This window comes from Neobacillus sp. (genome assembly GCF_031988165.1).
In the GTDB taxonomy this organism is placed as follows: domain Bacteria; phylum Bacillota; class Bacilli; order Bacillales; family Cytobacillaceae; genus Neobacillus; species Neobacillus rhizosphaerae.
In genome coordinates this window covers 1-57,671 of the sequence record NZ_DALZYO010000028.1, presented here as the reverse complement: position 1 = coordinate 57,671, position 57,671 = coordinate 1, and the positions used below count along the sequence as shown (strand labels likewise).

Annotated in this window: 47 protein-coding genes and 1 riboswitch (1 of these 48 running past the window's edge); of the genes, 38 read left to right on the top strand and 9 right to left on the bottom strand. The window is 39.8% G+C overall.

Annotated elements, in window-relative coordinates; all coding sequences use genetic code 11:
* Both RTR43_RS16970 and RTR43_RS16965 read left to right on the top strand, forming a co-directional pair.
* On the top strand, positions 1 to 1,342 hold the 3' portion of the coding sequence (locus tag RTR43_RS16970) for a F390 synthetase-related protein (RefSeq protein WP_312473407.1). It extends 20 nt beyond the left edge of the window; the window shows 1,342 of its 1,362 coding nt (coding positions 21-1,362); the start codon falls outside the window, past its left edge; it ends in the stop codon at positions 1,340 to 1,342.
* Positions 1,308 to 2,456 (top strand): hypothetical protein, encoded by a 1,149-nt coding sequence (locus RTR43_RS16965; RefSeq protein ID WP_312473406.1) that lies wholly within the window; start codon positions 1,308 to 1,310, stop codon positions 2,454 to 2,456. Before RTR43_RS16970 ends, RTR43_RS16965 begins: the two co-directional genes overlap by 35 nt.
* A 78-nt stretch (positions 2,457 to 2,534) precedes the next feature.
* Here the strand turns inward: RTR43_RS16965 and RTR43_RS16960 are convergent, their stop codons facing one another.
* Positions 2,535 to 3,782: a GGDEF domain-containing protein gene (locus RTR43_RS16960; protein WP_312473405.1), complete on the bottom strand. Its 1,248-nt coding sequence runs from the start codon at positions 3,780 to 3,782 to the stop codon at positions 2,535 to 2,537.
* A 123-nt stretch (positions 3,783 to 3,905) separates the two neighbouring features.
* Complete coding sequence (locus RTR43_RS16955; protein ID WP_312473404.1) at positions 3,906 to 4,220, bottom strand: hypothetical protein; 315 nt, start codon at positions 4,218 to 4,220, stop codon at positions 3,906 to 3,908.
* Here RTR43_RS16955 and RTR43_RS16950 point away from each other — a divergent pair.
* Together RTR43_RS16950 and RTR43_RS16945 are read left to right on the top strand one after the other, a co-directional pair.
* Positions 4,199 to 5,371 (top strand): amino acid deaminase/aldolase, encoded by a 1,173-nt coding sequence (locus RTR43_RS16950; protein ID WP_312473403.1) that lies wholly within the window; start codon positions 4,199 to 4,201, stop codon positions 5,369 to 5,371. The two genes, RTR43_RS16955 and RTR43_RS16950, sit on opposite strands and share 22 nt — an antisense overlap.
* Positions 5,371 to 6,681: a D-arabinono-1,4-lactone oxidase gene (locus RTR43_RS16945; protein ID WP_312473424.1), complete on the top strand. Its 1,311-nt coding sequence runs from the start codon at positions 5,371 to 5,373 to the stop codon at positions 6,679 to 6,681. Before RTR43_RS16950 ends, RTR43_RS16945 begins: the two co-directional genes overlap by 1 nt.
* A gap of 89 nt (positions 6,682 to 6,770) precedes the next feature.
* Here the strand turns inward: RTR43_RS16945 and RTR43_RS16940 are convergent, their stop codons facing one another.
* Positions 6,771 to 8,000 (bottom strand): MFS transporter, encoded by a 1,230-nt coding sequence (locus RTR43_RS16940; RefSeq protein ID WP_312473402.1) that lies wholly within the window; start codon positions 7,998 to 8,000, stop codon positions 6,771 to 6,773.
* A gap of 196 nt (positions 8,001 to 8,196) precedes the next feature.
* Between RTR43_RS16940 and RTR43_RS16935 the strand changes: the two genes are divergently transcribed.
* Genes RTR43_RS16935 through RTR43_RS16920 form a run of 4 tightly spaced genes read left to right on the top strand, consistent with a single transcriptional unit; the run spans position 8,197 to position 10,925 of the window.
* Positions 8,197 to 8,577 carry a GntR family transcriptional regulator gene (locus RTR43_RS16935; protein WP_312473423.1) on the top strand — a complete coding sequence of 127 codons (381 nt, stop codon included), beginning with the start codon at positions 8,197 to 8,199 and terminating at the stop codon, positions 8,575 to 8,577.
* Positions 8,574 to 9,476: an ABC transporter ATP-binding protein gene (locus tag RTR43_RS16930; protein WP_312473401.1), complete on the top strand. Its 903-nt coding sequence runs from the start codon at positions 8,574 to 8,576 to the stop codon at positions 9,474 to 9,476. Before RTR43_RS16935 ends, RTR43_RS16930 begins: the two co-directional genes overlap by 4 nt.
* Positions 9,454 to 10,206, top strand: a complete 753-nt coding sequence (locus RTR43_RS16925; RefSeq protein ID WP_312473400.1) for a hypothetical protein — start codon at positions 9,454 to 9,456, stop codon at positions 10,204 to 10,206. The genes RTR43_RS16930 and RTR43_RS16925 overlap by 23 nt, the downstream gene beginning before the upstream one ends.
* A complete protein-coding gene (locus tag RTR43_RS16920; protein WP_312473399.1) occupies positions 10,203 to 10,925 on the top strand; it encodes a hypothetical protein in 723 nt (240 codons plus the stop codon). The genes RTR43_RS16925 and RTR43_RS16920 overlap by 4 nt, the downstream gene beginning before the upstream one ends.
* Positions 10,926 to 11,160: 235 nt before the next feature.
* Here RTR43_RS16920 and RTR43_RS16915 read toward each other — a convergent pair whose 3' ends face one another.
* Complete coding sequence (locus RTR43_RS16915; protein ID WP_312473398.1) at positions 11,161 to 12,222, bottom strand: YeiH family protein; 1,062 nt, start codon at positions 12,220 to 12,222, stop codon at positions 11,161 to 11,163.
* 125 nt (positions 12,223 to 12,347) lie between these two features.
* Here RTR43_RS16915 and RTR43_RS16910 point away from each other — a divergent pair, with 125 nt between their 5' ends.
* From RTR43_RS16910 to RTR43_RS16900, 3 genes are all read left to right on the top strand, one after another.
* Entirely contained in the window at positions 12,348 to 13,241 is an 894-nt protein-coding gene (locus RTR43_RS16910) for a LysR family transcriptional regulator (protein ID WP_312473422.1), read from the top strand.
* A 336-nt stretch (positions 13,242 to 13,577) separates the two neighbouring features.
* Positions 13,578 to 14,810 (top strand): Zn-dependent hydrolase, encoded by a 1,233-nt coding sequence (locus RTR43_RS16905; RefSeq protein WP_312473397.1) that lies wholly within the window; start codon positions 13,578 to 13,580, stop codon positions 14,808 to 14,810.
* A 183-nt stretch (positions 14,811 to 14,993) separates the two neighbouring features.
* A complete protein-coding gene (locus RTR43_RS16900) occupies positions 14,994 to 16,454 on the top strand; it encodes a substrate-binding domain-containing protein (RefSeq protein ID WP_312473396.1) in 1,461 nt (486 codons plus the stop codon).
* A 414-nt stretch (positions 16,455 to 16,868) separates the two neighbouring features.
* Here the strand turns inward: RTR43_RS16900 and RTR43_RS16895 are convergent, their stop codons facing one another.
* The gene (locus tag RTR43_RS16895; RefSeq protein ID WP_312473395.1) at positions 16,869 to 17,789 is read right to left on the bottom strand and encodes a DsbA family protein; all 921 of its coding nucleotides are present in this window, start codon (positions 17,787 to 17,789) and stop codon (positions 16,869 to 16,871) included.
* A 17-nt stretch (positions 17,790 to 17,806) separates the two neighbouring features.
* Positions 17,807 to 18,121, bottom strand: coding sequence for a winged helix-turn-helix transcriptional regulator (locus RTR43_RS16890; protein ID WP_312473394.1), 315 nt, complete (start codon positions 18,119 to 18,121; stop codon positions 17,807 to 17,809).
* Positions 18,122 to 18,304: 183 nt separating this feature from the next.
* On the opposite strand from RTR43_RS16890, the gene RTR43_RS16885 reads away from it, so the two are divergent.
* The 16 genes from RTR43_RS16885 (at position 18,305) to RTR43_RS16810 (ending at position 37,287) form a co-directional block, all read left to right on the top strand.
* Positions 18,305 to 18,478 (top strand): CoA-transferase, encoded by a 174-nt coding sequence (locus RTR43_RS16885; RefSeq protein ID WP_312473421.1) that lies wholly within the window; start codon positions 18,305 to 18,307, stop codon positions 18,476 to 18,478.
* 89 nt (positions 18,479 to 18,567) lie between these two features.
* On the top strand, positions 18,568 to 19,749 hold the full coding sequence (locus RTR43_RS16880; protein ID WP_312473393.1) for a galactokinase: 1,182 nt from the start codon (positions 18,568 to 18,570) through the stop codon (positions 19,747 to 19,749).
* Entirely contained in the window at positions 19,750 to 20,733 is a 984-nt protein-coding gene (gene galE / locus RTR43_RS16875) for a UDP-glucose 4-epimerase GalE (RefSeq protein ID WP_312473392.1), read from the top strand. It begins immediately after the preceding gene.
* 11 nt (positions 20,734 to 20,744) lie between these two features.
* The gene (gene galT, locus RTR43_RS16870; RefSeq protein WP_312473391.1) at positions 20,745 to 22,223 is read left to right on the top strand and encodes a UDP-glucose--hexose-1-phosphate uridylyltransferase; all 1,479 of its coding nucleotides are present in this window, start codon (positions 20,745 to 20,747) and stop codon (positions 22,221 to 22,223) included.
* Between the two features lie 76 nt (positions 22,224 to 22,299).
* The gene (locus tag RTR43_RS16865) at positions 22,300 to 23,349 is read left to right on the top strand and encodes an aldose epimerase family protein (RefSeq protein WP_312473390.1); all 1,050 of its coding nucleotides are present in this window, start codon (positions 22,300 to 22,302) and stop codon (positions 23,347 to 23,349) included.
* A gap of 11 nt (positions 23,350 to 23,360) precedes the next feature.
* Positions 23,361 to 24,350, top strand: a complete 990-nt coding sequence (locus RTR43_RS16860) for a LacI family DNA-binding transcriptional regulator (RefSeq protein ID WP_312473389.1) — start codon at positions 23,361 to 23,363, stop codon at positions 24,348 to 24,350.
* Between the two features lie 323 nt (positions 24,351 to 24,673).
* A complete protein-coding gene (locus tag RTR43_RS16855) occupies positions 24,674 to 25,162 on the top strand; it encodes a cytochrome c-type biogenesis protein CcmH (RefSeq protein WP_312473388.1) in 489 nt (162 codons plus the stop codon).
* Between the two features lie 284 nt (positions 25,163 to 25,446).
* Positions 25,447 to 26,448, top strand: coding sequence for a sugar-binding protein (locus tag RTR43_RS16850; protein WP_312473387.1), 1,002 nt, complete (start codon positions 25,447 to 25,449; stop codon positions 26,446 to 26,448).
* A complete protein-coding gene (locus RTR43_RS16845; RefSeq protein WP_312473386.1) occupies positions 26,448 to 27,938 on the top strand; it encodes a sensor histidine kinase in 1,491 nt (496 codons plus the stop codon). The genes RTR43_RS16850 and RTR43_RS16845 overlap by 1 nt, the downstream gene beginning before the upstream one ends.
* Positions 27,916 to 29,502 carry a response regulator transcription factor gene (locus RTR43_RS16840; RefSeq protein WP_312473385.1) on the top strand — a complete coding sequence of 529 codons (1,587 nt, stop codon included), beginning with the start codon at positions 27,916 to 27,918 and terminating at the stop codon, positions 29,500 to 29,502. Before RTR43_RS16845 ends, RTR43_RS16840 begins: the two co-directional genes overlap by 23 nt.
* Before the next feature lie 259 nt (positions 29,503 to 29,761).
* Positions 29,762 to 30,823: a galactose/glucose ABC transporter substrate-binding protein MglB gene (gene mglB, locus RTR43_RS16835; RefSeq protein ID WP_248736105.1), complete on the top strand. Its 1,062-nt coding sequence runs from the start codon at positions 29,762 to 29,764 to the stop codon at positions 30,821 to 30,823.
* 504 nt (positions 30,824 to 31,327) lie between these two features.
* A complete protein-coding gene (mglA, locus tag RTR43_RS16830) occupies positions 31,328 to 32,833 on the top strand; it encodes a galactose/methyl galactoside ABC transporter ATP-binding protein MglA (RefSeq protein WP_312473384.1) in 1,506 nt (501 codons plus the stop codon).
* 12 nt (positions 32,834 to 32,845) lie between these two features.
* Positions 32,846 to 33,868 carry a galactose/methyl galactoside ABC transporter permease MglC gene (gene mglC / locus RTR43_RS16825; RefSeq protein WP_312473383.1) on the top strand — a complete coding sequence of 341 codons (1,023 nt, stop codon included), beginning with the start codon at positions 32,846 to 32,848 and terminating at the stop codon, positions 33,866 to 33,868.
* A gap of 734 nt (positions 33,869 to 34,602) precedes the next feature.
* Entirely contained in the window at positions 34,603 to 35,865 is a 1,263-nt protein-coding gene (gene hflX / locus RTR43_RS16820; protein ID WP_312473382.1) for a GTPase HflX, read from the top strand.
* A 103-nt stretch (positions 35,866 to 35,968) separates the two neighbouring features.
* A complete protein-coding gene (locus RTR43_RS16815; RefSeq protein WP_396954594.1) occupies positions 35,969 to 36,547 on the top strand; it encodes a LemA family protein in 579 nt (192 codons plus the stop codon).
* Positions 36,547 to 37,287: a TPM domain-containing protein gene (locus tag RTR43_RS16810; protein WP_312473381.1), complete on the top strand. Its 741-nt coding sequence runs from the start codon at positions 36,547 to 36,549 to the stop codon at positions 37,285 to 37,287. The genes RTR43_RS16815 and RTR43_RS16810 overlap by 1 nt, the downstream gene beginning before the upstream one ends.
* Positions 37,288 to 37,505: 218 nt before the next feature.
* Here RTR43_RS16810 and RTR43_RS16805 read toward each other — a convergent pair whose 3' ends face one another.
* On the bottom strand, positions 37,506 to 38,663 hold the full coding sequence (locus tag RTR43_RS16805; protein ID WP_312473380.1) for a M20 metallopeptidase family protein: 1,158 nt from the start codon (positions 38,661 to 38,663) through the stop codon (positions 37,506 to 37,508).
* Positions 38,664 to 39,067: 404 nt separating this feature from the next.
* Here RTR43_RS16805 and RTR43_RS16800 point away from each other — a divergent pair, with 404 nt between their 5' ends.
* The 9 genes from RTR43_RS16800 (at position 39,068) to RTR43_RS16760 (ending at position 52,355) form a co-directional block, all read left to right on the top strand.
* Entirely contained in the window at positions 39,068 to 40,756 is a 1,689-nt protein-coding gene (locus RTR43_RS16800) for a cache domain-containing sensor histidine kinase (protein WP_312473379.1), read from the top strand.
* Positions 40,734 to 41,879, top strand: a complete 1,146-nt coding sequence (locus RTR43_RS16795) for a response regulator transcription factor (protein WP_312473378.1) — start codon at positions 40,734 to 40,736, stop codon at positions 41,877 to 41,879. The genes RTR43_RS16800 and RTR43_RS16795 overlap by 23 nt, the downstream gene beginning before the upstream one ends.
* 133 nt (positions 41,880 to 42,012) lie before the next feature.
* Positions 42,013 to 43,269, top strand: coding sequence for an ABC transporter substrate-binding protein (locus RTR43_RS16790; RefSeq protein WP_312473377.1), 1,257 nt, complete (start codon positions 42,013 to 42,015; stop codon positions 43,267 to 43,269).
* A gap of 68 nt (positions 43,270 to 43,337) precedes the next feature.
* On the top strand, positions 43,338 to 44,282 hold the full coding sequence (locus RTR43_RS16785; RefSeq protein WP_312473376.1) for a carbohydrate ABC transporter permease: 945 nt from the start codon (positions 43,338 to 43,340) through the stop codon (positions 44,280 to 44,282).
* A 24-nt stretch (positions 44,283 to 44,306) separates the two neighbouring features.
* Entirely contained in the window at positions 44,307 to 45,134 is an 828-nt protein-coding gene (locus RTR43_RS16780; protein ID WP_248736115.1) for a carbohydrate ABC transporter permease, read from the top strand.
* Positions 45,135 to 45,222: 88 nt separating this feature from the next.
* Entirely contained in the window at positions 45,223 to 46,521 is a 1,299-nt protein-coding gene (locus RTR43_RS16775; RefSeq protein ID WP_312473375.1) for an MFS transporter, read from the top strand.
* A 15-nt stretch (positions 46,522 to 46,536) separates the two neighbouring features.
* Complete coding sequence (locus RTR43_RS16770) at positions 46,537 to 48,240, top strand: amylo-alpha-1,6-glucosidase (RefSeq protein WP_312473374.1); 1,704 nt, start codon at positions 46,537 to 46,539, stop codon at positions 48,238 to 48,240.
* Positions 48,241 to 48,312: 72 nt separating this feature from the next.
* Entirely contained in the window at positions 48,313 to 51,366 is a 3,054-nt protein-coding gene (gene ebgA / locus RTR43_RS16765; protein WP_312473373.1) for a beta-galactosidase subunit alpha, read from the top strand.
* 233 nt (positions 51,367 to 51,599) lie between these two features.
* Positions 51,600 to 52,355: an NRDE family protein gene (locus RTR43_RS16760; protein WP_312473372.1), complete on the top strand. Its 756-nt coding sequence runs from the start codon at positions 51,600 to 51,602 to the stop codon at positions 52,353 to 52,355.
* A 94-nt stretch (positions 52,356 to 52,449) separates the two neighbouring features.
* On the opposite strand, the gene RTR43_RS16755 is transcribed toward RTR43_RS16760, so the two are convergent.
* Positions 52,450 to 53,055, bottom strand: a complete 606-nt coding sequence (locus RTR43_RS16755) for a DedA family protein (protein WP_312473371.1) — start codon at positions 53,053 to 53,055, stop codon at positions 52,450 to 52,452.
* Positions 53,056 to 53,240: 185 nt separating this feature from the next.
* Here RTR43_RS16755 and RTR43_RS16750 point away from each other — a divergent pair, with 185 nt between their 5' ends.
* Positions 53,241 to 55,433, top strand: coding sequence for an alpha-galactosidase (locus RTR43_RS16750; protein ID WP_312473370.1), 2,193 nt, complete (start codon positions 53,241 to 53,243; stop codon positions 55,431 to 55,433).
* 194 nt (positions 55,434 to 55,627) lie between these two features.
* The gene (locus RTR43_RS16745; protein ID WP_312473369.1) at positions 55,628 to 55,807 is read left to right on the top strand and encodes a DUF3934 family protein; all 180 of its coding nucleotides are present in this window, start codon (positions 55,628 to 55,630) and stop codon (positions 55,805 to 55,807) included.
* 52 nt (positions 55,808 to 55,859) lie between these two features.
* A riboswitch (cobalamin riboswitch) is annotated at positions 55,860 to 56,054 on the top strand.
* Positions 56,055 to 56,312: 258 nt separating this feature from the next.
* On the opposite strand, the gene RTR43_RS16740 is transcribed toward RTR43_RS16745, so the two are convergent.
* On the bottom strand, positions 56,313 to 57,170 hold the full coding sequence (locus RTR43_RS16740) for a cytochrome c oxidase assembly protein (protein WP_312473368.1): 858 nt from the start codon (positions 57,168 to 57,170) through the stop codon (positions 56,313 to 56,315).
* Positions 57,171 to 57,671 lie beyond the last annotated feature (501 nt).

The window sequence follows — 57,671 nt, the reverse complement described above, 5'->3', positions numbered from 1 at the left end:
AAAGCAATATGTTTTAACGAAATATGGCAGGAAATTTTCGTCCAAAACAGCGCTAGAATCATATCAAAATAAAAGAATCAGAAAACACATTAAATTCGTCATCAAGCACTCGCCTTTCTTCCATCAATACTACCAAAACAACCAAGAAGATCTAAAACAAAATCATTGGAGTTCCCTACCGATAATCGAAAAATCAACCATGATGGAGCACTTTGATGATTTCAATACTGTTGGTATTAAAAAGGATGATGCATTAAAAGTAGCTTTTGAAGCTGAACAAACAAGAAACTTTTCTCCTAAAATTGGAGATATTTCAGTAGGTTTATCTTCTGGTACTAGCGGTAACAGGGGAGTTTTTTTAGTATCTGATAAAGAAAGTGCTTTGTGGGCTGGAACAATATTAGCAAAAGTTCTTCCTGGCAGTATATTCGGGAGACATCGTATAGCTTTTTTCTTGCGGGCAAATAACAACCTTTACAGTTCCACTGAAAACGAACGTATTTCTTTTCATTTTTTTGATTTATTGGATGATTTTTTATCACATATTCATAAACTAAACCAAGTTCAGCCGAGTATCATGATAGGTCCTCCATCTATTCTAAGAAAAATAGCCGAATGGCAAAAAAACGGAGAAATCCACATTAAACCAAAGAAAATAGTTTCGGTAGCGGAAGTATTAGAAGATATTGATAAACAATTTATCGAGGATATATTCAATCAAACCTTGCATCAAGTGTATCAATGCACAGAAGGTTTTTTAGCAGCTACTTGCAAACATGGAACTCTGCACATTAATGAAGATTTAGTGGTCGTGCAAAAGGAGTACTTAGATGAAGAAAAGGGTGTTTTTATTCCCATTATTACTGATTTTACTCGTACTACACAACCAATCATACGCTATCGATTAAACGATATTTTAATAGAAAGAAAAACTCCCTGCCCATGTGGCTCTCATTTTCTTGCCTTAGAGCGAATTGATGGTAGATGCGATGATTTATTCTATGGATTGCACAAGAAAAGTGGTGAACTAATCCCTTTATTTCCTGATTTCATTCGTCGAGCTATTATGTTCGCCTCAAGTGAAATAACGGAATACAAAGTAACTCAAAAAACGTTGGAAACGATCGAAGTTAAATTAAAAATAAACAACAATGATGAATCAGTTAAACAAGATGCTATGAATGAATTGCTTAAAATTTGGGAACATCATCATTTAGTCACGCCTACCATCCAGTTTGCTCCTTATGATCTTGCTCCATCAGATAAAAAATTAAAACGAGTAGAGAACGAAATGAGAGGCGTTATAAATGATTCAACTTCACGATATTCACACTATAAATAACATAGATTGGGACAGTAAAAGAGACGGTGAATATGTAAAAAATTATTTTACCCCCATTCTGCAATACGGAATAAATCATTACATAAAAAACGTTAATACATCTGTTTACTTACTGGAAATCGATGATTTGGTCATCCCTGTTACCGTGAATGAGAAAGAATTTGAGAATTCATATGTATGTTCTCCCTATACCCATTATATTTCTTACGCCAAAGAGGAATTATGGGAATTAAAGAAGCCTTTGTTAGAAAAAGTATTGTCAAAATGTATCGATGGTATTGGTTTCTTTTTAAGACATACTCGAATAAATCGCGTAGTCATAATCAACAATTGGTTTCTTTCTACTAATCTTTATTTCCCTCTTTCGGAGTCGCAAATAGAAAGAATTACTAAGTTTTTGAGTATCAAATTCCCAACTTACACGCTCATGTTTCGCTCACTTAATAAAAGGTTGCATCAACAAATGTTTCATGGATTCAAAAATAATAAATACAAGCAAATCATGTCGCGTTCTATTTATCTATTTGAACCGTTGCACTTTAAATCGTTAAGCAGAAGACAAAAAAAGGATTTCCTTAACGACGAAAGCTTTATGAAAAAAAGTAACTACTCGGTTAGTGAATCTACAAAGGCAGACGAATCTTTTATCCCTGTCATTGAACAATTATACAATCAGCTATACATTCATAAGTATTCGGAACATAATCCGCAATTTACTACTGAATATTATTCAAATGCAATAAAGCATGACCTAATGAACTTTAAAATTCTCCAAAACGAAGATGATTCAATTGACGGAGTGATAGGGTATTTCCATAGAAACAACGTACTTACAACCCCTATCCTTGGATACAAGTTAGATAAAGGAAAATCACAAGGTTTGTATAGACTTTTATCCTTATTAATTGCCTACGAGGTATTGGATAAAAATTATATCGGACATTTCAGTGCAGGTGCAGGAGATTTCAAAAGAAATCGCGGTTCAATTCAAGAAATTGAGTACACATTTTATTACAACGAACATCTTTCTTTCACATCCAAGTTTGTATGGAACTTTTTAAAACTTGTTATGGATAAAGTAGTAGAACCTATGGCTATAAAAATGGAATTTTAATGTTTGTTAAAAATAACAGCGTGTTATTCACCTGTTATTTTTCCATTAGCAATAATCTATTAGAAAAGAGTTTTCTAGTTATACCAATTCTTTGGTTATTAGGCCGTTTACTATCGATACTTGGTTTTTTCCACATTGTTTGGATTGGAGCATTAATTCGTCTGCTTGGATATAGGCTTTTTCAATTGAGGTGAGTTCGTTAATTTTATAGAAATAGAGCCCGAATGATGCTGTATAGAAAATGGAGGTTTTTTCCCCATTGTACTCTACTTCCACGGAATTTTTTTCAACTCCACGTAGGATACTATTAATCAAATCCGCTGTCTCACTAAAATCTCTTTTTCTAAGACAAAGAGTAAATTCCTCACCGCCACTTCTGAACAGATAATCATCTTCACTTAGAAAGCTTTTTAGTGTCGCAGCAAAGTGCTGGATAACTTTATCCCCTACAGCATGATTGTAACTGTCGTTAATTCTTTTAAATTTATCGATGTCGGCTACGACAATACCGATTTTCTCGCTAGTTTGGTTTAACTCCTCCATTTTTTTATCCATGAAGGTGCGATTGAAGACGCCAGTCAAAAAGTCTGTATAGGCCATTTGCTCAAACTGATCTCGTTCTAGCTTGTTTTGGATGCTTTGAGATTTTGAATAAAACGAAAGATTAACAATGTAGTTTAAAATAAATAGGCTGATTATCATTTCCCATTTTCCCTCTTGGAGAAAAAGAAATAATAGACCATTAGTTATCGCCACTTTCCCATAGTCAAGAAAACTTATATCTTTAAAAATAAAGTCGATTCCCTCTTTAAAGCTTACTGATTCTCCGATAGTAACAAATAATAACACCATAATTGCTCCTGAAATGTAAGAAGAAATACAAACTAATATAAAGAGTAAAACCCAATAGCCAAAGGGGAAAGATTGAAAACTCGAATGAAAGTGTTGGAACAGAAAATAGACAAATGAATTAGTTATAACAAAGGTGCCAATATTATAAAAAGTATCGAAGAATTCATTAGGGTCAGCGATTTTCTTCCATTTTCGATAAAAATAAACAGTAAATCGATAAATGGTCTCCAAGATGAACAAGCCCAACGGTCCGGCAAATAAAATAAAGGATAAATCATAGCTAATTCCATATTCAATATTAGTATTGCCATTTTTATAGAATACCCGAAGACGAAAATATAGAGTGGAGAAAAACCAGAATACAATGATGGCCGTTATAAAGCTGGTGTTGTCTGCCAAAATTTCCGATGAAGAAAATGCTATGGCCACAGCAGTAAGAAATAACGATAGTTCGTATAACCTTGTTTTCAACATAACATTCAATTCCCTTCCTATAATAGAAATTCTCTCTTGAAGTTAGTTTCTATATCATCTGAATATGATTGTAATAAAGGATTCTATATAATCTATTGTACAAAATTTCCTGAAGATAACGAATTATTTTTTTAATAACGAAAAAATTGGCAAAAATTCATAGCCCCCTGAAGGTTTTGGAAGTTCTGCTTCGCCCAAAGCTAAATATGAAACACATGGCAAGTATTGTGTAAATAGTGGCAATGGTGTCAGGCACCGCTCGTGGACAAGTGTCTTTTTGTGGTGCCTGACACCTTTTTTACGGTTCCCTGCATCTCTTAAATTCAGAATTTTATGTAAATTAATTTCATAAAGTATGTTTAATGTTTTATAATCGAAGAGAGCTCTTCTCATATTTATAAAGTGAGGTGTTGTTGTTGCGTTTTGAAACCATTGCATCGGAGATTCAACTTCCTGCTTTACTGCTTGATGTCCAGGCTTTTGATGATAACTGCAGGGAAATTGCTAGAAAGGCAAACGGGAAACAAATTCGAATCGCCAGCAAATCGATTCGATCAGTTCCCATTTTGAAAAGAATATTCCAATCAAATCCCATTTTCCAAGGGCTAATGTGCTACAGCCCCAATGAAGCCATTTTTCTAGAAGAAAAGGGCTTTGATGATATTTTGCTAGGATATCCTTGCTGGGATAGGGAGGCGCTTCTTCAAATTGCCTCTCTCAATCGCAAAGGGAAGAAAATTATTTGTATGGTCGATTCGCTAGAACATATTGACCACCTTGAAAAGATTGCCTTGGAAGCAAACGGTAAATTTTATCTGTGTATAGATGTTGATATGAGCACGAAGTTCGCAAGCCTGCATTTTGGAGTAAGGCGTTCACCTCTAAAAAATGAAAAAGAGGTTCTTCAGCTTGCACGGAAAATCAAGGATTCTTCGAGATTACAGCTCCTTGGAATTATGGGGTATGAAGCCCAAATTGCTGGAGTTGGCGACACCATACCAGCCCAAAAGATAAAAAATAGCCTGATCGCTTACCTGAAAAGGAAATCAATTACTGAAATCGAACGAAGGAGGAGGGAAATCGTTCAGGTGCTCCACAGTGAAGGCTTGGCACCTGAATTTGTGAATGGCGGCGGAACAGGAAGTCTGCATACCACTTCAAAGGAAAATATCGTCACAGAGGTTACTGTTGGATCGGGTTTCTATGCGCCGTTGTTGTTTGACTACTATCGAAGCTTCCGCTTCAATCCGGCCTTATACTTTGCCTTACCTGTAGTAAGAAAGCCTGCCCCTAATATTTATACGTGTCTTGGTGGCGGCTATATTGCTTCCGGACCTCCGGGCGAGGAAAAAAATCCTCAGCCTGTTTATCCACCTGGTGGCAGGTTGTTGCCATTTGAAGGAGCTGGCGAGGTACAAACGCCTGTCTTATTTGAAAAAGAAACGCTGGAAATGGGTGGGGCCATTATTTTCCGGCCAGCAAAGGCTGGCGAAATATGTGAACGCTTTAAGGAGATCGTCTGTGTGGCTGACCAGCAAGTCATGGATTACTATTTGACCTATCGAGGGGAAGGAGCCTGTTTCCTATGATAAAAACTGTGCAAGGCCGAAGATGGAAAAACTGGGCTCATACTTTTGACAGTGTTCCTGAAAAGCTCCTTTATCCATCATCGATTGACGAAGTTTGCGAGATTGTCATTGAAGCAGCAAAGCTAGGAAAAAAGATTAGAGTGGTAGGGGCTGGGCATTCCTTTACTAGTCTGGTAAAAACAGATAATTGGCTTGTTTCACTTGACCAGCTAAGTGGGGTTGAAAAAGTTGATGAACAAGCTGGCACAGCAACAGTTCTTGGTGGTACACGGTTATTTAAGATTGGTGAAGCACTTGGAAATATCGGATATGCTCAGGAAAACCTTGGTGATATTAATGTTCAAAGTATTGCTGGAGCTATTTCCACCGGCACCCATGGGACTGGACTGAAATTTGGAAATATCTCAACCCAGGTGCTGGAATTGTCGTTGGTTACAGCAGCAGGTGAAGTCCTAGTAATCTCGGAAAAAAGCAATCCTGATTATTTTAAGGCTTGCCTTGTATCACTTGGGAGTCTCGGGATTATCGTCAAAGTTACTTTGAAAATTACGAAAAGTCCAGTTTACGAATATAACAGTCAAAAGATAGACTACTCGCGCCTTGAAGCACAGCTAGAACAATACATTGAACAAAACCGCCACTTCGAATTTTATCTCTTTCCTTATTCAAATATTGTCCAAATAAAAACGATGAATAATACGGCCAAAAAACCCCAATCATTGTCATTGCACAATTTTACAAATCTATTACTTGAAAACTATTTATTTTTTATCCTCTCTGAGATTTGCCGTCTTTTTCCGAGGAGCAGTCGCTTTATCAGCAGGCTATCTGCAAAAGGTGTGGGAACCACGGAGATTGCAGCGCACAGCTACCAGCTTTTTGCGACGCCAAGACTCGTTCGGTTTAGGGAAATCGAATACAGTATTCCCCTTCACCATATGAAAGCAGCGATTCAAGAAATTCGGCAGTGTATCGAATTGGAGAAGTACCGGGTACATTTTCCAATCGAATGCAGGACTGTCAAGGCAGATGACATCTGGCTAAGTCCATCCTATGAAAGGGATTCTGCTTATATTGCTTTCCATATGTACAAAGGGATGCCGTATGAGAATTATTTTCGTGATATGGAAAGGATTATGAGGAAATATGAAGGAAGACCACATTGGGGAAAAATGCACAAACTAACTAAAGAACAACTACTACCCCTTTATCCAAAGCTCCCCGACTTCCTTGCAGTAAGAGAAGAACTAGACCCACATGAACTATTCCTAAATGAATATATGAAAGAATTATTTGGAGAAGGTTGTTAATTAGGTTGTTAGATTATGGTGTCATTATGGTGTCAGGCACCATCCGTGTACATTTGTCCTCCAAGAGTGGACAAAAAAGGCACCATTCTCTATTCGCTAGTGAATGGTGCCTTTGTGCTGTTTTCTTGTTTAACGATATGTGTCTGCAGGTGTTTATGTCTTGTATAGAAGATAGTAGTCATGATGATTGATAGACTCCCGAAAAGGACGCACATGAGCTGCAGGCCAATTAAATCTAATAGAAAGCCGCTTATGAGTAGGACAATTTGAAAGGAAATCCTGTCTAGCATGTTGCGGAAAGAGAAAAACCGCCCATGGAAATCCTTTGGTACCTTCGTTTGAAAAATGGTTGCAGCTGTGGGGAAGAAGCAGCCGACAGAAAATCCAAATAACATAAAAGCTATGATAGTCGTTAACGGAATGCTTGCTAAATAGAGAAGGAGCTGTGAGGCACCAATCATAAAGGAGCATGCAAACAAAATGACGTAAGGAGAGCTTCGGTCACTGATTCTTTTAATGAAAAAGGCACCAATCATAAACGAAATCCCCTCAGTCGTGTAAATCCAGCCCTTAATTGCTGAACTGTCCTGGAGTTCACTGATGTTGATGACCATCAGATTAAACCCGCCGAGAAATAGAACAGGAATCAGTGTCATAATCAGCGTCATGTAAACAATTGGAAGACCCCTGATAACTGAAAATACATCCTTGAAGCTAGCTTTTTCTTTACTTTTTTTCTTTGTTAGCTTTTCTCCATTTCCTTCATTAAAATTCAAGAACCAGGTTAGGATAAAAAGCCCCATATAGGCCACCAGGGAGCCAACATAGAGTAAGCTGATTGGCAGGATAACCAATAAAACTCCGGCTAGCGCCGTTCCAATAATTCGAGAAAGGGTTGAGACATTCATATGAATGCCGTTCAACTGAAGCAAATCCTTATCCGCGACAATTAGTGGTAATGCAGCTTGAAGGGCTGGAAAATAGAAAGCAGCAGAAATCTGAAGCAAGACTAGAAATACGACCATCCACCAAATTGAGCCAGTCGCAATTGCGATGAGCATAAAAATGACACTGACAGCCCGAACAAATCCTGAAATCAGCATAACTGTTTTTTTACTAGTTTGATCTGTAAGCCTGCCCGCATAAGGTCCAACCGCTATTCCCGCTAGCAGTCCCCCAGCTAACAGTAGTGACTTTAAGAAATCTGAAGGTAATTTCTCCTGCATGAATTCCAAATTACCAATAATCCCAAGCCATAGGCCAAGGCCGGCGATAAATTCCCCCGTTAACAAAATCCATACATTTCGGTTTCTCCACATAAGCTGCGCCTCTCGATCTTTAAATTCCTTATCCTTCAAAGATACCTTAATAGTCAAAATATTAAAAGAAAAAGGGTGTTAGGCACCATGTGAAAAGATTGATTGGAAAAATGACGAAATGCCATTGTTTTTTATTTCCAATTGATATATACTACATTACAACACTAATGTACTAGTTGAGAAAGGAGGGACCATGTTGATCATCAATTTGGACGGGACGAAGCCGATTTATTTGCAGATTTCGGAATGGCTGGAGAACGAGATATTGAACGGAAATGTTGAAAGTGATCAAAAGATTTACTCCCAGTATCAGCTTGCAGAGATTTATAATATCAATCCCGCAACGGCGGCAAAGGGGCTGAACATATTGGTAGATGAACAAATTCTTTATAAAAAACGTGGACTAGGAATGTTTGTAACAAGCAATGCCAAAGAAATGATCCTTACCAAACGGAAAAATCAAACCCTAAAACGATTGGTGCAGGAAATTGTGATAGAAGCGGCGCGACTGCAGGTAAGCAAAGAGGAATTAATCGAAATGATTAATGCGGCAGACATAGGGGAGGTAGAGAAATGAGTGTAATCGAGTGTCAGGGACTGACGAAAGCATATGGTGGAGTGAAGGCGTTAAATAATTTTTCCTGCAACATAGAAGAAAATAAAATTACTGGGCTCATTGGCAGGAATGGGGCAGGGAAAACAACGCTGCTTAAAATTATCGCGGGTTTTATGAAAGAAACCTCTGGTGAACTAAAGGTATTTTCAGAAAGTCCTTTTAACAATCTGACAGTCTCAGCTAATGTTGTTTTTATTCACGATCAAATGGATATCCCTACTGCCTTAAATCTTAAGGAACTGTTAGAGGTGGCAGCCAGCTTTTATCAAAATTGGGATCGCGAACTGGCCAATCGTCTTTTCGATTATTTCTCCTTAAGCCCATTGCAGCATTATGAAGGACTCTCTAAGGGAATGAAAAGTACATTTAATATGATTTTAGGATTGGCTGCCCGAGTTCCATTAACACTTTTTGATGAACCGACGTCGGGGATGGATGCAGCGGTTAGAAAGGATTTTTACCGTGCCTTGCTTAAAGACTATCTCGCCCACCCAAGGACCATCATGATTTCAAGCCATCATTTGAATGAGATTGAGGATTTGCTTGAAGACATTCTCCTCATGAAAGATGGGAAAGAACTTCTTCACATGCCAATCGCCGATTTGAAGGAATGGGCAATTGGACTCCAGGGGAAGACTGCCATCGTAGATGAATGGACACAAAACCAGGAACTTATTTTTACAAAAAGTATTGGTCCAGACCAGTCGTACGTTGTCGTAAGGAATAATTTCTCTGAAACAGAATGGCAAAGTGCCCGCATTGCCGGAATTGACATCACTCCAGTTTCTTCAAGTGACCTATGTGTTTACCTAACTAGCAAAACGAAAGGGGGAATCGATGATGTCTTTAACAAAGGTTAGTCTGATAGATATTGTGAAAAAACAGTATGTTTATAAGCTGAAGGCTTACAGTCAGGTATTTATTTCACTTATTTTCATCCAAATACTTGCCGTTTTCTTCTCCTTGAACGGTGTTGGAAGCATGGGAACTAGCAGTGGAAGTATCCAAATATACGTGAAATATTTTTCAGCTGATTTTGTTGTGGGCTTTACGATGCTTTGGGGATTTATTACAGCCATTGTCATTACGACAAAGGCATATCGAAATGATGACTTCATATTTGTGACCAATCGAGTCAGTAGTAATCTATCCAATACGGTATTTTTATTAATCGCAAGCGTCATTGGTGGAATTACAGCGATGTTATCAACCTATTTAATCAATGTGATTGTGTATTACTTTATAAGTGATTTTGCTTTAAAAAGTACGACCTTGTGGGATATGCCAATAGAATTCCTCAACGGCATATTCTCGACCATTCTGTATGTCTTTCTATTTTGCGCTTTAGGTTATTTGGTCGGAACGCTTGTGCAGATCAATAAAGTGTTTGCTGTTTTGTTACCGGCAGCATTTTTCGGGGGATTAATATTTGATGGGCTCAGCGGAAAAACTGGGGTCATCACAAAGGTATTTGAATTTTACTTTACAGAGCCCTCCCTAGCTTTATTTATTGTCAAAATAATCATGTCGGCAGGATTGCTTTTTATCGGTGCATTTGCATTGTCCAATAAAAGGGAGGTTAGGTCATGATGGGGATGATACCACTTCTTATTATTGTAATGATTGTTATAGGTATCTTGGTTATCTCAACAAGAGCTAGGAACAAAATGGTTCACAAGAAGGGGAAATTTTCATACAGTCAGCGTGTTTATTGGATATTAAGCGGCTTTGTGTCTATCTTATTGATCTGTTTAATTTTGAATGCTGTCCTACCCGTTAAAATAATGGATGGATGGAAAAGGGTGAATACTACAGATCTTGAACGAGAAAATCTAGGTTTATACGATGCAGCTCTTGAGGGAAGAATTAATCAAGAGGGCAGCAAATTTCTCCGTAAAAAGTGGAATTTCAACTATCAAGGTCAGCAGCTAAACTTAACCGTCACCAAAGATGAAGATATAGACGCAATGGTTGTCGTGGAAAAGAAAAATAGTAATGATGGTAATATCGAAGCTGAATTTTATCAAACACGGTCAAGTTATAATGGAATGGAAATAACGGAGCTGGCAAATCTCCCTGGTATGGAACTAGCGGGGGATCAACTCACACTTTTGAATCCAAAGAGAAGTGAAATTAAGTTTTCGCAATTTGGAAATACCTTTAGCATCAAACAATTTACAGGAGAACCGTCCCTCTTTAGCGAACACCATTCTGAATTTAGCGGCGGACTAAGAATTCTCTACCTGCGGATCCCGAAAGACTTAGAACTAAACTATCCAAAGAACTTAAACCTTCAATTTGCCGAGTAGGTTGATGCACTTGTTGATACACTGTTGGTGCCTGACACCATTCGTGGACATTTGTCTTCCTGGGGTGGACGTTTTGTTTTGGAACTGTCGAGTAGAGAATTTCTTTTCTACTCGATAGTTGGCGTTGAGGTCGTGGCGGCTAAGGTTTTCCGGTTTTGTTGCTAAGAATGGCTGTTAAGTTCAGTTTCTTTTTCTTACTATAAATCTACCTATCAAAGAAATCGAAAGCATACTTTTAGGCGATAAAAAATGCTACAACGGAAAGAACGATTGATGTTATCAACATGGCGATAAGTGGTCGCAGTGCTTTTGTCCGTAAATCACGTAAACTAACATTCAGACCAAGACCGACCATTGCGGTGGTTAGAATAAAGGTTGTCGCCGTTGAAATCCAATCTAAAGCAGCTTTCGAAACTGGAACAGATTTTCCAAGAACATAACTTCCAAACAAGCTCATCAAAATAAATCCGATCAAAAACCAAGGGAATTCAATTTTCGTATCCCCTTTTTCTCCGGCATTTTTCCGTTTCATCCAATACATAAGAATAAAGCATAATGGGATGAGCAGCAGAACACGTCCTAATTTTGCTAACAAAGCAATCGCTAAACCATCAGGTCCCGCCGGGGCTCCAGCCAAAGCGACGTGGGCGATTTCGTGGAGGCTGATCCCACTCCAGATTCCATAATCAATCGCTGATAATGGAAGAAAAGGGCGCAAAATCGTATAAGTAATCGAAAAAATAGTACCTACTAACGCAATAATTCCTACTCCAATAGCGGTATCCTCATCCTTTGCTTTGATGATTGGTGAAATGGCTGCAATCGCTGCCGCACCGCATACCCCTGTTCCGACCCCAAGGAGTAATACTAAAGAGGACTCTGCTTTTAAAAGTTTCCCTAACCAAATGGTTGCTAAAATGGCAAAAGTAATAACACCGATATCACGTGCAAGCAGTCCCAGCCCTTGATGAAGCACAATATCAATATTAAGTTTTAAACCGTATAAAATAATCGCGAAGCGTAAAAAGCGTTTCGAGGAAAATTGGATCCCCGAGCGGATTTTTTCCGGATAACCGAAAAATTGCCGATAAATGACTGCAATCACAATGGCACAAGCAAGTGGTCCTACATGATCAAAGCCAGGGACTTTTGATAATGCATAACCGAATGCTGCTATGACGACAGTAAAGGCGATCCCTGCTAACCATAACCATACAGAAGGCTTTGGTTCAGGAATTTTTTGTTGCCGGCCGGCTTGTTCGTTCAAAGATAAAGCTTTAGCACTTTGGCTCCCCATTTAAATCACCTCAAGTTATTTTCTACATTCAGCATACTCCTGATTCGTGCATAAGAAAAATAAAGATATATAATAGGAATGATAAGTAAATTTATATAAATAAAACAATTAATGAGGGAAAAATGATGGATCAATATTTAGTGGTGTTTGTAAAGGTCGTGGAAAAGGAGAATTTTTCTAAAGCGGCGGAGGAGCTGCACATGACTCAGCCGGCCGTAAGTCAGTATATTAGAACCTTAGAAGAATCAATTGGTTCGAGGCTGTTAGAGAGGAGCAATAAGTATGTTCGCCTTAATAAGGCAGGGGAAATTGTCTATCATCATGCAAAAGAAATATTGGCACTATATACAAAAATGCAGTCATTAGTTGACGACCTGACAAATAAGGCGAGCGGGCTGATTGCGATTGGCGCCAGCTACACATTTGGTGAATATATCCTGCCGCATATTATTGCTAATATGCAAGTGCAATACCCTCTCATCAATCCATCCATTAAGATCCAAAATACAAAAGAAATCATTGAACTAGTGAAGACGCATCAATTAGATATTGGCATCATTGAAGGATTTTTTAAAGAGGACACTCTAAATTCAGAAGTAGTTTCCGAAGATAAAATGGTCATCGTTGCTCCCCCTTTCCATCGTCTATTATCCATGAAAGGGGAAAATAGAATTTCTGATCTAGAGGAAGAAACATGGATACTAAGGGAAGAGGGCTCAGGTACAAGGGAAGCGGCAGAAAATCTTTTTCGCAAGTATGATTTCACCCCGAAAAAAATAATGGAATTCGGTAGCACGCAACTGATTAAGGAATCGGTTGAGGCAGGACTTGGGATTAGTTTATTGTCCCGTTGGGCAATAGAAAAAGAGCTAACATATGGCTATATTGGAATGATTCCAGTGGAGGGCATGCCTTTTAAACGGAACTTTTCCATCCTAACCCATTCACCTTACCAGACGACAGCCTTGAAAACGTTCATCGAAACACTGCGCTACTATTTAGCAGAGCAAGCTATTTAAGGTTTTTATTAAACCAACTGAGATATCTAGTTTAAATGGCTGGTTGTCTTTTTTGTTTTAGTTCGTTTTAATAGTGGAATTATACAAATGATAAAACAAGTTACCGGAAAGATTTTATGTTTTGTCTAGTGACAGCTAGAGAATGTATTATATAATTAAAATGACTGAATATTTTCATAAATGATAAAATAAGATAACCTTGCGAACTGAACTTCTTGTGTAATGAAGGTCGTTGCAGATACTAGTAAACTGAATTTCCGCTTTTCTGCTCCATGAGATTTATTAACACACAATAAAAACGTTCTTAATCTCATTTTTAAGAGGGAGTGTGTAATCATGCAAAAGCAAAAGTTATTGATTAATGGGGAAAGGCTTAAAAGGGAACTGGAACGATTTGCTGACTTTGGCCGGACTGAAAACAATGGGGTCACCCGGTTGTCATTATCTGAGGAAGATATCAAGGTAAGAAATTACTTCCGTTCTTGCTGCGAGGACTTAGGAATGACGGTCAAGGTTGATGATATGGGATGTATGTATGCTACCCTCGCGGGACTCGAGAATAAACCTCCTATTCTGATTGGTTCACATTTAGATACGGTAAAAAAAGGCGGCCGCTTTGATGGCGTGTTAGGTGTAGTAACTGGCTTAGAAGTGGTCAGAACCTTGGTGGAAAATAACATTAAGCCGCAAATTCCGATTACGATTGTCAATTTTACAAATGAAGAGGGGGCAAGGTTTGAACCTTCGATGATGGCATCAGGTGTGCTCTCTGGTAAATTTGAAAAATCTATCATGTTAAAAAAGAAAGATTCAGAGGGAATTACCTTTGAGGGAGCCCTCAAAGCCAGCGGGTACGAAGGCGCAGTTGAGAATCGCCTAAAAGAAGCGACCGCCTTTTTAGAGCTACATATTGAACAAGGACCAATCCTAGAAAATGTGGCGCTCACAATCGGCATTGTCGAATGTGTTGTGGGAATGGCCTGCTTCGAGATTGAAGTAACAGGGGAGTCGGATCATGCCGGTACAACCCCAATGAACATGAGAAAGGATGCCCTTTTTGCATCCAATAATTTAATCAACCAAATCCGCAACCGCTTAGGTGCGTTAGATGAAGAATTAGTCTTCACCATCGGCAGGGTGAATGTGTATCCAAGTATCCATACGGTCATTCCAAATAAGGTAGTCTTTTCACTGGAGGCACGGCATAAGGATCCTGAAATCGTTAGCACCTATAAGGATTTTGTTCAAGGCCTTCCGCATTTAGGAGTCAATGAGGGCTGTGAGGTTAAAGTGACAAAATTATGGGAGCGGGATACAGTTTGGTTTGAACCGGAAATCTGTAATCTCTTAGAACAATCTGCCCAATCGTTAGGGTATTCCAATAAACGAATGGTCAGTGGTGCAGGGCATGATGCTCAATTCATTGCCAGCTACGTCCCAACGGCGATGCTGTTTGTTCCAAGTATTAATGGAAAAAGCCATTGCGAAGAAGAGCTAACGACTTGGGATGATTGCGAAAATGGGGTAAATGTGGTGTTAGATACCGTCTTAACGTTGTTATCAAAATAAGGTCCATTTCTGGAAATAAAAATAGTAGACTTTTTCGCCTGGCGGAAGAGTCTTTTTTTATGATTGAAAAAGAAGTCTGTATTTTGCAAAAACTATATTGTAAAACGGGGGATAAAGGTGTAAAATTACACTAATTAATATTGGGAAATATACATAAATTTCACTGTGAAAAGGGGGATTAATATGGAAAAAAAACTTTTGTTACTGTTTGTGAATTTCGGTGTAATGCCTTTTGTATTGTCTATCTTTTCTTTTATCATAATGATCACGGGGCAAGATGATATCATGATTGCTGCACTTCTGCCTCTTAGTATTGGCGGTATTCTCGTAGGCTTTTTCCTAAATAAGAAGCGGGCTCAGTCCGGCAAATTGACAGGGCTTTTCACACTCTACTTTCTGCCGCTTGCCTATACTGCTGTATTATGGGCTGCTTTTATGCTGATCAGCGGCGGGTTTTATGGGGCAAACTCCTGGTTTTACTATAGTTTATTTCATCTGGCGCTGGGGCCCATCTATTTTATCGCCATGTTTAGTGGTGAAGGAAGATTGTTTCTATGGGCACCGTTAGCTTACGAGCTAGCATTTGTCATCGGGGTATTTATTGCAGTCTTAATAAGCAAGGTACGATTAGCTTTTAATAGGCGGCAATTACTGTCTGTCTTGTCAGTGTTTGTCCTTGCACTGGGTACAGGTGTTGCTGTTCAATGGCAGCGCAGTCAAACGGTTTTGCCATCCTATGGTTTTAAATATGGCGGGGGCTACTCTAGTACGGATTTAACCCCGTATGAAGTGACGAATCCAGAAAACAAGCTACCAAAGCTTACGGAACAATCGACATTTTCAATCAAGAACCCGAGTGATATGCCGATTTTAGACGGAGCAGAAGCGGCATTTCCGGTGTACTCAGCCTTTGCGAATGCAGCCTATGAGAATATTGAAAAAGAGAGCGGTGAAGCCGGGAAAATCGTTAGTTTTACCAATACGATTTATGCATATGAACACTTATTAGCGGGGGAAGTAGATATTTACTTTGGTGCCGTGCCATCAAAAGAGCAGCAGGAAATGGCGAAGGAAGCGGGAAAAGAACTGGTTATGACACCAATTGGCAAGGAAGCCTTTGTCTTCTTTGTCAATCCAAGTAATCAAGTAGATAGCTTAAAAGTTTCTGAGATTAAAGACATCTACTCTGGAAAAATCAAAAATTGGAGTAAGGTTGGCGGGAAGAATAAGAAAATTATTGCCTTTCAACGTCCGAAAAATTCCGGAAGCCAAACACTTTTGGAAAAAATTATGGGTGATACGCCGATTATGAAGCCTCTGAAGGAAGATGTACCTGAAGGGATGGGCGGGATTATTGAGCAGGTTGCTGATTATCGAAACTATGACAATTCGATAGGCTTTTCATTCCGCTTTTTTGCAACCGGGATGAAGGCGAATCCAAATATTAAACTGCTGGCAATCGATGGTGTGGAACCAAATCCGGAAAACATCGCGAGCAGTAAGTATCCATTCACCGCCAGCCTATACGCAATAACGCTGAAGGACAACCCAAAACCAACCATTCAACCATTCCTAGAATGGATGCAAGGACCACAGGGGCAAGAGATTGTTGAAAGAATTGGATATATTAAAGCAGTTAAGTAGGTGTCAGGCACCATCTGTGGACGTTTGTACGCGTGGGGTGGACACGGTGTGTCTTTGCCGAATGAAAAGGCGAGGAGCATCTTTAGATAGTTCAGTTTTGAAGTAGAAAACTAAGAAAAGATACCAAATTCTGTATCAAATTAACAAAAAACATTACAATTCAGATAAGAAATAGCATCCAATTTTCGGTCATTCAAGGAAAAAGAAAATACACTAAACTGTCGGAAAAGGATTCTAAAACATTATATGAAAGCATTACAGGCAAAAAGCTCGGTGAATAACCTTCACTGAGCTTTTTGTCTGTAATAAATGATAACAACTTTAACATGGAAATTTACTATATGAATTAACGTAAGACCAATGGCTGTTGTATACCTACCAATTCTTTGCTTTTTATTTTATTACGTCTTTATTCTATTTTCTAACGATATATGTCTCTCCAAGAATTTCACTGAGTTCGTAATCAGCGGATGAAAGACCTTTTTGGATAAAAGAACTAACTTGATTTTGTTCAAGGTCATACAGGACTTCGATTTCTTTTGAGAACAATAATCCTTCTTTTTCAAGGAGGTTTTTAAGTGAAGGAAGTGTTTGTGCTTGTAAAGGTTCAGTTGTTCCTAGTACCTGTTCTAGTCCTTTTAGATAGGATTCCAGTGGACGGGCTCCGACGATTTTGACGCCTTTATTCTCCTCGTTCACCATGATGATGGTTGGAAAACCGCTCACACCAAGGCTTCTGGCAAGTGCGAAATCTTGATCTAAAAGCTCGTGTCCATCTGAAAGTCCAGATTGTCTGACAACTTGCTCCCCGTCTAGGCCTAATTGATTGACAAGGTTAATCAATACCTGTTCATCTCCGATATTGTGGTTAAAGGCAAAAACCGCCTCACGAGCACGGCGCAAAAAGGTCATTGCCAGTTGCTCATCCTTTTGCTGAATTATTTTAAACACTCGGGAGGGGGGATAGGATGACTGAATAGGATTATCATGCCATAATGAGCCATCAATTGGCATGCGGGAATGTTCCCCAACTTCTCTCCAATGACCAGCCACATCTGAAGGACTGCCAATGCCATTCGCTACGTCAGCAAAACCTTCCCAGCTTTGCAGCAATCCACCCATCACCGTATGCAAGTCAAAATAATGTCCATACTGTTCTTCAAATTTGCGCAATACGGGTTCAAGCGCCCAGCAGTGGGAGCAGATTGGGTCTGTTACATAATAAAGAGTAATCTTTTTTTGAAGTGGATTTAAATCAATTGTTTCCATTACATCTTCACCAGCTTCACCACACACACCGGTTTCTAAGTCGCAAACCATTTTGTTGTTTGTCATGTAGTTTCCTCTTTTCTTTAAAATTCTTTATAGTTTTGAGCCCATTTCTGAATCGGTTCAAGTGCAGCAGTTAATGTTTTTCCCTTTTCCGTTAATTCATAAGAAATCGTTACAGGAGATCCGGTTATTACATTTTTTTTAATTAATCCAAACTCGACTAGCTCAGATAGCTTTATTGAAAGGGCTCTAGGAGTAATATCTGGAAGGTCACGTTTTATTTCAGAAAAGTGGGCGCTGCCATTTGGACTGATGGATAAATAATGAATGATTAATCCATTCCATTTTTTACCTAGTATTTCGAATGAATATTGAAGATATGGACAAATTTCCATTATAACAACCTCCCTTATATACTTAAGTATAACAAGTATAAAAAATATATCAAATATAAAAAGTATACTTTTGATTTAAAAATGACTTTATCACATTTTTATTTGTTGGCACAAATATTGCATAAAAAATATGTGTGAGGACCAATAACAAATATTTTCAGGAGGTGCTTTTAAGTGAATAAAATGATTTCAATGGAGAAAGTTTCATCGATATTTACAGATGGAATGACCATTATGGCAGGGGGATTTATGGGGGTAGGTACACCACAAGCGCTTGTATCTGCCATGCTTAAAGGACGGTTTACCAACCGTCTTTTTATATTGTTAAGTAAAAGTTTTAGTAAAATTATTGAATAGTTTTACTGGAGAGAGTAAAATGTGCTTGAAGATCGATATTTACTTACAAGATTGATAGTTTAATAAAGGATGATTGGAGGCAATGAATCATGAACTTCACAACGTTAAATGGCACATTTCTGGACTTGTTTCATGTTTTACCTAGACAAGCGTTTTTTGCTCCCGGACGGATTAATTTAATTGGCGAACATACAGATTATAATGGCGGACATGTTTTTCCTTGTGCGATAACCTATGGGACCTATGCTGTTGTGAGAAAGCGCGAGGATGGTCTTATCCGTTTGTACTCGAGTAATTTTCCTGACAAAGGAATTATCGAATTTAACTTAAAACAGCTAGATTATGATAAAGAACACAATTGGGCCAATTATCCGAAAGGGATGATTCGGTATATTATCGAGGCGGGATACGAGATTCCAACTGGCTTTGAGTGTGCCATCCATGGAAATATTCCAAATGGCGCCGGTCTTTCCTCCTCAGCTTCGATTGAATTGTTAACCGGAGTCCTTGTTACTGGTTTGTTTGGATTAGATATTCCACGTCTTGAGTTAATCAAGCTTGGAAAGAAAGTAGAGAATGAATTTATTGGGGTAAACAGTGGCATCATGGACCAATTTGCAATTGGGATGGGAATGATCGATGCCGGGATATTGTTGGATTGTCAAACACTTACTTTTGAGTACGCACCGATCCACCTGAAAAATCACAAAATTATCATTATGAATACGAACAAACGCCGGGAGCTAGCGGATTCCAAATACAACGAGCGCCGAAGCGAATGTGAGACAGCATTGGCCAAGCTTCAGCAAAGACTCCCAATTGAAGCACTCGGACAGCTCTCGGAAGAAGAATTTGATGAAAATCAATCCTTAATCACCAATGAAACCGTCCGCAAACGGGCGAAGCATGCGGTTTATGAAAATGTAAGAACGCTCAAGGCTTTGGAGGAGTTAAGGGCTGGAAATTTAGTGGCGTTTGGACAGTTGATGAACCAATCGCACATTTCTTTAAGAGATGATTATGAAGTAACGGGCCTAGAACTTGATAGTTTGGTAGAAGCTGCTTGGAATCAACCAGGAGTCCTAGGGGCACGCATGACGGGTGCAGGCTTTGGCGGTTGTGCCATCGCAATTGTTGAAAACGAAGCGGTTAACAGATTTATTACCAATGTTGGTGTGACCTATCGTGACAAGATTGGCTATGAGGCAGATTTCTACGTTGCCAGCATTGGAGACGGGGCAAAGGAAATTGAAATGGAGGAGGCGGTATAAATGAGTATTCTTGTTTTAGGCGGTGCGGGTTATATCGGTTCTCACGCTGTATACCAGTTAATTGATCAGGGGTTCGATACAGTGGTGATTGATAATTTACAGACAGGTCACCAGGAGGCAATTCATCCACGGGCACGCTTTTATGAAGGAGATATCCGCAGTCGAGCGTTTATGCACTCTGTTTTTGAACAGGAAAATATTGAAGCAATTTTGCATTTTGCTGCCAACTCACAGGTTGGTGAATCAATGGTCGAGCCGTTAAAGTACTTTGATAACAATGTGTACGGAACGCAAATCGTCCTTGAAATGATGAAGGAATTCGGTGTTAAGCCGATCGTCTTCTCTTCCACCGCCGCTGTTTATGGTGAACAGAAGGTCGTGCAGATTACCGAAGAGGCGAACGCACTACCAACGAATACGTATGGTGAAACGAAATTAGCGATGGAAAAAATGATGGCTTGGTGTGAAAAGGCATTTGGGATTAAGTACGTCTCCCTCCGTTATTTTAACGTGGCATCGGCAAGAAGTGATGGGCAAATTGGTGAAGACCACAATCCGGAAACGCACCTGATTCCCATTGTTTTGGAAGCGGCCTTAGGAAAAAGACCAGCCGTGACCATCTTTGGGGATGATTATGATACCGCGGACGGTACTTGCATCCGAGATTATGTCCATGTTGAGGACTTGATTGCTGCTCACATCCTAGCCCTCAAGTTTTTGCAAAAGGGCGGAGAAAGTAATATTTTCAATCTTGGCAGCAGTCAAGGCTTCTCGGTAAAAGAAATTGTCGAGACTGCTAGAGCAGTAACAGGAATCGATATTCCAGTGCAAATGGGTGAACGGCGTGCAGGGGACCCGAGTACGTTAATTGCTTCCTCGGAAAAAGCAAAGCAGGTGCTGGGCTGGAATCCAATAAGAACGTCGATACATGAAATTATTCAGGATGCCTGGAACTGGCATAAGCATCATCCAAACGGTTATTAGAGGTGAAGCAAATGATTTATCAGCTAGTCCAACAATTAGTTAATCAAGTACTTGCCGCTCAATTAATCGAGCGGGAGGATGAAATATACGTACGCAATCAGGTCTTGTCACTGCTGCATCTAGTTGATTTTAAGGACATGGAAGTTAGTGAGGAAAGCGAAATTCCTGATTTATTAGACCAGATTGTCGAGTATGCCTGCGAGCATGGCATTATTGAAAATATTTTTGATGCAAAAGAAATTTTTTCGAGCAAAATCATGAACTGCTTTATCGCGCGCCCATCCAACGTAAATCAGCTTTTTTATGAAAAATATCAACAGAATCCTAAAGTGGCAACAGAGTATTTTTATCAATTAAGTAAAAATAGTAACTACATTCAGATGAAGCGAATTCGTAATAATATTGAATATAAGGCAGCCACACAGTTTGGTGAAATTGACATTACGATTAATTTATCAAGACCGGAAAAGGATCCACGGAGTATCGCACGTGAACGGGCAGCGGAAAAAACGAACTATCCAAATTGTCTTCTGTGTGTTGAGAATGAAGGATATGCAGGGAGAATCGACCATCCGGCCCGTTCGAATCACCGGATGATTCGGTTAAATCTCGTGGAAGAGGCTTGGTATTTGCAATTTTCGCCTTATGTGTATTACAACGAGCATTGTATTGTTTTATCTGAAAAGCATACCGATATGAAGATTAGTCCCACTACTTTTTCGAGGTTATTAGCGTTTGTCGAGCAATTTCCACATTATTTTCTGGGCTCCAATGCAGATATACCGATTGTTGGTGGTTCGATTCTTTCACATGAACATTATCAAGGCGGAAACTATGAATTTGCCATGGCAAAGGCCGATTCTGACTGGACGTTTGTGATGGGTAATTTCTCGCATGTGGAATGTTCGATCGTCAAATGGCCGATGTCAGTTATTCGTCTACGATCAAAACAAAAAGGTGAGCTTGTGGAAGCAGGGGCTCATATTTTAACAAAATGGAAAAATTACAGTGATAAAGCGGTTGGAATAATTGCTTGGACCGATGGGATTCCGCATAATACCATTACACCGATTGCTCGTAAAAATGGCGACTTGTTTGAACTAGACTTGGTCCTTCGCAATAACCGGACGAGTGAGGAGCATCCACTAGGAATTTTCCACCCTCACGCGGATGTGCATCATATCAAGAAGGAAAACATTGGCCTGATTGAAGTGATGGGACTGGCCGTATTACCAGCACGCTTAAAGGAAGAACTGGAAGATGTGGAGAAGTACATTCTTGGAAAAACTGCTGATGTTGCCAATTATCATTTAAGCTGGGCTGAAGAATTAAAAGCACACTATCACTCTGTTGCCGACGAATCAAACGTTGAATCCCTGGTGAGAGAAGAGGTAGGGAAGAAGTTTTTGAAGGCATTAGAGGATGCTGGTGTATTTAAGCGGGATGAAGCGGGCACTGCCGGGTTCCAGCGGTTTATCCAATCATTATAATCTTGGGGAATGTAGTTAAGGGCTTAGAATTTGTCTGAACCAAGTAAGGGTTCTGAAATGATGGAGTGATATATTGATGAAAATACAAGATAGAATATTCGGGATGTATGCGGGTGAGTCCGTTACCGAGTATACACTTGTCAATGATTCAGGCATGACGGTCACATGCCTGAATTACGGTTGTGTGATTACCAAAATCATCGTCCCTGATCGTGCTGGTAACTTTGAAAATGTTGTCCTTGGTTTTGAGGGCTTTGATGAGTATCTGCAATGGTCGCCGTATTTTGGAGCCGTTGTCGGCCGAGTGGCCGGTAGAATTAAAGGTGCTAGTTTCGAACTGGACGGAAAGGAATACAGACTTGCAGCCAATGAGGCACCCACTCACTTACATGGCGGTGAGAAGGGCTTTAGCTCAGTAATTTGGAGGACCGAAAAACTAGAGGAAGACAACGCTGTGGGTGTGAAGTTTTTTTACCATAGTTTGGACGGAGAAGAGGGCTACCCAGGTCATTTGGATACAATCGTAACCTACCTACTAACTAATGAAAATGAACTAAGTATGATCTTTGAAGGCAAAACTGATCAAAAAACGTTGGTAAACTTAACTAATCACTCGTATTTTAATTTAAGCGGAAATTTAAAAAGGGATTGTTCAGAGCATAAGCTTCAAATGGATAGCGATCGCTTTTTAGAGCTAGGGCCTGATTTTATTCCCACTGGTAAAATGATTGATCCAACGAATACCCCCTTTGATTTTCAGCGGGCGAGAAGATTAAAGGATGGAATAAATTCCTCGCATTCACAAAACGAGCTCGTCGGACATGGGTACGATCACCCGCTTATTTTTACAAAAAAGGGTGAAAACACCATCGTTTTAAGTGACGAAGAAAGCGGCCGGATGCTAGAGGTTACCACGAATCAGCCATGTGTGGTCCTTTATACATCTAATCAACTAGAGGGCCCCTTCTCCATATCAGGTGTTCCAGCAAGAAATTATTTGGGTGTGTGTCTGGAAACGCAAGGGCTGCCTGATGCTATTCATCACTCGGCATTTCCAACTGTCATTTTAAACCCAGAGGAAGTATACTATTCCACGACGAAGTATCGTTTTTTTGCTAATAAATAAGGAGAATTGATATGGCTACAATTAAGGATATTGCAAAACTGGCTGGCGTTTCGATTGCCACTGTATCCCGGGTACTGAATTATGACACAACCCTTTCTGTTAGCGATGATACTAAAAAGAGAATTTTTGAAGCTGCGGAGGAACTATCCTATAAAAAGAAACCGATACGAAAGCAGGATGTAGGGAAAATTGCCGTCCTCCAATGGTATACCGAAAAGGAAGAACTGGAAGATTTGTATTACATGTCAATACGGCTAGGGGTAGAAAACCGTTGCCGGCAGCTAGGAATGGACACGGCCAAGTATTTTCAAGACAACTTTGAGGATTTGAAGGAAGATGATATTCAGGGGCTTATTGCGATTGGGAAGTTTAGCAGCAAGCAAGTGAATGATTTAGTGAAGATTACTGAAAATATTGTCTTTGTTGACACTTCTCCGGATGAAGATCGGTTTGATTCGATTGTGATTGACTTTGAAAAATCAACAAGAAAAGTACTCGATTATTTCATTGAAAAAGGCCATAAACAAATCGGATATATTGGCGGAAGAGAAGGGTTTAAAGACAAAACCTCTATCATAGAGGACCCAAGGGAATTGACATTCAAAGGTTATTTGGCGGAAAAAGGGATATTGACTGAAGCGTTTATGTACCAAGGTGCCTTTTCCGTTGATGATGGACATTCCTTGATGAAAAAGGCAATTCAGGAGCATGGTGACAACCTACCAACCGCCATTTTCGCAGGGAATGACTCGATTGCTGTAGGTGCACTCAGGGCTTTAATGGAGGAAGGAATTTCTGTTCCAGGCCGCGTGAATATCATCGGTGTCAACGATATCAGTGTCTCTAAATACGTCTTTCCTGCTTTAAGCACGGTAAAGGTGTATACCGAACTCATGGGTGAAACTGCCGTTGACACTCTCGTGGAGCGAATCGAAGGCAGAAAAACCGCCAAGAAAATATTCATCGCAACCAAACTCATCATAAGAAATAGCAGTTTTTAAGCTAAGATCACCACTTCATTAAAATGTATCCTATAGGTAGGCACTTTAAAAAAGTCTACCTATAGGGTACATTTTCTTGTTTCTGAGTCTTTTTAGTTGGAATCTTTGATAACAGCTATTGTAACGGTAGTATCCAATTTAAACTACTGATGAAAAATGTTCATTTATCGATAAAAGATAGCTATTTTGAGCCATTGGAAATAACCTTAAAATTGATTAATTTTTTAGTAGATATTGAGTATAATTTCCATTTATTAAGGAACTGAATTAGTAAAAATTATTTCATACTCTTGGGTAAAAAATTTTACGGAGGGTGTTATGTGATGCGCATTTTCGGATTCATAGCTTGTCTAGTCTTTTTTTTCGGAGCAATAAATGTTTCAGCTGAAGAACAAAAGGGGAAAGCAAGTTTTGATTACAGTAATCCAGAGTTTAGAGCTACTGTTGATATGCTTTCCATGGATGGACATGGTAACGATGACTTGGCTAGCTGTAGTGTAAAACAGACGTACTATGAAGATGTAGCTGAAATGTTTATGAAAGGTATGAAAAAACAGGAAATTCTTGATTACTATGAAGGGGAACTGGGGGTTCATGCCCTACAGGCTCCTCCGGTAAAGGGCTTCAATCTTAGCCTGTGGATTACCCCTTTTGTTTTATTATTTATGGTAGCCATGTTGATTTATTTCTTAATTAAAAGGTGGAAAAAGAATAATGAAATATTTGTAATGGATGAGGGTCTCCCATCTTTGAATGTGGAACATGATATTTACACATTAATTATTGAAGAAGAACGGAAAAAATTCTTATAATCTAAGCCAGAAGAGAGAAAAAAAATAAGTAAAATTTATTCGATATTCATTAAATAAACGAGGACCGGGCTGATGCCTGGTTTTTTTATATTTGCTTGTATGAATAGAACGGTGTCCTTCTGTCGCGGACAATTGTCTTTTTGTGGTGCCTGACACCGTTCCCACACCACTTCCGTTTGCCACCATTTTTACTAAAATGACGTTGTTGAATTTTTGGATGTTACGTATAATGTTTTTATCTGGAATGGTAACGGTTACATATGATGAGGGGTTGGAGAGATTTTATGAGCAGGTTGTCGATCACGGCATATACATTTGGTATTATATTTTTTCTTGTGAGTTGCTCCTTTGCAGGTTTTTATGGATATAAGGTAGTTACCCATCATCTGCCTAAAGAAGAGAAAAAGATAGAAAAGTATAATTATCATTTTATGCTGGTTCCTGAGGAGCTCGATAATGAGTATTGGAGATTGGTTGAGAAAGGGGCAAGGGCTGCCGCTAAAGATTATCATATCATGCTGGAGTATGTTGGGCCGAAGCAGGCCAATATTGAAGATCACTTAAAGACCATTGAAATGTCGGCGGCATCAAAAGTGGACGGAATTATGACACAGGGATTGAGTGATGAACAATTTACGCCGTTAATCAATCGGGTTGTAGAGAAGGGAATCCCTGTTATCACTGTAGATACGGATGCAGCAAACAGCAAGCGTATCGCCTACATTGGTACCGATAATTATTATTCTGGATTCTTAGCCGGAAAGGCTTTAATTGCTGATACAAAAGGACAAGCCAATGTTGCGATTATAACGGGGAGTTTCATTAAGAACCATCAAATACAGAGGGTGAAGGGATTTCGGGATGCCGTAATGGCAGAAAAGGGAATTCAGATCGTCGATGTGGAAGAATCCGAAATTAGTAGGGTGAAAGCCGCCGAAAAAGCATACAAAATCCTGCAAGACCATCCCGAGGTCAACGCCTTTTTTGGGACGAGTGCCCTAGATGGAATTGGGATTGCCCAGGTGGTCGAGAAATATAATAAACAAGATCAAGTGTACATTGTTGGATTCGACACACTTCCGGAAACGATCAATTACATGCGGAAGGGGACCATCAAAGCAACTGTTGTTCAGGAGCCATTTGAAATGGGATACAAAGCCGTGAAAATGATGATTGATTTAATTGAAGGCCAAAAAGTACCTCCTATCGTCCACACAGATACGCGAATTTTAAGAGTAGGGGATTTACCCGTAAGTAATCAGGACAGATTGGGGGTTAATCGTTGATGTTATTTCGAATAAGATCGAAATTACTTCTTTATTTCATCGTTCTCGTGGTGTTATTAACCTCCGTCGGGCTGGTTTTTTATAACAGCAGTGAAAAACTTGTCATTGAATATGATGATAGCTTTGAACGCTTTTTGTTATTAAATGATATCTCGCAACGAACCAATTTAATTACGGAGAAGCTGCATGCTTATATTTTAGATAAGGACGAATCCTACCTAAAAGACTATCGAAAAGAAAAGGTCAAGATAATCAAGGATCAAAAGCGACTGAATAAAGTCATTAGTACGAATGATATTACTCTTACAAATTATAAAAATATGATTGATAGCTTTCTGGATGCAAGTGATGCGACACTAGGGGCTTTTCAAAAGGATGATATTAATCAATACTCTAATCAATACTCTAATCAATTTAATGAGGTGTTGAAAATCGCGGCTTTTCTTCAAGAAAGCACACTTGCCTTGTTAAATAATAAACTGACAGACTATCAAAAGTTTTATAATCAAATGGAAATGCAAAATCATTATTACAAACTTATGTCGATTTCCCTATTTGCGGCAGCGTTTTTTCTTAGTACCTTATTAGCTTTATGGATTTCTGGCGGGATTACTAAACCAATCAGCCTGTTATCAAGAGCGGCTAAGGAGATTTCCAAAGGGAACTTAGCGGGAGAAGATATTAAAATAACAACAAAAGACGAATTAAAACCATTAACAGAAACCTTCAACCAAATGCGCACGAACCTGAGGCAACTCGTAACGGAAATTAAGCAAAAATCGGAGTTAGATAAGCTTTTAAAAGAACTAGAGTTAAGGAGCTTGCAGAACCAAATTAATCCTCATTTCCTATTTAACACATTGAATACGGTTTCGAAAATGGCCTATTTGGAAGAAGCAGAACAGACATCAAGGTTAATAGAAGCAGTGGCAGCCATCCTCCGCTACAACCTCAGTGATTTTAATAAAGCCTCGACCCTTAAGGAAGAAGTGCGGATTGTGAAAGAGTATTTCTTTATCCAACAAACACGATTTGGAGAGAGGATTCAATTCGCAACAGACATACAGGAGGATTGTTTAGATAGTGAGATTCCCAGTTTAATCCTTCAGCCAATAGTTGAAAACGCCTTTATTCATGGGGTGGAATCGTATGAAGAAAATGCGCTGATTGGTTTGCGAATATACCGGCAAAATGACCGGATTCATGTAGAAGTCATTGACAACGGGGCCGGAATGGATGAGACCACTAAGAAAAAATTACTTAATTATGTAGACGGAACGGAACCAACAGAGGGGTACGAAACTGAACAAGGAATAGGTCACTCGACAGGTATAGGAGTCAAAAATGTAATTAGAAGGCTGCAGCTTTTTTATCATAGAAACGACATTGTTGAAATCGAATCAGAATTAAATAAGGGAACAAATTTCAGGTTGACGATTCCTGAGACAGTAAAAGGGGGCAATGAGCTTGTTGAAAATTTTAATTGTTGATGATGAGGTCCTTGAACGAAAAGCATTAACCCAAATTATTAACGGCTCTGTGCAAGACGTTTTGGTGATTGGTGAAGCCCCTAACGGAAGAAAAGCAATTGAAATGGCCAAAGAACATCAGCCTGACATTATTTTTATGGATATAAAAATGCCAGGAATTGATGGTGTTCAAGCTGTTAAAGCTATCAAAAAAGTCGACCTCGGCATTCGCTTTATCATGGTTTCTGCCTTTAATACATTCGAATATGCCAAAGAAGTGATGCAACAGGGAGTTAAGGAATATATCTTAAAACCGAGTAGAAAACAAGATATTCTTGCGGCATTAGAGCGTGTTACGGGTGAAATCTATGAGGAACGTAAACAGAGAGATGAGCAGCGGAGCTTGAAAGAAAACCTCGACCGAGCTGTTTCGATTGCCCAAAAAGAATGGGTTTCATCGTTATTAGTGAACCAAGTTCAGGATATTACCTTTGATGAATGGGGCCAGCTATTAGGGGTAGAAATTACATCCGGCTATATTATGCTGTTTTCCCTTCTGCTGGAAGGTAATGCTGAGCCTTCCATAAGTGAAAAACAAAACTGGTACATGTGGCTGAAGGAAGTCCTAAAATCTGTTGTTAAACAGCACGAAGTCATGATTGGGCCATTAACAGAATCACAAGCTCCAGTGTTATTCCTTTGCAAAAAGACAACGGAGAAGGTCAATTTTAGAACAAGCGCACAGGCTATCATTGATAGCATGGTCAGCCTTTTTCATAAGGAATCATTCAACGGGGAATTAAGAATTGGCATTGGTCTCCCCTATAATCATGCCCATGAGCTAAATAAATCCTATCATGAAGCGCTTTTGACCTTAAACGAGCTCATAAAAATGCCAAATCGAAAGTATTTATTTGGCGTCAAGCAGGGAGCTGCAGAAACGCCTTCTCCATCTGGAGTTCTTGAGATTGAAAAAAAATTGTTAGATGCGGTTCGTCAGGGAGATGTTAACCAGGTATTGTATTATTTTGATTCGTTTGTATCGAATCATGTCGTTAATAAAAATGTACAATCACCTATGGTAAAAAAATCAATTGATGAATTGTTTATTCTCATTTCCCGAATGCTCCATGAACTGGGTATCAGCTATGAGCGAGCACCTGCTATCGAGGAATTGGACGATAGTATGATGATATTTGAGAAGGGGAAGTCCCATTTGTTGGCGGTCGTCCAGCATGTTCAGGTGTGGCGGAACCAGCACGCAAAGGGTATGCTTCATAAGGCAAAGGAGTATATCGAGGATCATTATGCCGATTCGATTACACTGGAATTGGTGGCGGAATATGTAGAACTTAGTCCGTTTTATTTTAGCAAATTATTTAAAGATCGATTTGGGATGACCTTTATTGATTATTTGACGGAAATAAGAATTAAACATGCTAAAGCGGAAATGGTCGACCAGGGAAAAAGCTTAAAGGAAATATGCTATTCTGTTGGCTACAAAGATCCAAACTATTTTAGTCGTGTGTTTAAAAAGCATACAGGCTTATCACCAACTGAATTTCGCCGGGCAACTGTAAGCTAGTAGGTTGATAACTTTATAAACTCCAATAAGACCAAATCGCTTCGCGTTTTGGTCTAATTTAATTCCATTTGCACAATGGATTGTTACATAACAGTTGCAATATAATCTAGAAATTCACAATAATATGCTATTCTTTTGAACTATTGCATAAAATCTTAGCGTGCTAACATATTTGTAAGGGCTTTCATGATGGCTGAGCGAAGCATGATTGAAGCCGATTATCAAGATCTTTACTAAAAAGTAAAAGGAGAATGATTACATGCTTAAGAAGAAAAAAGGGCTAATTCTATCTTTAACCGTTGCAACTAGTATTTTATTAGCTACAGGCTGCAGCAGCTCCACTGGCGGTACAGATTCTGGAAAAGGTAAAGATGGCGACCTTCCACGCGTTGGTGCAACGATTTACAAATTTGATGATAACTTTATGTCTTACGTTCGTCGTGCCATGCAAACTTCAGCAAAAGATAAAGTTGATCTTATGCTGAATGATTCACAAAATGACCAAGCAAAACAAATTGAGCAAGTCGACACATTAATTGCCAAAGGTGCAAAATCTTTAGCTATCAATCTAGTTGATCCAAAATCCGCTCAAACGATTATCGATAAAGCCAAACCAAAAGGTATTCCCGTTATCTTCTTTAACAAAGAGCCGGATGCAAGTGTTTTAGCAGGCTATGACAAAGCTTACTATGTCGGAACAACTTCATCAGAATCTGGTGTGATCCAAGGTGAGTTAATCGCAAAAGCTTGGGAAGCTAACAAAGATAAATGGGACAAAAACAAAGATGGCAAACTTCAATACGTATTATTAAAGGGTGAGCCGGGACACCCAGATGCTGAAGCTCGTACGAAATTTGCTATCGACACAATCAAAGCAAAAGGTATCCAGGTGGATGAATTAGCATTGGATACTGCGATGTGGGATGCCACAAAAGCAACTGAAAAAATGGATGCTTGGTTAGCGAAATACAGTGACAAAATTGAATTCGTTATTGCCAACAACGATGGAATGGCATTAGGAGCAATTTCTTCGCTTGAAAAAGCAGGATACTTCTCTGGTGACAAATTCATGCCAGTTGTAGGTGTTGACGCGATTCCAGAAGCTCTTGAAATGATTGAAAAAGGAAAAATGGTTGGTACTGTCTTGAATGACGCGAAAAACCAAGGTAAAGCAACCGTTGAACTTGCGGCAAATGCAGCAAAAGGTAAAGACGTATTAGACGGAACATCGTGGAAGCTTGATGATAAAAAAGCGGTTCGTGTTCCTTACGTAGAAGTAACAAAGGACAACATCCAAGTCGGTAGGGATGCTTATAAATAAGAAAAGCGCAAGTGCCCGTTTAGCGGCGTATGGACTGGAGCGCTTCGACTGAGATAAATGTAAACTTGCCGACTGGCAAGCCGGTAGGCGAAGACAAAGGCTTAGTTGAATTTATGCGTTCAGAATTTAGGGAATAAATTCTGATTAGCTAAAGGAAACACGGAGAGCGATAGCGATCCGATGTTGACTTATCGTAGGGAGAAGAGCGAAGTACACTAGCCGCTGGTCGCTGGAGCTGGACAATTATCAAGGTTTAAAACCTATCCTAACTTATTAAATAAGAAAAGTGGAAGCGCCCGTCCGGGGGCTGGAAATTTCCGGCCTCTAGGCGCTCCTCGAACAAAGGAAAAGCTCCTGCTTTTCCTTCGTTCGGGGCATGGCTTCAAGGTTGTATCCCCTTTGGAGCCGGACACCGTTCCAAATGGAAAAAAATTTTCACATCAATATGAGGCGGTTTATCCATGTCTCATATTTTTTTAAATGGTAAAGCGAGGAGGTTCGCTCATGTCTGAAGCTAGTACAACCAATTTACTTGAAATGCAAAATATAACCAAACGATTTCCTGGTGTTATCGCTCTTAATAATGTTTCACTCAAAGTGAAGGCTAGTTCGGTACACGCCTTAATGGGTGAAAATGGCGCAGGGAAATCGACGTTAATGAAATGCTTGTTTGGTATTTATTCGATGGATGAAGGCAAAGTTCTTTTTGAAGGAAAAGAAGTGGCCTTTACTAATTCGAAACAGGCGCTTGAAAACGGTGTTTCCATGGTGCATCAGGAACTGAACCAGGTTAGGCAGCAAAATGTTATGGATAATATTTGGCTGGGCCGTTATCCGAAAAAGAGTATTTTTATCGATGAAAAGAAAATGTATGAGGATACTGTCGCGATTTTTAAAAGTCTTGATATCAACGTGGACCCGCGCAGTAAGGTTAGTACGCTATCCGTTTCAGAAATGCAGATGGTGGAAATTGCTAAGGCAGTCTCTTATGGATCGAAAATTATCGTTATGGATGAACCGACTTCTTCCCTAACTGAGAATGAAGTAGACCATTTGTTCAAAATCATCAGAAGGCTCCAGAGTGAGACTGTAGCGATTATTTACATCTCCCACAAAATGGAGGAAATCCTGAAGATTTCTGACGAAGTGACGATCATGCGTGACGGTCAGTATATTGCGACGAAAAGTTCAAACGAGCTAACGACCGATGAAATCATCAAGCTAATGGTTGGACGTGACTTATCACAGCGCTTTCCTGCTAAAGTCAACAAGCCGGAAGATATCATATTAAAAGTATCTGACTTGACGGCCGAGACACAGCCTTCTTTTTCAAATGTGAACTTTGAGCTTAGAAAAGGCGAAATCCTGGGCATTGCTGGCTTGGTTGGTTCAAAACGTACGGAAGTAGTAGAAGCATTATTTGGGATTAGAGCGTTAAAATCAGGAACGATTGAGCTGAATGGCAAGGTGATAAAAAATCATTCGCCGCAGCAGGCCATCAAAAACGGCTTTGCGCTTGTTACCGAAGAAAGAAGATCAACGGGTATATTCCCAGATTTAAGTGTTAGTTTTAACTCTATCATTTCTAATATGAAGCAATATAAAACAAAAAGTGGGTTCTTATCTAACCGCAAAGTGGCCGACGATACCCAATGGGTGATTGAATCAATGCAGGTAAAAACACCTTCACAAAAAACGCCGATCGGAAGTCTGTCGGGTGGTAACCAACAGAAGGTTATTATTGGACGCTGGCTGCTGACAACACCGGATATTTTATTGCTTGACGAACCAACAAGGGGAATTGATGTTGGGGCAAAGTTCGAGATATATCAATTAATTAACCAATTAGCAGCGGACGGTAAAGGAATTATTATGATTTCTTCCGAAATGCCTGAACTGTTGGGTGTAACAGACCGAATCTTAGTAATGAGTAACGGAAGAGCAGCTGGAATCGTTGAAACTCGGGAAACATCTCAAGAAGAAATCATGCGATTAGCAGCTTTGTATTAGGAGGAGAGGCAAATGAATACACAGGCATCCAAAAAATCCAATGTTTCAAAATGGCTTGTTGATAATGTTATTTATGTAGTATTAATCCTGCTTGTTGTTGGGATTGTCATTGCTTCCCCAGACTTTTTATCAATGACGAATTTAATTAATATCCTAAGTCAATCATCGTCACGGATTATTATTGCCCTTGGGGTGGCGGGTATCTTAATTACGGCGGGTACTGACCTTTCAGCTGGACGGATGGTTGGACTTGCGGCGGTTATTTCTGCATCACTTTTACAAGCAACCGATTATGCTTATAAAATGTATCCCAATTTGCCAGACTTACCGCTATTTATTCCGATATTAGTTGCGATGGCGGCAACAGGGTTAATTGCTACATTAAATGGTATTGTTGTATCAAAATTACATGTGCCGCCTTTCATTGCCACTTTAGGAATGATGATCGGTGTTTATGGTTTAACTTCTATTTACTTTGATCGGCCGCCATATGGTGCACAGCCAATCGGTGGATTAAGCGAAAAATTTACAAATTTTGCTCAACGTGGCATTCCAGTTGGCTCGTATGAAATTCCTTATCTCGTTATTTATGCCATTATAACAACTGTTGTCATTTGGGTGATTTGGAACAAAACACAGCTTGGTAAGAATATGTATGCGATTGGCGGTAACCCAGAAGCAGCAAAGGTTTCCGGTGTTAACGTTGCAAGAAACATTATTATTATTTACATGATTGCTGGGCTTTTATATGGTTTCTCAGGTACCCTTGAAGCTGGTCGTGTCGGCAGTGCGACAAACAATACAGGAAACATGTATGAACTTGATGCCATTGCCGCCTGCGTTGTCGGTGGGGTTTCGTTGTCAGGTGGGATTGGAACTGTTCCAGGAGTTGTAACCGGGGTTCTCATATTCCAAATCATCAACTACGGACTTGCCTTCCTTGGAGTAAGCCCATACATTCAATATATCGTCAAAGGCCTAATCATCGTCGTCGCAGTAGCCTTCGACATGCGTAAACACGCGAAGAAAAAATAAGATGTTAAAATAGGGTGTCAAATAGGGTGTCAGGCACCACTCGTGGACATTTGTTCGCGTGTGGAGGACATTTTGAATATGGAAAACCCCTTTTGGTAGTGGATTATTCATTATCAAAGGGGGTTTTTCTTGATTTGGAAAAATTCAAAAAAATCCATTGATTACCAAAAAATATATGTTATGATTATCGTAACTATAGCGAAATGGAGGTTTTCCCTGTGTTTTTTTGCAGATTGCGATTCCAAACATTGAACCGTTAATTGAATAACGTTCAAGTCTCTGCCTGTTGTGCAGAGTAAATGGGATTGGTCTGCCTATTTTTAGGGAAACCTTTATTTTACGGTATGTAAAAAAGAGGGGGGCGAGTCTACCCTCTTTTTTGCTTTCTTTAAAAATAAATTGCTTGATTTGTGAAATGCCTTTTTCACCTCTTTCGTTCTATAGAAAGGGTGTTAGGTATTTTCAACGGGAACCCACAACCAAGCCAGATAATGTTTATCCATTATCGGGTATTTTTAGCTATTTTCCATTTACTTTAGCACAGGCAGAAAAGTCTGTGTTTTTTTGTTCTTTTTTAAAGAAAAGCTCGCTGAGTGGCGAGCCGTAAGGCGAAGACAGTGGCGTAGCTCGTTGAAAAGCACAGCTTTTCAACTGCAAAGCTTTCCTTAGTGCACTTATGCTTGATAGGAAAGTAATCCATTCCTATCGCTAAAAAAGAATGGGGGATATTAACCATGAGAGAAAAACAAAAAGCGCTTTTAGTGGGTGTCAATATCAAGCATCAAGCTGACTTTTCCTATTCAATGAAGGAATTGGAAAATTTGGCTGCGGCTTGTCATATCGAGGCTGTTGCTGAGGTAACGCAAAATTTAAGCCGCATTAATAAAACTCATTATATCGGGACAGGAAAAATCGAAGAAACGCTCCAGCTTCTTGAGCAGACAAATGCTGAATTAGTCATTTTTAATGATGAGTTATCGGCCACGCAAATTCGGAATCTTGAGGAAGAGCTCGGAAGTAAAGTTATCGACCGGACGATGTTGATTTTAGATATATTCGCATCTCGGGCGAAAACGAGAGAGTCACAGCTCCAGGTGGAAGTGGCTCACCTCAAGTATATGCTCCCAAGGATTGTTGGTCAGCGCGAATCGTTAGGGCATCAAGGTGGGGGTGTCGGTTTAAAAAATAGAGGAGCCGGTGAAACCAAATTAGAACTCGATCGTAGAAAAATTGAAGAAAAAATCACTGCTTTGAATAAGGAATTAGAGGTGCTCGTCTCTCAGCGGGAAACACAGCGCAATCAACGCAAAAAGAGCGGGGTCCCGCTTGTTTCCTTAGTCGGGTATACGAATGCAGGCAAATCAACGATTATGAATGCGATGCTGCGAAGGTCTCATCAATCATTCAACAAACAAGTATTTGAGAAAGACATGTTATTCGCCACCCTTGATACATCCGTTAGAAAAATAAAACTGTCTAATCACCAGCCATTTTTGCTATCTGATACAGTTGGCTTTGTCGATAAACTCCCGCACCATCTCGTTAAAGCCTTCCGGTCGACGCTTGAGGAAGCAACAACGGCCGATTTACTGATTCACGTCGTAGATTTTTCAAGTCCACATTATCAAAAACTAATCAACGTAACCAATCAAACGTTAAAAGAGATCGGAATTGATAATGTCCCTATCATTTACGCTTATAATAAAGCGGATTTAGTCGATATGGAAATTCCAACACTGAAGGATGGAAGTCTGTATCTTTCGGCAAAACAAGAAGTCGGAATGAATGAGTTAGCCTCGATGATTAGCGAGCGGATTTTTAAAGATCAAATTCATTGTGATATGCTGATTCCTTTTGAACTTGGCCGGTTAGTTTCCTACCTTAACGAGAATGCTAATGTATTGTCGACAAGCTACGATGATCATGGCACAAAGTTAACCGTGGAATGTAATTTGAATGATTTTGAGAAATATCAGCAGTATGTGATTGGCAGCTAAACCAACCGATGATTTAAAACTTAGCAAGTGTTTGATTTATTGAGTTAAAAACGGAACAAATTTTTAAAGTGATATATACTATAGGTGAGAAAGGAGCGTGGTTATGTTGAAAAAAGGTTTAATTGGAATCGTAATTGTGATTGCTGTAGTTGTTGTTTTTGGCCTGATGCTTATGTCCAGCTATAACAACTTTGTCAGTTCCGAAGAAAATGTGAAACAGTCTTATGCACAGATTGAAAATCAGCTGCAAAGAAGGCTGGATTTAATTCCAAACTTAGTAAATACGGTGAAGGGTTATGCCTCCCATGAAAAAGAAGTAATTACCTCGATTTCTGATGCTCGTGCAAGACTTGCCGGGGCGAAAACGCCAGGAGAAGAGGCAACTGCGAACGCAGATCTTTCGAATGCGTTAAGCCGTTTGCTCGTAGTGGTTGAAAATTATCCTAACTTAAAAGCAGATCGGCAGTTTTCTCAATTAATGGATGAGCTTGCCGGTACGGAAAACAGAATCGCTGTAGCTCGAAAAGACTACAATGATCAGGTTGCGCTTTATAACAAAAAAGTAAAGCAATTTCCAGGGGCAATAATAGCAAGAATGGCTGGGTTTAATGAAAAGGAATATTTTAAGGCTGATCCAAAAGCACAGCAAGTTCCACAGGTTGACTTTGGAGGCAATGGGTGATGAACGTGAGACGGGTCTTCAGCTTTCTTCTGGTGTTTTTCACCTTTTTTCTGTGTGCAGCAAATGCACTTGCTGAGGATGTTCAAATTCCTGCTCCGGTGGGAGACATTTATGTTCAAGATTTTGCCCAAGTGTTAAACGAAACTGAGAAAACGGAGTTAATTAATTTAGGTAGAAACATTGAAGATCAAACAACAGCGCAGGTTGCCGTATTAATAGTCCCAACAATCGGAGACAAAACGATTGAGGAATTTTCAATTGATGCGTTTCGGAAATACGGTATCGGGAGTAAAAAGGAAAACAATGGAGTCTTGCTCGTATTATCGATGAAAGAACGCAAAGCAAGAATTGAAGTAGGATATGGGCTTGAGGGCAGAATTCCCGATGCTAAGGCTGGTCGAATCCTTGATGAATATGCCATTCCTTATCTGAAGAATCAACAACCGAATAAAGCAGTGGTTGAAACCTATAAGGTGCTGGCGAAAGAGGTCCTCGCTGAATATGGAGTAAAGAGTGGTGAGCAGACACCACCAAAGGAAAAAGGGATTGGGATTCCTTCATGGCTGCTCATCATTATCGTTCTTGTCGTCGTGTTTCTTGACTTTAAGTTCTTTGGGGGAACGCTTACTTATCTTCTCCTTTCCATTCTGTCCCGGGGCGGAGGCAGAGGAGGAGGCGGTGGTTCCCGCGGTGGCGGTGGCGGCTCATCAGGTGGCGGTGGTGCAAGCCGTGGCTGGTAAAGCAGGAGCTAATCGTCTTAGGTACAGTTAAATAGGTAAATAAGTGAATAAGATTGCAAAAGGTGTCAGGCACCACTGAAACGTCCACCGAGTATGGACAAATGTATTTCTGTGGTGCCTGACACCTATTTTATTAGCCCCTTGCGGAGACGCAGGGGGCTGGCGCCTTTTCACGAAGAAAATGGACCATATTTGCAGTGGTGCGCAAAAAAACTAAGTTATACGTTCAAAGCCAGTTGAAGCATCAGTTCAATGGCAGCGGGTATGGCATCTTCATCAATATCAAATTGCGGATGATGGTGTGGGTACTGGCTTTTCTCACTTTGCATGCCTACCTTAATAAAGGCACCTATTTTTTCTTTGAGGTAGTAGGAATAATCCTCCGCTCCAAGCACGGGCTCGACGGCCATAAATACATCAGGACCAAATGTTTTTTCGATAATTTCTTTAGCAACCTCACAGGCCTCTGGGTGATTATATAATGGTGGAGTCCCTTCAATAAATTCATAACAGCCAGTTGCTCCAAAGCTTGCGCAAATCGCCTCAGTTAGCTGGGCAGTTTTTTCGTGCATTAACTCAGCTGCTTCGTGCGTCATTGCCCGAATGGTTCCCTTTAGCTTCACTTCAGAAGGGATAACGTTATATGAATTGCCTGCTTGCATCCCTCCAAATGAAATAACCCCTGCATGTAAAGGGTTTAAGTTTCTGCTGACAATCGATTGGAAGGCTTGAATAAGATGGGTGGCAATGTAGATTGGATCCACGGTATCGTGCGGATAGCCTCCGTGTCCGCCTTTTCCTTTAATGGTAATGTCAAAATCATTGCAGGATGCCATGGCATACCCTGTCGCGAAGCCAATTTTACCAAGAGGCATGCTTGACATTAAATGAATTCCATAGATTACATCAACGTTGTCTAATACTCCCTCTTCTACAAGCTGTTTCGCTCCGCTTGGAGACGCTTCTTCCGAGCTTTGAAAAATCAAAAGGATATTATTCTTTACTAGATGAGGGTTCTCGCTCATCCATTTCGCGACAGCGAGGAGAACAGCTGTATGGCCATCGTGGCCGCATCCGTGCATGACTCCTGGGACTGTTGAAAGATAAGGTTTGTCCCCTTCTTCTTGGAGCGGAAGAGCATCCATATCTGCTCGTAATGCAACGGTTTTGTTTCCTTCAGTGCCTTTAAAAAATGCAACCACATTTGGTGCAGAAAACCGGTTAACTAAAGGGATTCCAAATTCAGCTAATTTCTCTTTTACGTAAGCAGCTGTTTCATATTCTTGTCCCGAAAGCTCTGGGTGCATATGAAAATGTCTTCGCTGCTCTATGGTCCAGGCTTTTAACTCTGAATCTACTAATTTTGTCTGTAACATGATGATAACCTCCATTAGTTAGGTTTTTTCTATTAAAATTATTGTATCAATCTGTAAAGGAGTGTATTTTTATGCAAATGATTGTAAGGTATATTCGTAGATAAAGCAAGCAGAATATATTAGTTTTTCTCATGAAATCAGATTCATAACGTTTAAGCTACAAGTGAAGGGGTCCAATCCATACGCAGCTAAACGGCCGCTTGCGCTATTCTTATTAAACGGGCATTTCTTCTTTTCTCATGAATTGTCTCCGGTAAGCGGAGCGTGTGGCGGACAAATTAACCCGATTTGTCCACGGACAGTGCCTGACACCCGATGGTAATAAAATTATACTTTTCTTAATTATATGAATCGAGTATTGTTTTCATAAAGAGGATAAGCCAACTTGGGTGGGGGAACATAGGATGTTTATGCTTAATCTTAGTACACAAAAAAGACTGTTTATTATGTTTTTGGTAGTGGCGTTGATTCCGATGTTAACATTAGGGGTTATTGCATATGATCAATCGGCGAAAGTGGTGAATGGAAAGCTATCAAACTATAATCATTTTGCTGGCGAAAAGATTAAAACACAGCTCGATCAAATATTGGAGGATATGTATTATAGCGCTGCTGAAATTAAACAATATTTAGCAGATAGCACATCCGTTAATTTACAGCATCAGGAGCCGCAAACCTATTCGGACTTCAAAGAAGTGAATAATTTAGAGCGGCTTTTGCAGGCTCATAAAAAGTCGAACATCCGCGGGATTTATGTCGTTACTTCTTCAGACTTTTACTACGGAGATAATGATTTTAATGTTAAACAATTTAAAAAACAGGATATATGGAAGCGGACCTTTAGGAGTGGAGACTCGGAAATTGGTATTTACAAACCGTCCTATTATAAAAACAATACTTCCCATCATGTTCTTGGCTTAATCGTTCCATTGAAGTTCTCTTACGGTGTATTAAACAATAGTTATCTTTTAATCGAAACGGATATAGACGATTTATTCGATTTAATGAAAGTATTGGAGCAGGATCTCCATTCAAGAATTACGATTCGAAATGAAATAGGTCAACTGCTCTATCATACGAAAAGTGTCGAGGAAAATCGGAAGGACGACATTATTTGGATGGAACACACAAGAATCAATAATTGGGAATTTGAAATTCGCATACCCCGAGAGGAGTTTTATCAATCTTCTCGCGTGATATTTAAAATGGTCTCGATCGGGATTTTGATTGCCTTTATACTTGCCCTGATGCTTTCCTATATTTTTTCCAATCAGTTTACAAAAGGGATTTTGAAGTTGAAATTTGCCATTGATGAAGTAAGCAAGGGGATATTTGATGCAAAGTTGTCCGTCCATACAAAGGATGAAATTGGGAAACTTGGCTTGCACTTTAATCGGATGGTGGAAAAAATAAAACAATTAATGGAAGAAGTAAGGGAGAAAGAATCAACAAAGCGAGAAGCTGAAATGAAAGCTATTCATTACCAAATAAACCCACATCTTCTTTTTAACACGTTGAATACCATTCAGTGGAAAGCTCGATTGGATGGGAATGAAGAGATTGGAAAAATGCTTTTACATTTAACGAAAGTTCTAGAAGGGAACTTAAATTTCAATATAGAGTTGATTTCTTTAAATAAAGAGTTACAGTCGATTCAGCATTTCTTTGCCATTCAAGAATTAAGGTATGGGCCCAACTTTACTGTTTCCTTGAAAATGAACGAAAAGCTTGAACGAGGGTTGATTCCAAGGATGACGTTACAGCCAATGCTCGAAAATATTTTTTTCCATGCGTTTGAGGATGGGACAGGAAATATTGACCTAGAGTTTACTGAGAATAATGGATATTTTCAGCTCGTCATAATGGATAATGGGAAAGGTATACCCCAGGAAAAGCTAAAAACAATATTTACGAGGCCAAACGAGAAAGTACGGGGTGGAATCGGATTATACAATGTATATCAGAAGTTTTATATCCATTATGGGAAGGACTTTTTGATTAACACTGATTCAGTGGTTGGTAAAGGAACAACCATTTCAATAACTTGGCCAATAAGGTGGGTAGATCAATATGATGAAAATGGCAACCATTAAAGTATTAATTGTCGATGATGATACGATTGTTCGCCGAGGGTTAAGAGCAACAGTCGATTGGGAAAAGTTCGGGATGACCGTGGTCGCGGATGCCCCGAATGGAAAACGGGGTTGGGAGGAATTTTTGAACCATCAACCTGACATTGTCATTACCGATATCGTCATGCCAGAGGAGGATGGACTAGAGTTTTCACGGAAAATAAAAGCCCACGCACCCAAAACGAAAATTCTCTTGCTTAGTTGTCATAAGGATTTTGAGTATGCACAAGAAGGGTTGAAGCTAGGCGCCTCTGGATATTTATTAAAAACGGTATTTGATGATCAAGAACTAAATCATTTTTTAACTACTTTTCAAAAAGAAATTCTGGAAACGCCGAAAAAAGTGGATACGGATTTTTCTGGATTCCAGGAATGCTTTCTATTATGGCTTAGCGGGTATAAAAATGACTTTGAACAACAATTGGACGAGCTCTTCAGCGATAAATGGAAATGGATGAATGATCCGTATTTTGCCTATTTCGTTCAGAACATGCCTCCATCTGGTCAGGAGATTTTTTATCAGTCAACTAAATTTGTCGCTTTAACATTTGGAACAAATTTAACCTACTTCTTTATTGACGAATCTTTTCATCATGAATTTTTAGCCCATTTAACAGAAACAAGGGTGGCACATCCAGACTTAAATTGGATTCATGCTGGTCCGTTATCTGGAAAGGAAGAATGGATGAAATCAGTGAGGGGTTTCCATCATGCCCAACGAAAGGAAGGGCTCTTGCATCATTATCCAATGGTCATTCTCCAAGCAGTGGAGTATATAGTAAGAAATTTATCAAACCCGATGACAGTATCAGACATTGCTGAAGAAGTGGGAATGAGTAGGAGTCACTTAAGCACCTTATTTAAGAAAAAAATGGGTGACAGTATCCATTCGTTTATCGAAAAGAAAAGACTCCAGCTTTCCAAACAGTTATTAAAAGGATCCAGCGTGAACATTCAAGAGATTGGTGAGCAGATTGGAATTCAAGATGCCAAATATTTTAGTAAGTGGTTTAAACGGTGTACTGGTTTTCCGCCATCCTATTATCGAATCCAACAAAAAGACGACGAGCAGCTAACAAAATGACGATAAAAAATAAAAGTAAGGTAAAAATACACGAAATCTAAAACAAATAGAAGTGTTTAACCGCTTTCATACAAGATAAAATGAAAGCGGTTAAATTTTTAATAATAAGAAAATTGACGAAAAGAGGGGTCCTATGAAGAAAAAGAAAATGTGGTTTTCGCTGCTGTTAGCAGTCGTTGTCCTCGTCATGAGCGCATGTAGCTCAAATAATACATCCGGAGATGGGAAAAAGGATGGAAAAACCGTATTACGCTTTGCCACTTGGGATACAGGGGACACATTGAAAATTCAGCAGGATATTGCTAAAGCCTTTGAAAAAGAAAATAAAGATGTAAAAGTGCAGGTTGAGGCATACGGAGATGGATTTGATCAAAAGATCGCCGCCTCATTCGGAGCAAAAAATCCACCTGATGTTATGTATATGTGGGATTTTACTACTTATAATCAATCACTTGAACCACTAGACGGATATGTAAAGAAAGATCCTGAGATTAAAATGGACGATTTTTACGATGGATTGTTTAACTATTCAAAAGTGGACGGAAAACTATATGGAATGCCTGCAGGCTTTTCGACAATGGTCGTGTATTACAATAAAAAGCTTTTTGATCAATACCAGATTCCTTATCCAAAAGAAGGTTGGACATGGGATGAATTTAAAGAGACTGCAAAGAAGTTAACCGATAAAAGCAAAAAACAATATGGCTTTGCTGTAACGTCTGAGCCTGATACGTATGATCTACAAGGTTTGGTTTGGAGTAATGGTGGAAGCTTTATCAGTGATGACGGAAAGAAAATTGATGGGGCAATGAATAGTCCTGAAACGGTTGAAGCGATTCAAATGTATGGCGATATGGTGAAAGACGGAATCGCTGTTTCAACGGGTGGCAAAAATCAACAAAGTGCTAGTGCTATTTTCAAAGCCAACAAACTTGGAATGTTAATAAATGGGATTTGGCCAATTCAAGGCTATAAAGATGCAAAAGTTGATTTCGGAACAGCCATGATTCCTTCATTTGGTTCCAAGCCTGTTAAAGGATTAATCTCATCATCGTCAATTTCCATTGCTAAGGATTCAAAGCAAAAGGACTTAGCATGGAAGTTTGTGAAATTTTACTCTTCTGAACAAGCAATCAAGATGAGAACAGCTGATCTGCCTGTCCGTAAGAGTATTGTCGAAGAAACGAAAGTGAACGAAGATCCATTATATAAGCCATTTTATACAATGTTAGAAAATGCCACAAACACACCTGCGTTTTTACTGGATAAAAATTGGAATGAAATAAATCGTAACCTGTCTGCTGCGATTAATGCTGTCATGCTTGGACAAGATGGGAAGCCATTGTTTGATAAAGCAGTGAAAGATTCCGAGAAATATTTAGCTAAATAGAAAGGTGTTAGGGCTCTACATTCAATAGTGGTGTAGGGCCTTTAGAAAAATGGCAGGAGGAGGTATTTATGAAATCGGGCTTAAGCGTTAATCTAGCACCTTCATCACTCCAAATTAAGAGGAAAAAACAATGGAGTAAACTTATTCCTTATTTATTTGTCTCACCGTGGATCATTGGTTTTGTCGTATTCACACTTGGACCGTTACTGTTTTCATTTGTTATTAGTTTTTTTGATTGGCCGATTGTCGGAGAGAAGAAATTTATTGGATTTTCCAACTATATCACCATGTTTACCGATGACCCACTGTTTTGGCATTCCTTATGGGTCACTGTGAAGTTTGCTCTTTTTTTTGTTCCATTAAACATTATTCTTGCTTTATTGCTTGCAATTTTATTACACCAAAAGGTAAAGGGAAGCTCCCTGTTCCGAACGTTTTTCTATGTTCCCTCTGTCATTTCCGGTGTTGCTTTAGCGATGATCTGGGGAAGTGTTTTCGATGGAGAATACGGAATATTGAACTATTTACTTTCCTTAATTGGAATTGACGGGCCAGATTGGTTAAATAGTATTAACTGGGCGCTTGTTGCGATGGTCATTGCCAGTTTATGGGGCCAAGGGACCATGATGCTGATCTTTTTAGCAGGATTGAAAAATATTCCCCTAGATTTATACGAGGCAGCGGAAATTGATGGGGCAGGGAAAATTTATCAGTTCTTCAAAATTACTGTGCCATTATTATCACCAACCATTCTTTTTAATTTGATTATGACGATTATCGGTGCGTTTCAAACGCTGACTTTAGCGCTCGTATTAACGGGCGGAGGACCACTTCAGTCGACATATTTTTATGCGATGTATGTATATGAAAATGCTTTCAAATATTTTAAAATGGGTTATTCATCTGCAAATGCATGGATTATGTTCATTATTGTGTTAGCCCTAACCATGCTCGTATTCAAATCGTCCAGTATGTGGGTGTATTACGAAAATGAAGTGAAAAGTGAAAAATAAAAGAGAAATGGAGGTGCCCACCGAATGAAAGGTAAAAAGAGGTTACAAAAAAGTTTTGTGTATGGCTTGTTAATTGCCCTATCGCTTTTATTTCTCTTGCCATTTTTTTGGATGGTTATGACATCACTAAAAGGGCCAGAAGAGCTTAGTCAATTTCCACCAAAACTTTTTCCTTCCAAATGGCATTTCGAAAACTTTTCAAAGGCTTGGAACAGTCAGCCATTTAATCTTTTCTTAGTTAATAGTTTGATCGTAACGGCGCTTACGACAATTGGACAAATTATTTCCTCTACTCTCGTTGCATATGGGTTTGCCCGGTTTAAATTTAAAGGGCGTGATTTCCTATTTATTATTTTGCTAGCGACAATGATGATCCCGTGGGATGTAACAATGATTCCACAATATATGGAATTTAATTTATTTGGCTGGATTAATACGTTGAAGGCATTAATCGTTCCTTCATGGTTCGGTTCCGCCTTTTATATCTTCTTATTGCGTCAATTCATCATGTCGATTCCGAAAGAACTGGATGAAGCGGCAAGAATAGACGGAGCGAATGTGTTCCAAATATATTATAAGATCTATTTACCATTGGTGTGGCCAGTCATTGTTTTAATTGCCGTATTCAATATATTAGGAAGTTGGAATGACTATTTAGGACCATTGATTTTCTTAAATGACCAAAGTAAATATACGTTGACCCTCGGTTTGGCACAATTCAAAGGTGTTCATGATGTAGATACGAATGGGATTATGGCCGTAACTTTCTTAATTAGTATTGTTCCTCTTATATTGTTCTTCTTGGCACAAAAGAAAATTGTCGAAGGTGTGCAAACAACAGGTTTGAAATAATCATATCGAATGGGTGAATTTAGGTTCATCCATTTAGTTTTATGTTGAGGATTAAAACCCGCATCTTTTTGAAAGGTTGAAACACTCTATGATACAGTCATTACAATTTTTATCTTTGCCGTCAGGTGTGAAGCGTTTTTTGGCCACTGAAGCACTGTACGGGCTGAGCATTGGAATGTTTACCTTGATCTTGAATCTTCATTTTATTGAAATGGGTATTTCCGAAAAGCAAATTGGCCTTATCACATCAATGGGGATTTTAGTAATGGGGATTTTTGCGATACCTGTGAGTATCTTGGCTAAAAAAGCCGGTCGAAAAAAGCTGCTGGTTTCAGGGATCGCGAGCATTGCCATTGGATGCAGCGTTTTTGCGTTTGCGGAAAGCTTTGTGTTCTTTTTTTTGGCTCAATTTATCGTATCTATTGGTCTGACCCTCGTGGAAACGACGGAAATACAGCTGTTGTTCCATTATAGCCGTTCAAAGAGGGAAGAAACTCAGGCGTACAGCTTTTTATTCGCCGTGTTTACTGCCTTTACCGGTGCGGGAACATTGCTTGGGGGTTTTTTGCCAAATTGGATTGAGCTTTCTGGGAGGGGCTACCACAACACATTAATTGCCACGTCGTTTTTATTTCTATTATTAGCATGTGCAAGGGGAGGCCTGCTGCCGTCTGAGAAGCGGAGGGAAACTTTACGTCAGACGGATAGGGAACAGAAAGAGGGAACTAGACCAGAACGGAAGGAGCTTTCTCAAACAAAAGGCAAGCTATCCCGTAAACTGTCGCAAAAATTACTGTTTTTTGCGGTATTCGCCCTAATTACAGGCGGAGCGGTATCCTGCTTGCAGCCTTATTTAAATTTATATATCAAGTTTCGCTTTGATTTCTCGAATGAGGCTGTGTCAATCCTGCTGGCTTTAAATGGCCTGGCCCTGTTTATTGGTTCCGTCATTTCGCCGGCACTGATAGACCGTTTCGGCACGAAAAAGACGTTTTTCTACATTTACTTGGTAAATATGATTCTCTGTTTTATTTTATTTCTGAACCTTCCAGCCTTTTTCTTTTCGGGCCTTTTACTCATAAGAGGCGGGGTTTTTACGATGCTGACAAATCTGGTTGACAGCTTGTCGATGTCCTCGTTCAAGGATGAAGAACGCGATTTGTATGCCGGGACGAGAGCGGTGTTCCGCAGCATTGGTTCTGCATTAGCAGCCTTCATGATTGGTGCGATCTTAGCTGGTAAAAACTATACGCTTCCATTTTTGCTGGCAGGCTTGCTCCTCCTCCTCGGATATGTGTATTTTGCCAATGTAATCAGACCGAAATTTTTCGAAACCGATCAGGAATTTCGAACGAGTAGTCAAGGTGAGATAACAAATGAATGTTGAAAGAGAAGTGATCATATGTTTGATATAAAAAAAATCCCCTTCAGTCGTTCCGGTTCTTTTATTACGATTTCACTCAATCATCAAAAGGACGGCGATGGGGCGCTTTACATCCGGAACATCCGGAACGGGGATAACGATTTTGGTGCAGTGTTCCGGATTGATCTTATTAGTGAGGGGACATCTCTCCCCTATAATTCGGTATTAAATCCGAGCATCCTCCGGCTTGAAGCTGAAGAAGGGTTTGCAGAATTTTGTATAGCAGAAGCTCGTGTTTTACAAATAAGAAGTCAAGGAGTAGGGGTAAGGCTGACGGGTATTACCGGTGCTTATGATTACGCTGTCCCTGTAGAAGAGAATCGCTGGGAAGTCAATCATTCGCTTCAGGAAATGCGCTATATGCTTACGGCTGTAAAAGGGCGGATTGAAATGGATGCTCCTTTCAATGAACAGCGCTGTGAGAAAATCATTGCTGATTTTCTGCCAGAGTCGCAGCTTACGGAAATGGAATGTGTATTGGAAGAGTTTACTACCGTTTACCAAACCCGTTCCTATGCTACTTTTTCAGAAGGACATGAAACCGTTAAAAAAGAATACGAGTCGTGGCTTGCGCACACACTTGAGACGCCTAAAGAGTTTACTAGAGGGAAAGAGCTGGCTTCCTATATTACTTGGTCTTGCGTTGTTTCTCCTGAAGGAAAACTATCAAGGCCAGCGATGTACATGTCGAAAAACTGGATGACAAACATTTGGAGCTGGGACCACTGCTTCAATGCTCTTGCGCTTGCAAAAAAATCCCCTGAACTAGCCTGGGATCAGTTTATGATCTTTTTTGATGCGCAGGATGAGTCCGGAATGTTGCCAGACTTTATCAATAACAGGTTCGCATTGTGGAACTTCACGAAACCTCCTATACATGGCTGGACACTAAGACGTATGTGGGAGCAAAACGAATTTGTTACCGTGGATAAATTGCAAGAGGTTTATCAGCCGCTGGTGAAATGGACGAAATGGTGGCTGACATTCCAGGACAGCGACGATGATGGGATTCCGCAATACAATCACGGAAATGACAGCGGCTGGGATAATAGCACGATTTTTCACAAAGGAACTCCTGTTGAAAGCCCGGATCTCGCTTCGTTTTTAGTACTGCAAATGGAGGTGCTGTCGGAAATCGCTCTCAAGCTGGGTAAGGTCGATGAATCCGACAAATGGCTGCAGGAATCTCAAGCGTTGTTAACGAGAATGATTGACCATTTTTGGACTGGCCAGCGATTTGTGGCCAAACGTTCCGGCACCCATGAAGTCATCGAATCAGATAGTTTAGTATTATATGTTCCTCTGATTCTCGGAAACAGGCTGCCAGTGGAAATTATAGAGAAATTGGTTGAAGGTATAACGCAAAAGGGCTTTTTAACAGAATATGGCCTGGCAACGGAACTCCCGGACAGCCCATATTACCGGGAGGATGGCTATTGGCGGGGGCCGATATGGGCACCAACCACCATGCTGCTCACTGATGGCCTGCTCGAATCAGGCGAAAAGGAATTCGCCCTCGAGGTTGCCCGTAAATTCTGTTCGATGGCCTCGAAATCAGGCATGGCAGAAAACTATAATGCTCTGACTGGAGCGGGTCTACGTGACCCGGCATTTACCTGGACATCGAGTGTATTCCTCATTCTTGGTAAGCTGCTTGCTGCTGATGGCGAGGTAAACGATTGAAAACAAGGGCAGTCGACTAAGTCTCTAAGTTACCTCCTTACAAAAAAATATCAACGATTGCGAGGGTGAACGATGAAAAAAATGAAAAGATGGGAAGATATTCATACAGATGGAATTAACCGCTTGAGTGCCCGTGCTCATTATATCAGCTATCCATCTCGGTTGGCGGCAGAAAAGGAAGAAGCGAGCAATGCTCACTTCTTCAAAAACCTTAATGGAACGTGGAAATTTACGTTCCTCGAAGCACCAGAATATTGGCCAGATGGGTTTTATCAAGATGATTTAGATACAAAGGATTGGGATGATATTACGGTTCCCGGTAACTGGCAGCTTCAGGGCTATGGGAAGATGCATTATTCTGACCTATGGTATAACTTTCCGATTATCCCACCTCGTGTACCAACGGATAACCCAACAGGCATTTATCGCCGTGAGTTTGAGCTAGAGAGAAACCTTGATGGCGAACAATTAATAATTCGTTTTAATGGTGTTGATTCAGCCTATGAAGTGTATGTAAACGGAGAGTTTGCAGGCTATAGTAAAGGCGCCCGTATTCAAGCTGAATTTGATATTACAGGCCTATGTCGCCAAGGTTCAAACACCTTAACTGTCCGTGTGTTCCAGTGGTCGGACGGCACCTATTTAGAAGATCAGGATATGTGGTGGCTAAGTGGGATTTTTCGAGATGTTGAACTCTATACGAGACCAATCGCTGGCCTCTATGATTATACCGTGAACACGGAGCTCGACAGTGACAATCAGAATGCGACATTATCCGTTTCAGTCAAGCTGACAGAGCAGCACGGTCAAACGATTGTTTATGAATTAGTCGCTCCGGACGGCGAGAGAGTTTTTAGCGAGGAAAAACAGGCAGACGAAACTTTTAGCAAATATGTAGCCGCACCATTGAAATGGAGTGCAGAAGAGCCAAATTTATATCATCTTTATATGACAGTAATGGAAGCTGGAAAAATTGTAGAGGTCATTCAACAGAATGTCGGCTTCCGCTCAATCGTTATGGCTGGTGACACCTTTCATGTAAATGGAGTCGCGATTAAATTGAAGGGTGTAAACCGTCATGACTACAACCCTAAGACGGGGCGTGTGGTGTCGAAAGCGGAAATTGAGCGCGATATTAAGACGATGAAGCAAAACAATATTAACGCGATCCGTACAGCTCATTATCCAAACTCTCATTTTCTTTATGATCTTTGTGACCAATATGGGATGTATGTGATAGATGAAACGGATTTAGAATGTCATGGCTTTGAACTGACAGAAAAATATAATTGGATTAGTGATGATCCTGCCTGGGAAACAGCTTATGTCTCACGTCTTGAAAGGATGATTGAGCGAGATAAAAACCATCCATGTATTCTCATGTGGTCGCTTGGAAATGAATCGGCATTTGGTCATAACTTCCGCGCGATGGCCAAACGAGCGAAGGAAATGGATCCGACGCGCCTCGTTCATTATGAAGGAGATCGTGAAGCAGAAGTAACCGATTTGCACAGCACGATGTATACATGGCTCGAACGTAATGACGACCGGTTAACGATGGATAAAGTAATTGAAAAAGCAAAAAAGCCACATATTCTCTGTGAGTATGCCCATGCGATGGGAAATGGACCTGGCAATCTGAAAGAATATCAAGACTTATTTTACAAGCATGATAAGCTTCAAGGCGGTTTCATTTGGGAATGGTTTGATCATGGAATCGAAACGGTTTCGGAGGATGGTACTGTGTACTATCGGTATGGCGGAGATTTTGGCGACGATCCTACGAATGGAAACTTCTGTATCGATGGGTTAATCATGCCTGATGGTACGCTGTCACCAAGTCTATTTGAATATAAGAAGGTTATTGAGCCAGTTCAAACAGAATGTATTGATTTAGAGAAGGGGATATTCCGACTTATAAATCGCTATGATTTCCTCTCATTAGATCATTTAGAGTTAACATGTTCATTGTTTGAGGATGACAAACTACTGGAGTCCTTTACGGTTGAACTTCCTAAGCTTGTGGGACGTGAAACAACAGAGCTTCAGCTGCCAATAGGACAAGATATCGAGAGAGTTAGTGGTGCCAACTATTATTTCGGGTTTTCCTATACACTAAAACAAGACACACCATGGGCAGCAAAAGGTCATGAGTTAGCGAATGCTTCCTTTGTACTCCCTGGTAAAGAGAAATTGCCTAAAGTGCATGTAGATGGCGATCTGCAAGTAACAAAAGAAGGTGCCATGTTAAGTGTTAGTGGCAATGATTTTACAGTAACCTTCGATTGTGTCAAAGGGGCTATAAAAGAAGTAACCCGTAACGGTAAGATTCAAATTGAGAAGGGGCCGCAGTTCCATTTCTGGCGCGCGCCGATTGATAATGATATGTACTTACTTAATGATTATCGAACAAAATATTTCATGCATTTAGGACATGAGATTGTCGAAGATGTTCGCTACGAGTTGAAAGACGGAGTGTTTGAATGGCATACAGATGCATTGTACGGCACAACAAACAGCTCTTGGTATTATCAGCTTCAGTATCATTACAGCATCTATCCGGATGGAGATATTGTTTGTAAGATTGACGGAGTGGCATCAGGCATGAAAGAAAACGCGCCTGTAATGGTTCCGCGTCTTGGTCTACACCTACAATTAAACAAAGATTTTGACCAAACACAGTGGCGCGGCAGAGGCCCCGGAGAAAGCTATGTTGATTCTAAACAAGCGAATCACTTAGGTGTATACAGAAAAACGGTTGATGATTTGTTCACGAACTATGTGAAACCGCAAGAAAACGGCAACCGTTCCGATTGTGATTGGGTCAGCATTACGGATCACGATAAGAATGGCCTTATTTTTATCGCCAATGATACGTTTGATTTTAGTGCATCACACTATGAAGTCAGTGATCTAGAACAAGCGAAGCATACTATTGATTTGAAGCCGCGGGACTACATTGTCTTAAATCTTGATTACAAGCAAAATGGTCTCGGCAGCAACTCCTGCGGACAAGATCAACTAGAAAAATACCGTTGTAAATTCGAAGACTTTACCCTATCATTCCGGATTTCGCCATTCAACAGCGAAAAAACAACAGCAGTAGAGCTTGGCCGGGAAAAATAAGGTGTCAGGCACCACTCGTGGACATTTGTCCGCTTGTGGAGGACGGTGTGCGAATGGTGTCAGGTACCAAGAAAAGTTGGCAGGTAACTAGGTTCTGCCAACTTTTTTCTTTTCTTGTTCCGTGGTGTACAAAGGTTCACCGCAATTTGTAGATTTCAAATAAGTGAGAAGTTAATGGATTGATCCGGCAGAATTAATGCTATAATTTTTAAAAAAAAGGTGGTGAATTGTCAATGTGTTTAATATTGTTTGCCTATCAAGTACATCCAGTATATAAACTCATCGTGGCTGCAAATAGAGATGAATTTTATCAAAGGCCGACTGCACCGGTACATTATTGGGAAGACAATACTGAAATCCTTGCCGGACGGGATTTAGAAAAAATGGGCACTTGGATGGGAGTTACCACCGCAGGACGTTTCGCTGCGCTGACTAATTATCGAGATCCCAAAGAGTTAACAGATGGGAAACGGTCTCGCGGAGAGTTGGTAGCAGAAGCCCTGAAACACAAAGAGGATGTAAAAGATTATATGCAAAGCCTTGCCGAAAATAATGAGGTTTATCCTGGCTATAACTTACTTGCGGGCGATGCAAATGAGCTATTTTATTATTCGAATATTGGGCAAGTGCTGCAAAAGATTGAGCCAGGTATCTATGGTGTCAGCAACCATTTGTTAAATACCGAATGGCCAAAAGTGAAAATAGGCAGGGAAGGCATATCGCAAATCATAAGCGGAAAACAGGAGGATTTGGTAGAAAAGCTTTTGATGCTGCTCCAAAATTCTGACCCTGCCTCGGACAGCCTTCTTCCTATTACAGGCGTTTCATTAGAATGGGAGAGAATGCTCTCACCGCTGTTTATCAAAAGTGAGCATTACGGGACCAGAAGCTCGACCGTTTTATTAATGTCGGAAAGAGAGATCCAATACGAGGAACACGTCTTTTCGAAGGATGGTGTACATAATCAGAAATATACGATAAAACTATGAGCATCATCCCATAGAAAAAAGAATCAAACGTTTAATAAAAATGTAGTCAAATGACGAAACCCCTCGAATATCAAGGAGTTTCGTCATTTGATTATTATTCTTCGAACATCCCCAGCAGCCTTTTTTTCCTCCACTGTGTATAAAAAATAAGGCAGCCGATCAGGAAGATGAAAATAAAATACATACTATATTTAGAAAGATACGTCCCAACCATCATCCAGTTCCCACCAAGCACCCTCCCTAGAGTAATAAAAGTAAAACACCAGGTTACCGCCCCTGAATAGGCAAATAGGGCAAACCTACGAAAGGAGTAGCCATTAATACCAGCAAGATAGGCGGTGATGTGCCGAACTCCGGGAATAAAAAAGCCGATAAATAAGAGAAAAGGTCCAAATTTCATAAACAGTTTTCTAGTTCTATTCACTCTTTCTTCCGTAATATGTAATTTTGGACCAAACTTTATTAAAAATGGTAGTCCTAATTTTACCCCTAGGATATAACTTAAGGAAATACCCCCACAAGCCCCAATCATTGCAGATAACAACGAAGGCAGGTAAGAAATTTTACTATCAAAAACATTATATCCTACATAAGTTAGCAGAAGCTCATCTGGGATCGGGAGACCAATAATACCTCCAACCAATGAAATGATAATTCCAAAATAGCCATAGTGTTCAATTAAATGATTCAAATGCTGCATAATACCAACACATCCTAGGATTAACATTAACAACAGAGACAGCTTACCGCCTTTATTTTCTACCAAAAAATAAAAATAATGTAATATTTTCTTGATTTCTTACACCGTTTTTAATCCTACCGAATTGTTTAACCTTGGACTGAATATAGTAGGTTAAATGATTTTGTTTTTAGGGGGGAGTCTGCGTGCCGATTGAATGGAATGAAAAGGAACAAGTATTTCATCTATATAGTGGCAGAATGAGTTATATCATTCAAATTGTCCATGGAAAATATCCTGCGCACTTATACTGGGGCAAACGGGTTCGGGTGCAACAGCCTTCTTCTATCCTGGCATTTAAGGGAAGGGCATTTTCTCCGTCTACGGAACCGACCGACCCCAAGTTTTCGCTTGATACATTGCCACAGGAATATCCGGCGTATGGAAACGGGGATTTCAGATCACCTGCCTATCAGCTTCGTTCCCCAGATGGCTCAACAATTACGGAATTTGTTTTTGATTCCCATGAGATTTTTCAAGGAAAACGCCCGCTTAATGGGTTGCCTTCCGCCTATGTTGAAGATGATTCTGAGGCGGATACATTAGTTATCACACTGGTTGATTCACTGCTTGGGGTTGGGATGAATCTCAGTTATACGGTTTACCGTGACCTTGATGTTATCACCAGATCTGTTTCCATTGAGCACTTTGGCAGTCATGAAGTGGAATTACATAAATGTATGAGTATGTCGGTCGATCTCCACCAATCGGATTGGGACTGGCTCCATCTACAGGGAACATGGGGGCGGGAACGTCATATTGAACGGCGGCCCTTGCACCACGGGATTCAAACCATTTCTTCAGCTAGGGGGGCAAGCAGCCATCAGCATAATCCTTTTGTTGCCTTACTTTCGAAGAATGCGAACGAAGACAATGGCGATGTTTATGGAATTAGTTTAGTTTACAGCGGGAATTTTCAAGCTGACCTTGAAGTAGACCCTTTTCAAACAACAAGGCTCGCAATCGGGATTAATCCGTTTGATTTTACCTGGTTGTTAAGGCCGGGAGAAACGTTTCAAACTCCGGAGGCCTTAATGGTCTATTCTTCTGATGGCCTCGGTGGGATGTCCAGAACGTATCATCAATTACTTCGAACCAGGGTTTGTCGTGGTGTGTATCGTGACAAACCGCGTCCGATTCTCTTCAATAGTTGGGAAGCTACCTATTTTCATTTTACTGAAAAAAATCTAAAGGATATTGCTGTGGCCGGAAAAGAACTAGGAATTGAGTTGTTCGTCTTGGATGATGGCTGGTTTGGTCGTCGTGACAATGATAAAAGCTCATTAGGTGATTGGGTGGTAAATAAGAAAAAACTGCCTAATGGGTTAAAGGGCATAGCTGATTATATTGGGAAAAAAGGGATGCAGTTTGGGGTGTGGGTCGAGCCGGAAATGGTTTCTCCGGATAGTGAATTGTACCGTAACCATCCTGATTGGTGTCTGCATGTGCCGGGACGCAAGCGGACGCTGTCTAGAAATCAATTAGTCCTTGATCTAAGCAGGGAAGATGTAGGGAATTACTTAATTGAAACCCTAACGAAGGTTTTTAAGAGTGCTCCGATTTCGTATGTGAAATGGGACATGAACCGAAATATGACGGAAGTTGGTTCGGCCCGGCTGTCTCCTGAAAGGCAAAGGGAAACAGCACACCGCTATATGCTTGGCCTATACCGGATTTTAGAAAAACTAACTGAACGATTTCCAGATATTTTGTTTGAAAGCTGCTCGGGTGGTGGCGGCCGTTTTGATCCGGGGATGCTGTATTACATGCCGCAAACCTGGACGAGTGATGATACCGATGCGGTCGAAAGGTTAAAAATTCAATACGGAACAAGTCTTGTTTACCCAGCCATTACGATGGGGGCCCATGTCTCAGATGTGCCGAACCACCAGGTGGGCAGGACAACCCCGCTTTTAATGAGATGCCATGTGGCAATGGCGGCAAATTTGGGTTTTGAATTAAAAATCGATCAGCTGAGCAGTGAGGAGAAAACACTAGTCGCCACGCAAATCCAAAAGTATCAACAAATCAAAGATGTGGTCTGTTTTGGTGACCAATTCAGGCTGTTAAGCCCATTTGAAGGAATGGATACAGCGTGGATGTATGTGAATCCAGATCAGGAAAAAGCGGTTGTGTTTTATTACAAAACACTGGCCACACCGAATCCACCCTTTTTTAGGCTAAAATTGCGCGGACTAAAGTCCGGGGAGATGTATAGAGTAAACGATGATGATAAGGTTTTTTTTGGAGATGAGCTTATGCAAATAGGCTTAAGTTTGCCATTGATTAAAAAGGATTTCGCCTCTTATCTTTTTCAAATCCAAAGGTTAAAAAAGTAATTTTGATGAATACGTCAAAACCTCCGTAAAAGGAGGTTTTTTGGATAGATATTGCTAAAGATCACATCCAACTTTTGGATGATTGAAACAGCAGTGGGGCTCTGACTGCCGGCTTTTCAGGACTAAACATGACGATTTGTGTTAAACTAACCCAAGACTTGTATCTAAATTCACAATAATAATGGAGTGTTTATATGAGTAATGCTAAAGGAAAAAGCGGAACAGGCAGAGGAACAGGCAAAAAGGGCTGGAATCGTTGGCAAGCAGGTGCTAACAGAGCAAAGAGCGCCAAACCATATGTAAGCAAAGGGGTTAAACATGCTGTAAATGCAAAAACCACCAGCAACAATAAAAATGACACATCCGAAATGTAGCAACCTAGTCTTGAAATATCACATTTAGTGGGTTTTGCTAAATTATAACAATTGAATACTATTGCATATTGGTTTTTTTGCATACGATTGCAAAAAATGAAAAGGGAATCATGTGAGAATCATGAACGGTCCGGCCACTGTAATTGGAGAGCAACCTTCTATCTATGTCACTGAGTTATAAACTTGGGAAGGCAGAAGGAAGCAATGACCCAAAAGTCAGGAGACCTGCCAAAATGTATTGTGGAACCTTCCGGGAAAAGGCGAAGCTTAGTTGGTGTACATATATTGGTGTTTTCTGTAAATTCATATATTTAAAATTAACAAAGCATTGATCTTCTTAATGGAGGATCAAGGCTTTTTTTATATAAAAAATCAAACTCCCCTTTTTTAACAGGGGTAATAAAATTAAGTAGGCATTAATTGTACGTAAATTCCATTTACTATCCACCATTATCATCACATTTGTATTAGCATTTTCACTTTCTGCTCCTGTCTTTACTCCGGTTCAATTTTTTCTATTAAATAAAGAGTGTCCCGATAAACCGATTTCCTTTATATGACTTTCGTCCAACTTGTTTCCAATATGGAAAACTAGTATTAACGCAAATTTATGAAGGCCTAACATAAGTATTCCTGCGATTGCTTGATCAAGTCGGGTATTAAATGGGGGCGGAAGAAGTGTGAATGTACTAGAATGAACGGGTAAACATAGACTGGATGTTATTTGTGTTAAAAAAGGATTATTCCCTCCAGTTATTAGTGCCTGTAATATGATAAATAAACAGGCGGGCATAAGAAGGATTCCGCTTAGGACAGCATATCGTTTTTTTTGTTTGTTAAGGACGCGGATAGTGGAAATGGGTTTGACGATTGGCCTCCAAATACTAAATGATAGAAAAAATAGTAGCAGTAAATATCCGTTATGAATGGTAGGATTTTCTGAAAAAATCGTTAAAATAAATGGTATATGATACATGAAGAACAATAAGGCGAAAATACAAAGTGAAATCAGTGGCCTGTAGCAAAGGATTTTCATATTGTGAATCAAAGTAATTTTTACGAATCGCTGAAATACTAATTCAGGCGTACCTAACAATAATAGAGGAGGAATAATAAAAAATAAAATACTCATTTGGATCATATGCAAGCTGAAGGATAGATGGCTCAAAGTTGCTAAAGGGCTGCCGGTTGTTAAGATGAGTAAGGCTAAACTGAGGAGAAAGAGAAGCGGCTGCTTATTAAGCACGGTTAATTCTGAATACCTTTTTATGAATATCATATATAAAATGGCCACAAGGATAACAACTACTAATATAGGAATATTCCACAGTACTTCAAACCCAAATAAAAGAGAGTAATCCATGTTATTTCACCCCCATCAGTTGGAAGTGATCGAATCCACTTCCTTCATTATGTTTTCTTGCGGGTAAAGAGAGGGGAACTAATCAATCATTTGAATAAATATTTATCGGTATTGGATTATTTTATTAAACAATCCTATTTTTATCTTATTTGGTTTAAGTTGTACTTATTCATTAGGGGGGATGGGAGGATTAAAGCAGAAAGCTTGGTCACTGATAATCAGCGTCGTTGACTATAACATAGAAGCTTAATCCCGATGTGTAAGTATGATCCAATATAAAAATATATAAAAATATTTAAATGTTGTTGACTTTGTAAATTTATAATAGTAATATATGAAAAGTCGTCAGCAAGGCGATGAGCAGTAAAAAACAAAGTTGTTGACATTAACAACTTGAAATGCTATATTAATAAAGTTGCTTCTGAAAAAAGAGGTAACGAACTTGTTCTTTGAAAACTAAACAAACAAAAACGTCAACAAACAAAAAATTATTAGTTTCAA

Bases quoted from the DNA above. Each gene is read 5' to 3' on its own strand.
- RTR43_RS16965 (WP_312473406.1), top strand. From the start codon at position 1,308: ATGATTCAACTTCACGATATTCACACTATAAATAACATAGATTGGGAC.
- RTR43_RS16960 (WP_312473405.1), bottom strand. From the start codon at position 3,782: ATGTTGAAAACAAGGTTATACGAACTATCGTTATTTCTTACTGCTGTG.
- RTR43_RS16955 (WP_312473404.1), bottom strand. From the start codon at position 4,220: ATGCAATGGTTTCAAAACGCAACAACAACACCTCACTTTATAAATATG.
- RTR43_RS16940 (WP_312473402.1), bottom strand. From the start codon at position 8,000: ATGTGGAGAAACCGAAATGTATGGATTTTGTTAACGGGGGAATTTATC.
- RTR43_RS16930 (WP_312473401.1), top strand. From the start codon at position 8,574: ATGAGTGTAATCGAGTGTCAGGGACTGACGAAAGCATATGGTGGAGTG.
- RTR43_RS16925 (WP_312473400.1), top strand. From the start codon at position 9,454: ATGATGTCTTTAACAAAGGTTAGTCTGATAGATATTGTGAAAAAACAG.
- RTR43_RS16920 (WP_312473399.1), top strand. From the start codon at position 10,203: ATGATGGGGATGATACCACTTCTTATTATTGTAATGATTGTTATAGGT.
- RTR43_RS16915 (WP_312473398.1), bottom strand. From the start codon at position 12,222: ATGGGGAGCCAAAGTGCTAAAGCTTTATCTTTGAACGAACAAGCCGGC.
- RTR43_RS16910 (WP_312473422.1), top strand. From the start codon at position 12,348: ATGGATCAATATTTAGTGGTGTTTGTAAAGGTCGTGGAAAAGGAGAAT.
- RTR43_RS16905 (WP_312473397.1), top strand. From the start codon at position 13,578: ATGCAAAAGCAAAAGTTATTGATTAATGGGGAAAGGCTTAAAAGGGAA.
- RTR43_RS16900 (WP_312473396.1), top strand. From the start codon at position 14,994: ATGGAAAAAAAACTTTTGTTACTGTTTGTGAATTTCGGTGTAATGCCT.
- RTR43_RS16895 (WP_312473395.1), bottom strand. From the start codon at position 17,789: ATGACAAACAACAAAATGGTTTGCGACTTAGAAACCGGTGTGTGTGGT.
- RTR43_RS16890 (WP_312473394.1), bottom strand. From the start codon at position 18,121: ATGGAAATTTGTCCATATCTTCAATATTCATTCGAAATACTAGGTAAA.
- RTR43_RS16885 (WP_312473421.1), top strand. From the start codon at position 18,305: ATGATTTCAATGGAGAAAGTTTCATCGATATTTACAGATGGAATGACC.
- RTR43_RS16880 (WP_312473393.1), top strand. From the start codon at position 18,568: ATGAACTTCACAACGTTAAATGGCACATTTCTGGACTTGTTTCATGTT.
- galE (WP_312473392.1), top strand. From the start codon at position 19,750: ATGAGTATTCTTGTTTTAGGCGGTGCGGGTTATATCGGTTCTCACGCT.
- galT (WP_312473391.1), top strand. From the start codon at position 20,745: ATGATTTATCAGCTAGTCCAACAATTAGTTAATCAAGTACTTGCCGCT.
- RTR43_RS16865 (WP_312473390.1), top strand. From the start codon at position 22,300: ATGAAAATACAAGATAGAATATTCGGGATGTATGCGGGTGAGTCCGTT.
- RTR43_RS16860 (WP_312473389.1), top strand. From the start codon at position 23,361: ATGGCTACAATTAAGGATATTGCAAAACTGGCTGGCGTTTCGATTGCC.
- RTR43_RS16855 (WP_312473388.1), top strand. From the start codon at position 24,674: ATGCGCATTTTCGGATTCATAGCTTGTCTAGTCTTTTTTTTCGGAGCA.
- RTR43_RS16850 (WP_312473387.1), top strand. From the start codon at position 25,447: ATGAGCAGGTTGTCGATCACGGCATATACATTTGGTATTATATTTTTT.
- RTR43_RS16845 (WP_312473386.1), top strand. From the start codon at position 26,448: ATGTTATTTCGAATAAGATCGAAATTACTTCTTTATTTCATCGTTCTC.
- mglB (WP_248736105.1), top strand. From the start codon at position 29,762: ATGCTTAAGAAGAAAAAAGGGCTAATTCTATCTTTAACCGTTGCAACT.
- mglA (WP_312473384.1), top strand. From the start codon at position 31,328: ATGTCTGAAGCTAGTACAACCAATTTACTTGAAATGCAAAATATAACC.
- mglC (WP_312473383.1), top strand. From the start codon at position 32,846: ATGAATACACAGGCATCCAAAAAATCCAATGTTTCAAAATGGCTTGTT.
- hflX (WP_312473382.1), top strand. From the start codon at position 34,603: ATGAGAGAAAAACAAAAAGCGCTTTTAGTGGGTGTCAATATCAAGCAT.
- RTR43_RS16815 (WP_396954594.1), top strand. From the start codon at position 35,969: ATGTTGAAAAAAGGTTTAATTGGAATCGTAATTGTGATTGCTGTAGTT.
- RTR43_RS16810 (WP_312473381.1), top strand. From the start codon at position 36,547: ATGAACGTGAGACGGGTCTTCAGCTTTCTTCTGGTGTTTTTCACCTTT.
- RTR43_RS16805 (WP_312473380.1), bottom strand. From the start codon at position 38,663: ATGTTACAGACAAAATTAGTAGATTCAGAGTTAAAAGCCTGGACCATA.
- RTR43_RS16800 (WP_312473379.1), top strand. From the start codon at position 39,068: ATGTTTATGCTTAATCTTAGTACACAAAAAAGACTGTTTATTATGTTT.
- RTR43_RS16795 (WP_312473378.1), top strand. From the start codon at position 40,734: ATGATGAAAATGGCAACCATTAAAGTATTAATTGTCGATGATGATACG.
- RTR43_RS16790 (WP_312473377.1), top strand. From the start codon at position 42,013: ATGAAGAAAAAGAAAATGTGGTTTTCGCTGCTGTTAGCAGTCGTTGTC.
- RTR43_RS16785 (WP_312473376.1), top strand. From the start codon at position 43,338: ATGAAATCGGGCTTAAGCGTTAATCTAGCACCTTCATCACTCCAAATT.
- RTR43_RS16780 (WP_248736115.1), top strand. From the start codon at position 44,307: ATGAAAGGTAAAAAGAGGTTACAAAAAAGTTTTGTGTATGGCTTGTTA.
- RTR43_RS16775 (WP_312473375.1), top strand. From the start codon at position 45,223: ATGATACAGTCATTACAATTTTTATCTTTGCCGTCAGGTGTGAAGCGT.
- RTR43_RS16770 (WP_312473374.1), top strand. From the start codon at position 46,537: ATGTTTGATATAAAAAAAATCCCCTTCAGTCGTTCCGGTTCTTTTATT.
- ebgA (WP_312473373.1), top strand. From the start codon at position 48,313: ATGAAAAAAATGAAAAGATGGGAAGATATTCATACAGATGGAATTAAC.
- RTR43_RS16760 (WP_312473372.1), top strand. From the start codon at position 51,600: ATGTGTTTAATATTGTTTGCCTATCAAGTACATCCAGTATATAAACTC.
- RTR43_RS16755 (WP_312473371.1), bottom strand. From the start codon at position 53,055: ATGCAGCATTTGAATCATTTAATTGAACACTATGGCTATTTTGGAATT.
- RTR43_RS16745 (WP_312473369.1), top strand. From the start codon at position 55,628: ATGAGTAATGCTAAAGGAAAAAGCGGAACAGGCAGAGGAACAGGCAAA.
- RTR43_RS16740 (WP_312473368.1), bottom strand. From the start codon at position 57,170: ATGGATTACTCTCTTTTATTTGGGTTTGAAGTACTGTGGAATATTCCT.